Origin of the sequence: Kribbella sp. NPDC003557, assembly GCF_040610805.1 — a bacterium.
Classification (GTDB): Bacteria; Actinomycetota; Actinomycetes; order Propionibacteriales; family Kribbellaceae; genus Kribbella.
Genome location: NZ_JBEXMY010000016.1, coordinates 1 through 57,671, shown reverse-complemented (window position 1 = coordinate 57,671; position 57,671 = coordinate 1). Strand labels below are relative to the sequence as shown.

Annotated in this window: 47 protein-coding genes and 1 pseudogene (1 of these 48 running past the window's edge); 23 read left to right on the top strand and 25 right to left on the bottom strand. The window is 70.0% G+C overall.

Features of this window, described 5'->3' with window-relative positions:
• A pseudogene (locus tag ABZW60_RS40595) lies at window positions 1-19 on the bottom strand (LysR family transcriptional regulator) (its annotated part extends 98 nt beyond the left edge of the window); the annotation flags it as partial.
• 61 nt (window positions 20-80) lie between these two features.
• Between ABZW60_RS40595 and ABZW60_RS40590 the strand changes: the two are divergent.
• Entirely contained in the window at window positions 81-1,064 is a 984-nt protein-coding gene (locus ABZW60_RS40590; protein ID WP_355486004.1) for an aldo/keto reductase, read from the top strand.
• 2 nt (window positions 1,065-1,066) lie between these two features.
• Here the strand turns inward: ABZW60_RS40590 and ABZW60_RS40585 are convergent, their stop codons facing one another.
• Window positions 1,067-1,954 carry a LysR family transcriptional regulator gene (locus ABZW60_RS40585; protein WP_355486003.1) on the bottom strand — a complete coding sequence of 296 codons (888 nt, stop codon included), beginning with the start codon at window positions 1,952-1,954 and terminating at the stop codon, window positions 1,067-1,069.
• 152 nt (window positions 1,955-2,106) lie between these two features.
• On the opposite strand from ABZW60_RS40585, the gene ABZW60_RS40580 reads away from it, so the two are divergent.
• From ABZW60_RS40580 to ABZW60_RS40565, 4 genes are all read left to right on the top strand, one after another.
• The gene (locus ABZW60_RS40580) at window positions 2,107-3,204 is read left to right on the top strand and encodes a DUF3578 domain-containing protein (RefSeq protein ID WP_355486002.1); all 1,098 of its coding nucleotides are present in this window, start codon (window positions 2,107-2,109) and stop codon (window positions 3,202-3,204) included.
• A gap of 45 nt (window positions 3,205-3,249) precedes the next feature.
• Window positions 3,250-3,666, top strand: a complete 417-nt coding sequence (locus ABZW60_RS40575) for a hypothetical protein (protein WP_355486001.1) — start codon at window positions 3,250-3,252, stop codon at window positions 3,664-3,666.
• A 19-nt stretch (window positions 3,667-3,685) separates the two neighbouring features.
• Window positions 3,686-4,246: a GNAT family protein gene (locus ABZW60_RS40570; RefSeq protein WP_355486000.1), complete on the top strand. Its 561-nt coding sequence runs from the start codon at window positions 3,686-3,688 to the stop codon at window positions 4,244-4,246.
• A 72-nt stretch (window positions 4,247-4,318) separates the two neighbouring features.
• Window positions 4,319-5,095, top strand: a complete 777-nt coding sequence (locus tag ABZW60_RS40565) for a L,D-transpeptidase (protein WP_355485999.1) — start codon at window positions 4,319-4,321, stop codon at window positions 5,093-5,095.
• A 36-nt stretch (window positions 5,096-5,131) separates the two neighbouring features.
• Here ABZW60_RS40565 and ABZW60_RS40560 read toward each other — a convergent pair whose 3' ends face one another.
• Window positions 5,132-5,869, bottom strand: a complete 738-nt coding sequence (locus ABZW60_RS40560; RefSeq protein ID WP_355485998.1) for a class II glutamine amidotransferase — start codon at window positions 5,867-5,869, stop codon at window positions 5,132-5,134.
• A gap of 194 nt (window positions 5,870-6,063) precedes the next feature.
• Between ABZW60_RS40560 and ABZW60_RS40555 the strand changes: the two genes are divergently transcribed.
• Window positions 6,064-6,930, top strand: coding sequence for a hypothetical protein (locus ABZW60_RS40555; RefSeq protein ID WP_355485997.1), 867 nt, complete (start codon window positions 6,064-6,066; stop codon window positions 6,928-6,930).
• Here the strand turns inward: ABZW60_RS40555 and ABZW60_RS40550 are convergent.
• Complete coding sequence (locus tag ABZW60_RS40550; protein ID WP_355485996.1) at window positions 6,893-7,444, bottom strand: hypothetical protein; 552 nt, start codon at window positions 7,442-7,444, stop codon at window positions 6,893-6,895. The genes ABZW60_RS40555 and ABZW60_RS40550 overlap by 38 nt on opposite strands.
• Window positions 7,445-7,735: 291 nt before the next feature.
• Here ABZW60_RS40550 and ABZW60_RS40545 point away from each other — a divergent pair, with 291 nt between their 5' ends.
• The 3 genes from ABZW60_RS40545 to ABZW60_RS40535 all read left to right on the top strand — a co-directional run bounded on the left by ABZW60_RS40545 (window position 7,736) and on the right by ABZW60_RS40535 (window position 12,486).
• Entirely contained in the window at window positions 7,736-8,029 is a 294-nt protein-coding gene (locus ABZW60_RS40545) for a hypothetical protein (RefSeq protein WP_355485995.1), read from the top strand.
• Window positions 8,030-8,085: 56 nt separating this feature from the next.
• Complete coding sequence (locus ABZW60_RS40540; RefSeq protein WP_355485994.1) at window positions 8,086-10,092, top strand: ATP-binding protein; 2,007 nt, start codon at window positions 8,086-8,088, stop codon at window positions 10,090-10,092.
• 99 nt (window positions 10,093-10,191) lie between these two features.
• Window positions 10,192-12,486 (top strand): alpha/beta fold hydrolase, encoded by a 2,295-nt coding sequence (locus ABZW60_RS40535; protein WP_355485993.1) that lies wholly within the window; start codon window positions 10,192-10,194, stop codon window positions 12,484-12,486.
• On the opposite strand, the gene ABZW60_RS40530 is transcribed toward ABZW60_RS40535, so the two are convergent.
• On the bottom strand, window positions 12,469-13,458 hold the full coding sequence (locus ABZW60_RS40530; RefSeq protein ID WP_355485992.1) for a phosphoribosylaminoimidazolesuccinocarboxamide synthase: 990 nt from the start codon (window positions 13,456-13,458) through the stop codon (window positions 12,469-12,471). The genes ABZW60_RS40535 and ABZW60_RS40530 overlap by 18 nt on opposite strands.
• Before the next feature lie 137 nt (window positions 13,459-13,595).
• A complete protein-coding gene (locus ABZW60_RS40525; RefSeq protein WP_355485991.1) occupies window positions 13,596-14,756 on the bottom strand; it encodes a hypothetical protein in 1,161 nt (386 codons plus the stop codon).
• A 530-nt stretch (window positions 14,757-15,286) separates the two neighbouring features.
• Here ABZW60_RS40525 and ABZW60_RS40520 point away from each other — a divergent pair.
• Window positions 15,287-15,700, top strand: coding sequence for a hypothetical protein (locus tag ABZW60_RS40520; RefSeq protein ID WP_355485990.1), 414 nt, complete (start codon window positions 15,287-15,289; stop codon window positions 15,698-15,700).
• Window positions 15,701-15,734: 34 nt separating this feature from the next.
• Here ABZW60_RS40520 and ppgK read toward each other — a convergent pair whose 3' ends face one another.
• The 10 genes from ppgK to ABZW60_RS40470 form a co-directional block, all read right to left on the bottom strand.
• On the bottom strand, window positions 15,735-16,487 hold the full coding sequence (gene ppgK, locus ABZW60_RS40515; protein ID WP_355485989.1) for a polyphosphate--glucose phosphotransferase: 753 nt from the start codon (window positions 16,485-16,487) through the stop codon (window positions 15,735-15,737).
• Window positions 16,488-16,554: 67 nt separating this feature from the next.
• The gene (locus ABZW60_RS40510) at window positions 16,555-17,409 is read right to left on the bottom strand and encodes a hypothetical protein (protein WP_355485988.1); all 855 of its coding nucleotides are present in this window, start codon (window positions 17,407-17,409) and stop codon (window positions 16,555-16,557) included.
• A 3-nt stretch (window positions 17,410-17,412) separates the two neighbouring features.
• Entirely contained in the window at window positions 17,413-18,783 is a 1,371-nt protein-coding gene (locus ABZW60_RS40505) for an amidase (protein WP_355485987.1), read from the bottom strand.
• Window positions 18,784-18,805: 22 nt separating this feature from the next.
• Window positions 18,806-19,573, bottom strand: a complete 768-nt coding sequence (locus tag ABZW60_RS40500; RefSeq protein ID WP_355485986.1) for an SDR family oxidoreductase — start codon at window positions 19,571-19,573, stop codon at window positions 18,806-18,808.
• An 11-nt stretch (window positions 19,574-19,584) separates the two neighbouring features.
• Entirely contained in the window at window positions 19,585-21,018 is a 1,434-nt protein-coding gene (locus ABZW60_RS40495; RefSeq protein ID WP_355485985.1) for an aldehyde dehydrogenase family protein, read from the bottom strand.
• Entirely contained in the window at window positions 21,015-21,851 is an 837-nt protein-coding gene (locus ABZW60_RS40490) for an ATP-binding cassette domain-containing protein (RefSeq protein ID WP_355485984.1), read from the bottom strand. The genes ABZW60_RS40495 and ABZW60_RS40490 overlap by 4 nt, the downstream gene beginning before the upstream one ends.
• Entirely contained in the window at window positions 21,844-22,797 is a 954-nt protein-coding gene (locus tag ABZW60_RS40485; protein ID WP_355485983.1) for an ABC transporter ATP-binding protein, read from the bottom strand. Before ABZW60_RS40485 ends, ABZW60_RS40490 begins: the two co-directional genes overlap by 8 nt.
• Complete coding sequence (locus ABZW60_RS40480; protein WP_355485982.1) at window positions 22,794-23,612, bottom strand: ABC transporter permease; 819 nt, start codon at window positions 23,610-23,612, stop codon at window positions 22,794-22,796. The genes ABZW60_RS40485 and ABZW60_RS40480 overlap by 4 nt, the downstream gene beginning before the upstream one ends.
• Window positions 23,613-24,557, bottom strand: a complete 945-nt coding sequence (locus ABZW60_RS40475; RefSeq protein ID WP_355485981.1) for an ABC transporter permease — start codon at window positions 24,555-24,557, stop codon at window positions 23,613-23,615. It lies immediately after the preceding gene.
• Window positions 24,554-26,065, bottom strand: a complete 1,512-nt coding sequence (locus ABZW60_RS40470; protein WP_355485980.1) for an ABC transporter substrate-binding protein — start codon at window positions 26,063-26,065, stop codon at window positions 24,554-24,556. The genes ABZW60_RS40475 and ABZW60_RS40470 overlap by 4 nt, the downstream gene beginning before the upstream one ends.
• A gap of 108 nt (window positions 26,066-26,173) precedes the next feature.
• Here ABZW60_RS40470 and ABZW60_RS40465 point away from each other — a divergent pair, with 108 nt between their 5' ends.
• The 3 genes from ABZW60_RS40465 to ABZW60_RS40455 are packed head-to-tail and all read left to right on the top strand — an operon-like array spanning window position 26,174 to window position 30,038.
• Entirely contained in the window at window positions 26,174-26,932 is a 759-nt protein-coding gene (locus ABZW60_RS40465) for a FadR/GntR family transcriptional regulator (RefSeq protein WP_355485979.1), read from the top strand.
• A 54-nt stretch (window positions 26,933-26,986) separates the two neighbouring features.
• Window positions 26,987-28,636, top strand: coding sequence for an FAD-dependent oxidoreductase (locus ABZW60_RS40460; RefSeq protein WP_355485978.1), 1,650 nt, complete (start codon window positions 26,987-26,989; stop codon window positions 28,634-28,636).
• Window positions 28,637-28,652: 16 nt separating this feature from the next.
• On the top strand, window positions 28,653-30,038 hold the full coding sequence (locus ABZW60_RS40455; RefSeq protein ID WP_355485977.1) for an ATP-binding protein: 1,386 nt from the start codon (window positions 28,653-28,655) through the stop codon (window positions 30,036-30,038).
• A gap of 11 nt (window positions 30,039-30,049) precedes the next feature.
• On the opposite strand, the gene ABZW60_RS40450 is transcribed toward ABZW60_RS40455, so the two are convergent.
• The 3 genes from ABZW60_RS40450 to ABZW60_RS40440 all read right to left on the bottom strand — a co-directional run bounded on the left by ABZW60_RS40450 (window position 30,050) and on the right by ABZW60_RS40440 (window position 33,957).
• Entirely contained in the window at window positions 30,050-30,598 is a 549-nt protein-coding gene (locus ABZW60_RS40450) for a hypothetical protein (protein WP_355485976.1), read from the bottom strand.
• Window positions 30,599-30,736: 138 nt separating this feature from the next.
• On the bottom strand, window positions 30,737-33,310 hold the full coding sequence (locus tag ABZW60_RS40445) for an MXAN_6230/SCO0854 family RING domain-containing protein (protein WP_355485975.1): 2,574 nt from the start codon (window positions 33,308-33,310) through the stop codon (window positions 30,737-30,739).
• A gap of 491 nt (window positions 33,311-33,801) precedes the next feature.
• Complete coding sequence (locus tag ABZW60_RS40440) at window positions 33,802-33,957, bottom strand: DEAD/DEAH box helicase (RefSeq protein WP_355485974.1); 156 nt, start codon at window positions 33,955-33,957, stop codon at window positions 33,802-33,804.
• A 229-nt stretch (window positions 33,958-34,186) separates the two neighbouring features.
• On the opposite strand from ABZW60_RS40440, the gene ABZW60_RS40435 reads away from it, so the two are divergent.
• The gene (locus ABZW60_RS40435; protein WP_355485973.1) at window positions 34,187-35,455 is read left to right on the top strand and encodes a GGDEF domain-containing protein; all 1,269 of its coding nucleotides are present in this window, start codon (window positions 34,187-34,189) and stop codon (window positions 35,453-35,455) included.
• On the opposite strand, the gene ABZW60_RS40430 is transcribed toward ABZW60_RS40435, so the two are convergent.
• Entirely contained in the window at window positions 35,420-36,394 is a 975-nt protein-coding gene (locus ABZW60_RS40430) for a zinc-binding dehydrogenase (RefSeq protein WP_355485972.1), read from the bottom strand. The genes ABZW60_RS40435 and ABZW60_RS40430 overlap by 36 nt on opposite strands.
• Window positions 36,395-36,498: 104 nt before the next feature.
• Between ABZW60_RS40430 and ABZW60_RS40425 the strand changes: the two genes are divergently transcribed.
• Entirely contained in the window at window positions 36,499-39,504 is a 3,006-nt protein-coding gene (locus ABZW60_RS40425; RefSeq protein WP_355485971.1) for a DEAD/DEAH box helicase, read from the top strand.
• Window positions 39,497-40,744 carry an SWIM zinc finger family protein gene (locus ABZW60_RS40420; RefSeq protein ID WP_355485970.1) on the top strand — a complete coding sequence of 416 codons (1,248 nt, stop codon included), beginning with the start codon at window positions 39,497-39,499 and terminating at the stop codon, window positions 40,742-40,744. The genes ABZW60_RS40425 and ABZW60_RS40420 overlap by 8 nt, the downstream gene beginning before the upstream one ends.
• Window position 40,745: 1 nt before the next feature.
• Here the strand turns inward: ABZW60_RS40420 and ABZW60_RS40415 are convergent, their stop codons facing one another.
• The 3 genes from ABZW60_RS40415 to ABZW60_RS40405 form a co-directional block, all read right to left on the bottom strand.
• Complete coding sequence (locus tag ABZW60_RS40415) at window positions 40,746-41,087, bottom strand: DUF1801 domain-containing protein (RefSeq protein WP_355485969.1); 342 nt, start codon at window positions 41,085-41,087, stop codon at window positions 40,746-40,748.
• A 1-nt stretch (window position 41,088) separates the two neighbouring features.
• The gene (locus ABZW60_RS40410) at window positions 41,089-42,069 is read right to left on the bottom strand and encodes a GDSL-type esterase/lipase family protein (RefSeq protein ID WP_355485968.1); all 981 of its coding nucleotides are present in this window, start codon (window positions 42,067-42,069) and stop codon (window positions 41,089-41,091) included.
• Between the two features lie 88 nt (window positions 42,070-42,157).
• Window positions 42,158-42,787 (bottom strand): TrmH family RNA methyltransferase, encoded by a 630-nt coding sequence (locus tag ABZW60_RS40405; protein WP_355485967.1) that lies wholly within the window; start codon window positions 42,785-42,787, stop codon window positions 42,158-42,160.
• A gap of 420 nt (window positions 42,788-43,207) precedes the next feature.
• Between ABZW60_RS40405 and ABZW60_RS40400 the strand changes: the two genes are divergently transcribed.
• The 7 genes from ABZW60_RS40400 (at window position 43,208) to ABZW60_RS40370 (ending at window position 54,403) form a co-directional block, all read left to right on the top strand.
• The gene (locus tag ABZW60_RS40400; RefSeq protein ID WP_355485966.1) at window positions 43,208-44,398 is read left to right on the top strand and encodes a hypothetical protein; all 1,191 of its coding nucleotides are present in this window, start codon (window positions 43,208-43,210) and stop codon (window positions 44,396-44,398) included.
• Window positions 44,395-45,084, top strand: a complete 690-nt coding sequence (locus tag ABZW60_RS40395; protein ID WP_355485965.1) for a hypothetical protein — start codon at window positions 44,395-44,397, stop codon at window positions 45,082-45,084. The genes ABZW60_RS40400 and ABZW60_RS40395 overlap by 4 nt, the downstream gene beginning before the upstream one ends.
• Window positions 45,077-45,745 carry a hypothetical protein gene (locus tag ABZW60_RS40390; protein WP_355485964.1) on the top strand — a complete coding sequence of 223 codons (669 nt, stop codon included), beginning with the start codon at window positions 45,077-45,079 and terminating at the stop codon, window positions 45,743-45,745. The genes ABZW60_RS40395 and ABZW60_RS40390 overlap by 8 nt, the downstream gene beginning before the upstream one ends.
• On the top strand, window positions 45,742-48,864 hold the full coding sequence (locus tag ABZW60_RS40385; RefSeq protein WP_355485963.1) for a chromosome segregation ATPase: 3,123 nt from the start codon (window positions 45,742-45,744) through the stop codon (window positions 48,862-48,864). The genes ABZW60_RS40390 and ABZW60_RS40385 overlap by 4 nt, the downstream gene beginning before the upstream one ends.
• Window positions 48,865-48,972: 108 nt before the next feature.
• Window positions 48,973-51,681, top strand: a complete 2,709-nt coding sequence (locus tag ABZW60_RS40380) for an AbfB domain-containing protein (protein ID WP_355485962.1) — start codon at window positions 48,973-48,975, stop codon at window positions 51,679-51,681.
• Window positions 51,682-51,683: 2 nt separating this feature from the next.
• Complete coding sequence (locus ABZW60_RS40375) at window positions 51,684-53,483, top strand: glycoside hydrolase family 76 protein (protein WP_355485961.1); 1,800 nt, start codon at window positions 51,684-51,686, stop codon at window positions 53,481-53,483.
• A gap of 269 nt (window positions 53,484-53,752) precedes the next feature.
• Window positions 53,753-54,403, top strand: coding sequence for a hypothetical protein (locus tag ABZW60_RS40370; RefSeq protein WP_355485960.1), 651 nt, complete (start codon window positions 53,753-53,755; stop codon window positions 54,401-54,403).
• Here the strand turns inward: ABZW60_RS40370 and ABZW60_RS40365 are convergent, their stop codons facing one another.
• Window positions 54,404-54,874 (bottom strand): AAA family ATPase, encoded by a 471-nt coding sequence (locus tag ABZW60_RS40365; RefSeq protein WP_355486028.1) that lies wholly within the window; start codon window positions 54,872-54,874, stop codon window positions 54,404-54,406.
• 18 nt (window positions 54,875-54,892) lie between these two features.
• Window positions 54,893-55,948: a biotin synthase BioB gene (gene bioB, locus ABZW60_RS40360; RefSeq protein ID WP_355485959.1), complete on the bottom strand. Its 1,056-nt coding sequence runs from the start codon at window positions 55,946-55,948 to the stop codon at window positions 54,893-54,895.
• Window positions 55,949-57,671 lie beyond the last annotated feature (1,723 nt).

Below are 57,671 nucleotides of genomic sequence, written 5' to 3'. Positions count from 1 at the left end.
CGCGCAGGTGCGCATCCATAACCAACGGTTATACCAATAGGTCTTGGTGCAACCGCACCCGCAGCGCCAATGCTGGGCGCATGACGACAACACGCAACCTCGGTGGGCTCGACGTCCCGGCGATCGGCTTCGGCGCGATGGTGCTCTCCCCCGGCATGTACGGCGCGATCGACGACGACCGTGCGCTCACGGCACTGACCGCGGCGATCGACGCCGGCGGGACATTCATCGACACCAGCGACGCGTACGGCGACGGCGGGCACAACGAGAAGCTGGTCGGCCGGGCGATCCGTCAAAGGCGCGACGAGGTGACCGTCGCCACGAAGTTCGGACTGCGCCTCAGCGACGGCGCGGAGCCGCATCCGAAAGAGGTCGGGTTCGCGTTCGAGCAGCTGCTGGTCAACGCGGAGCCGAAGTACGTGCAGCAGTACGCCGAGAACAGCCTGCGCAACCTCGGCACCGACACGATCGACCTGTACTACCTGCACTTCCCGGACCCGCAGGTGCCGATCGAGGACACCGTCGGCGCCATGGCCGAGCTGGTTGCCGACGGCAAGGTACGGCATCTCGGCGTGTGCAACGTGACACCACAGGAGCTGCGGCGCGCGTACGACGTCCACCCGATCGCCGCCGTCCAGACCGAGTGGTCGATGTGGCGGCCGATCGACCCCGACCTGCTCGACGTGGCGCGGGAGCTCGGCGTCGGCGTCGTACCGTGGAGCCCGCTCGGCGCCGGCTTCCTGACCGGTACGGTGCAGGCGCTCGACAAGGACGATTTCCGGAACAACGCGCCGCGCTTCGACGCGGCGAGTCTGCAGGCGAACAACGCGTCGTACGAAGCCCTGCAGGCGCTCGCCACCGACCTCGGCATCAGCAGGAGTCAGCTCGCGCTGGCCTGGCTGCTGCACCAGGATCCGGCCGTCGTACCGATCCCCGGCAGCCGTACGCCGGCGCACATCGTCGAGAACCTGGCGGCCGCGGACATCACGCTGCACCCGGACACGCTCGAGCGCATCGACGCGGTCCTTGCCCGCCTGACGCCCGTCGGCGGCACGCTCCTTTGAACCTAGGCGTGCACCGCCGTCGTCGGAAGCATGCCGAGGAGGGCATCGGCGGCGAGCGAGGCGGCGGTGCCGGTGGGGACGGCGACCGAGACCTGCCAGTGCGACGCGGCGCCGGGCGCGAGGGTGACGGTGACGTGGTCGCCGCGCTTGGCGGCGATGCGTTCGGGGACGAGGGCCACGCCGAGGTTGTGGGCGACGAGCGCGAGGAGGGTGTGGACGTCGTTCACCTCGATCGTGACCGGGTGGGCGACCCCGGCGTCGGCGAAGGCGCGGTCGGAGATCGCGCGGGCGCCCCAGGTCCGGTCGAAGTCGACGAAGGACTCCCCCGCGAGGTCGTCGAGCGTCACGCCGGACGCCTTCGCGAGCCGGTGGTCGGGAGCGCAGACGAGGACCATCGATTCGCGCGACAGCGGCCGCAGGTCGAGCCCGTCGACCGGGTCGCCGGCGGTCGCGACGAAGGCGACGTCGAGCCGGCCGGAGGCGAGTTCGTCCAGCATCGGGGTGGAGCCGGCCTGGCGGACCTCGATCTCCACGCCCGGGTACGCGGAGCGGAACTTCGCGAGCAACGCCGGTACGTCGACCACGCCGAGACACTGCTCCAGCCCGACGGTGAGGTGACCGCGCAGCAGCCCCTGCACCGCGGCGACCGCGTCCTTCGCGGCCTCGGCGGCGGCGAGCGTACGACGTCCCTCGCACAGCAACGCCCGCCCCGCCTCGGTGAGCTCGACGCTGCGAGTGTTGCGCACGAACAGCGAGGCACGCAGCTCACGCTCGAGCGCGCGGATCGAGGCGGACAGACCCGACTGGGAGATCGACATCGCCTCGGCGGCCCGCGTGAAGTGCTTCTCCTCGGCCACCGCCACGAAGTGTTCCAAGTGCCTCAGCTCCATGACTAAGAACTGTAGTCGATCGAAAGAAATCGATTCACCTGTCCCACATCTCAGGCGGCCGCTGGCTGAGGTCGTGCTCGGGCCAAGCCGGAAAGGTTGCAGCGTGTAACGGAAGGACCCGTACAGCGATGTAGGCCGGGAGGAGGAACCGCATGCACAGCGAGTTCGACGAGGTGCTGTCCCTACAGCCACGCTGGTCGTCCCGGAACACCCCGGAGATGCGGCGTCGTGGGCAGCTGGTCCGGTCCACGGTCGCCGCCCATTTGAGGGCCGAGCTGCCACGCCTGAACGAGAGCGCAGGCAGAGACGATCTCGCGATCGAAGGGCGGGACGGAACAGGTCTCAAGAGCGTGATTCCCTGGGTCCGCGTCTACTCCCCGACGCGATCGCCCAAGGCAACGCGCGGGTGGTACCTGGTCTATTTGTTCAGCGGTGACGGTGAGCGCATGTACTTGTCTCTCAATCAAGGCACCACCGTCTGGGGCAACGGCGAGTTCCGCCAGCGCCCTCCCCAGGAGCTGATCGATCGGGTCACATGGGCACGAAGCTTCCTCGACGACCTGGCAGTCCACGATGACCGGCTGGTCCGCGATATCGATCTCGGTGCCGGCAACAGCGAACTCGCACGGGGCTACCAACTAGGCAACGTCCTCGCTTTCGAATACCGCCGCGATCGACTCCCCGACGACCAGGCCCTCCTCACGGACCTACGGACGGCGGCGCACTGGCTTGGGGAGACATATCGCCGCGAGACGGTGGAACTCGAGATGCCGGGCGAACCACCTCCAGATATCGTCGACGCCGATCTCGCGACCCGTCAGATCGCCGGACGAGCACGGACGGCGGTCGGCCAGGGGTTCAAGCTCGATGTCCGTGAACGAGTCGCGATCGAGCAGCACGCGGTGCGTGTCGTCACAGAGCATCTGAACCGGCTCGGTTTCGACTACGTCCGGGACGTCGGTGCGATCGATTCCTACGATCTGTATGCGCGGAACGGTCCGAACCAGCTGAGAGTCGAGGTCAAAGGAACGACCTCGGCGGGATCCGAGATCATCCTGACCCGGGCCGAGCTCGAAGTGCACCGCGAGGAGTACCCGCGCAACGCGCTCGGAATCGTGCACTCGATCGACCTCTGCCGCGAAACCGATCCGCCGACCGCGAGCGGCGGCATCCTCGTCTGGCGGTGTCCATGGCTCGTCGACGACAGGGCTCTGCGCCCGATCGCGTACAAATACACGACCGGACTGTAGAGGCACCTGCTCCGCGGCCGGATGCCGCCTGGATAAGGTGTGGGCATGGCGGATGAGGAGTTTCGGGTTGAGGTCGTGCTCGGGAACGACGAGCACGGGTTGACGTTCTGGGAGCGGTTGCGGGCGATCGATCTCGACGACGATGCGCAGAAGCGGCTCGGCAGTCAGGTGACGGTCACCCGGGACGGGAACCGGATGCTGATGTACACGCACACGCTCGAGGACGCGCAGGAGGCTGAGCGCACCGCCAAGGAGCTCGTGGCCGACGACCGCCTCGAGGCGCACTACACGATCACTCGGTGGAACGCCGAGGAGCAGGACTGGGCCGACCCGAGTGTCCCGGTCGGCCCCCACGACGCCGCCGAGGACGCCGAGAAGAACGCGAACATGGAGGTCCCGGACCCCCGCTACGTGGTGATGCAGGCCTACAAGCCCGAGTTCCTCCGCGACCTGGGTCTGTAGAAACCTCACCGGGGCAGTCATGGATGTCCAGTTGGCGCCGGTGCGGCAAGAGGATGTGCCGCTGCTCCAGCGGTTCGCGGTGGAGCCCGGGCTGATCGGGCTCGACTGGCGTGGGTTCCGGGACGCGCAGGCGCCGGTCCGGCGGTTCGCCGAGGACGGGTTCCTCGGTGCGGAGGACTCGCGGCTGATGATCCGGACCGGCGACGAGACGGCCGGGATCGTGTCGTGGCGCTCGGGGTCGTTCGACAGCGTCACGCAGTACTGGGAGATCGGGATCGCGCTGCTGCCGGAGTACCGCGGGCGCGGGATCGGGTGGCGGGCGCAGGCGATGCTGACGGCGTACCTGTTCGAGCACACGCCGGTGTACCGGGTGCAGGCGTCGACGCATCCGGAGAATCTCGCCGAGCAGAAGTCGCTGGAGAAGGCGGGTTTCCGGCGCGAAGGCGTGATCCGCGGGTGCGAGTTCCGCGCCGGGCGGTACCGGGACGGCTATCTGTACAGCAGGATGCGGGACGACCCGGCGCCCGAGCTCGGCAACGGTTCGGTGACGGACGGTGGTTTGAACCCTCTCGCACATTAGTCTCGGCGGGTCGCTGCACGCCTACTCGGCGTGGTTCTGCGACGCTGAAAATGCTGAGGGAGAGGGGAATCCGTGTCTCGTCGACGTGGTCTCGTGGCCGGTGCCGTCGTGTGTTCGTTCGTGCTCGCCGGCTGTTCGGACGTGGCCGCGAGCGAGTCGACGCCTTCTCCGACGCAGTCGTCCGTCAGCAGCCCGAGCACGACCCCGACTGAGAAGCCCACGGCGACGCCGACGGTCAAGCCGACCGTGAAGCCGAAGCCCAGGGTGAAGCAGAAGCCGGCGTACTACGCGCTGCGCGTGGAACGGCAACTGGACAAGCTCGGGTACCCGGTCGGCGACATCGACGGTGACATCACGGCCCGCGCCAAGCAGGCCCTGTGCGCGTGGCGCGAGACCCACGGCCTGCCGGTCAGCCGCGGCGGCCTGACGCTGAACGACGCCTACTCGGTGCTCAACGCAACGAGTCGCCCGGCGCCGACCCGGGAGCCCGGGATCTACGTCAACAAGACCTGCCAGATCCTGTACCAGATCGTTGGGAAGACCTACAAGCGGATCGTCTGGATCTCCACCGGCGCCCCCGGCTACGACACCCCGAACCGCACCGGCAAGGTCTGGCGCAAGTGGGCCGGCGCACACGAGAGCAGCCTGTACGAGGACGCGTACATGTACGACTCCCTGTACTTCCTCAAGGACCGCCCGGGCATCGCCCTGCACGGCTCCCGCGTCAACTCCCTCGTCAAGCCCTATCCCGCCAGCCACCGCTGCGTCCGCGTCCTGCGCCCAGAGATCCACCACATCTTCACCGAGACCCCGATCGGCACGAAGGTCCAGGTGTACGGCGAGTTCTAACGGCTGTACTTGGTTTTCCGGTTCCGCGTCGAGCCGTCACTGGGCGAGGAAGGGCTCGTGGTGGTAGCCCGACTGGTCGAGGATCGCGACTGTCGACTCGGGGACCTCGACGAACGCGCCGGGCAGGTCGTTGAGGGGCTCCGACACCACGACGTGTGCGTGCCGGCCGAACGAGCGCAGCCGCTCCTCGTCGGGGTACATCTGCTGCAGCGTCTCGATGTCGACGGAGTGGAAGAGGGTGCGGCTCCGTTGTTGCGAGGAGTAGCGGAACGCCCAGATGCTCTTACCGTCCGACACGGCGACAGTGCCCTGAACAGGGAAGGTGACTCCGTGCTCGTGCCCGACTGACTCGACCATCTGCACCGCCTTCGACAGGGCGCTCACCGGATCCTGCTGCAGCCCGAGGGTCAAGGCCAGATGGAAGAGGACCTCGGAGTCGGTCGTCCCTTTGATGTGGGGATACAGGGACGGATCCACTGCGAAGGTGAGGTCGCGCTTGACCGCGTCGAAGTCGGCCAGCGCACCGTTGTGCATGAACAGCCAGTTCGCGTACCGGAACGGATGGCAGTTCGTCTGCTGGATCGGCGGGTGGGCGGCGGCGCGCACGTGACTGAAGAACAGCGGCGACTCGACCGCCCGGGTCAACTCCCTCAGGTTCTGGTCGTTCCACGCCGGCTCGATGCTGTGGAAGATCCCTGGCTCTCCACCCGGCTGCGGATCGCTCGGGTACCAGCCGAACCCGAACCCGTCGCCGTTCACCGTCTCCGCGCCCAACGGTGAGTCGAGCGACTGTGCGACCAGGGAGTGTTGCGAGTCCAGGACCAGCCTGGACGGTCTGAGGGGTTCTCCCAAGTAGGCAAGCCATCGACACATGTTCCCAACCCCCATCAGTCGTCCACCGAGACCCTCCACGCTACGTAGCCGGATCTCTGTCGCCCCAGAGTCCAAGGTCCCACCCGGCGAGGCGAATGGCCATCGCGACCTGTTGGTCGCGCGCCGATCTGCTGGCCGCGATCGAGTCCGAGCCCCGGCGCCGGCGCGTCCTGGTCCCCGTGCTCGCGGCCGCGTCCGTGCTCGCAGTGGTCACCGGCCTCGCGATCGGCGTACGGGCGTTCCACGGCGGCACCGCTCCGCCCGCCGCCGGGCCGAACACCATCAGGGAATTGACGGCCGACGAGACCGGCGCGCTGCGCACCCAGTGTCTGGCGGAGGCGAACCGGATCACCAGCAAGTCCCTGCCGCACCCGTTCACCGACTACAAGGTGATCAAGGCGTTCGAGTTCACCGACGTGAAGGATCCGGATGTCGTCAGTACCTGGCTGATCGGGTCCGGCATCCAGACCGATCCGACGATCGGGCGGCATCCGGTGCCCGAGCGGAGCCAGCCGGCGTACTGGCTGTGCAGCCGTACGGCCGGCGGCCGGATCAGCGAGCCCAGCATCCGGTTCTCCCCCGGTGCCATCCTGACCGGCGCGCCCGGCATGCGCATCGCTCGCAACGCGGGCGTGTACACGAAGACGGTCGCCCGGGTCACCGTCCAGCCGAAGGGGCAGCGACCGGTCGAGGCGTTCCTGCAGGACGGGTTCTGGTTCGCGCCGACCGTCGGCCGCGTCAACTGGGGCCCCTACGACGCCGACGACCCTGGTCGCGGCGATTTCGTGGTTCGCGGGTACGACGCGGCCGGCGCCTTGCTCTTCACCGACAACGGCCCGGACCCGAACGCCGCACCGGTCACCTGCCCCTACATGAACGTCACCCTGCCGAACGGCCGGCGCACGTTCACGCCGAGACCACCGGTCAAGCCGGAGTGCATCGAATACCGCTGGCCGTCCTGAGGACTTCGATCAGTTCGCCGCGGTAGACCGGACGCGAGACGTCGCTGGTGTGGGTCAGCGTGCCGTCGCGCAGCATCTGGTGGACGTCCATCACGTCGATCCGGAGCTCCATCGCGGCGGACGCCAGCGACAGCCATCCGTCACGACGGCGAGCCAGCGCCTCCACGTCGTCGCGACGTAACGGGAACCCCTCGCCGCGCGCCGCGAGAAGGCCCACCGTGATCATTCGCCGTACGCCGGTGTTGCCGAGGCCGAGCACCACACCCGCCTCCGTGATCGACATCCACCGATCGACGCCCGCTTGGGCGACGTCGGACAGCAACAGCCGACGCCGCGCGCGTGACCGTGCCGGCAGGTGCCCGGCGCGGACCAGACCAGCGACTCGCCGCAGCGGCACTCCGAGCAACACCGCGGCCTGTGCGGTCGTGATCAGCGGATCACCGACCATCGTGGGCTCACCCAGCAACCCGGCCAGCCGGTCCCCGTACTCCCGGATCAATACCTTCTCAACCAACGCAGCCCTCCCCCAGTCCCGCATGCCATTGGCGAGCTACGACACGGGTCCGGGGCCATACGCTCTGCGATCAACAACTACAGGTTCGAGCCCGGCCGCGCCAGTGCGACAGTCGGATTCGGGCGCGACGATTCGGATTCCGGTCAGGGCCGCTGACCGGAACGGGGAAGGCGAACACCCTTCGCTGCCGAGCGATAGCGATCGGCGGCCGCAACGACCCGGAAGTTTGTCCGGTGCGCCCGCTGGGCAGTCCATCCGCCGTAATGACTTGCATCAGGGACCGGGGGCACTATGAACAACAGCTGGCACGAGGCGGGCAAGGGAGCCCACGGGGAGGGCGAGACAACGCCGACCGCACGCCTCGTCAACTTTCTGCTGGCACGCATCGCGGAGGACGAGGTCCGCGCCGTCGCCGGGCCGAACTCGGCGCACGCCGAGGCGAAAGCTCTCCGCACGTTGGTCGAGATCCACAGCCACCACGACAGCGAGGCAAGCGCGGATCCGTGCTACACCCTGCGCATCCTCGCCGGTCGCTATCAGAACCATCCGGAGCTGCCGCCCGAATCCATCCGGGCGCAGAGGTAGTCGGTACGCCGGCCGGCGCGTTCCGCATCGCATCGCTCGCTCGTATGCTGAGGGGCATGGCCGACGACTTGGCCACCATGGTCGATGCGGCACGAGCGAGAGCTTTCGTTGGACGCGCGACCGAGTTGGAGTGTTTCGACAGCGCGCTCACGGGGCGGACCTCCTGTCGGGTGCTTTTCGTGCACGGGCCGGGCGGTCTGGGTAAGACGGCGCTACTGCACCAGCTCCGGATTCGCGCCCGAGCCGCCGGGCGGACCGTCGTGTCGATCGACGGGGAGGACGTCGACGGCACGCCCACGGGACTGCGGACGGCGACCGCGCCGGTCCACGACCTCGGCCCGGCGGTTCTGCTGGTCGACGGCTACGAGCGCCTCGCCGGAATGGACGACTGGGTTCGGGACGTACTCCTCGCGTCGATGCCCGCGGACGTGGTCGTAGTGCTCGCCGGGCGCAATCCGCCGGAGGCACCCTGGCGGACGGACCCCGGCTGGCGTGCCGTCGTCGAGTGCTTGCCGTTGGACCGCCTCGATCCCGCGGAGAGCGAGCAACTGCTGGCACTGGCGGGCGTGCCGGCCGTCCACCGTACCCAGCTCGGCGACATCGGTCGCGGCCATCCGCTCACCCTCGCCATGCTGGCCGGCGCCACGATCGCGGGTGACCTGCCGAGCGATCTCGCCGGCGCACCCGATCTCGTGGCCGCGCTGGCGGTCCGGCTGGTCGACGAAGCACCGGACGACAACCACGCGCTGGCCATGGCTTTGTGCGCCCATGCCTGGCTGACCACGCAGGATCTCGTCGACGAGTTGCTCGGACAGCGCGCGCCCGAGGTCTGGGCCTGGCTCGAGACCCGGCCGTGGGTGACCCGCGGCACGTACGGGGTCTACCCGCACGACTTGGTCCGTGACGTCCTCGACGCCGACCTGCGCCGACGCTCCCCCGCGACGTACCGCCGCGTGCACCGCACCCTCCACCACCATTCGTGGGCGGCGCTGCGGTCGACCGACGAGGGCGAACGGCGGCTGTGGGCCCACCAGAAGCTCTTCCTGCACCGGCGCAGCCCACTCGCGATGTCGTTCTGGACACTCCGCGAACGCGGCGCCGGCATGGTGGCTCCTGGCGAGGCCGGCGACCACGACGCCGTTCTGGAGCTCATCAGGAGATTCGACGGTGCCCGCAGCGCCGAGCTCGCCGCACGCTGGCTGGCCGCCCAGCCCGAGAACCTGTCCGTGATCCGCTCCCGAACCGGGCTCGACGCCTTCGCCCTGCAGACCATGCACCCGGCCGAGCCAGAACTGGTGGCCGCTGACCCGGTCATCAAGGTCGCCTTGGACATGATCGATCGGACCGCTCCGGCGCGGCAGGGCGAGCAGGTGAACATCGCTCGGTTCTTCGGCGGCGCGGACCGGTACCAACGCGATCCGTATGCCGTGGTAGCCGGCGCCGTCAGCTCGACGCTGCTGTGGACGACGCGTCCGCTGGCGTGGGGCTTCGTGGCCACCACCGACCCGGAGTTCTGGGGCCCGGCGTTCAACTACCTGGCGCTCACCACGACGCTCGAGGCGGAGTTCGACGGCCGGCGGCACACGCTGTACGGCGTCGACTGGCGACGGCTCACGCCCGAGAGGTGGTTCGATCTGCTCGGCGAGCGCGAGCTGACCGGCGAGTCCGGACCGGCTCCGGCACCGCTGCTGCGCCCGCCGCCGCTGTCCCGGGAGGGCTTCGCCGATGCGCTGCGCGCCGCTCTGCGCGATCTCAATCAACCCGATCTGCTGCGCACCAACGCGCTGATGGGGTCCCGGCTGGCCATGGACCTCGATGGCGCCACGCCGGCACGACTCCGGCAGACGGTGCTCGCGGGCGTCGACCAGCTTGCCGCCGAGCCTCGTGGCGCGTCGAGCAGCCGGGTCCTGGACCGTACCTACGTGCACGCGGCGCCCACCCAGGAGGCCGCGGCACAGGTGCTGGACCTGCCGTTCTCGACCTACCGTCGACACCTCGCACGAGCACACGAGCGGCTCGCCGACCTGTTGTGGGCCGTTGAGATCGGCGAGATCCGGCTCTGAGCGGCAGATGAGCAGAAAGTGGACTGGTAAGTGAGCAGCTGACCGCATGACCGTGGGCTGATCTGGACAACGATCCAGCGACGAACCCGGGGTGGGATCATGGCGGACATTCTGGTGCTGGGGGCAGGGCTCAACGGTCTGGCGACAGCGACACTGCTCGCACGGGACGGTCATCGGATCACTGTGCTCGAACGCGATCCGGCCGAGCCGCGAGGCGACAACGACGAGCTCTGGACATCGTGGGAGCGCCGCGGTGTGAACCAGTTCAACCAGCTGCATTTCATGCTGCCACGCTGGAGCGCGACCATGACCACCGAACTGCCCGAGGTCGTGGCCGAGCTCGAAAGTCGCGGCGGCAACCGCTGGAACTCCGTTCGGGCGCTACCCGAGTCCGTGACCGGCGGAACGCTGCCCGGCGACGAGCGGTTCGACACGGTCACCGCACGAAGGCCTGTTGTCGAGGCCGCACTGGCAGCCGTGGCCGCTCGAACCCCTGGGGTGACCGTACGACGCGGCACGCGCGTGACAGAGCTTCTGGCAGAGCACCGACCCGACGCTCCTCCGCACGTGACCGGTGTCCGAACGGCGAGTGGCGACGCCTGGCACGCCGACCTGGTCGTCGACGCGTCCGGCCGCCGTACATCGGTCCCCGGCATGCTCGAGGCCGTCGGAGCCCGGCGACCGCACGAGGAGCGCGAGGCGGCCGGCTTCGTCTACTACTGCCGCCACTTCCGGGCACGCGACGGCGAGCGACCCGTCGTCACCGGACTTCCGCTGCAGCATCTCCATGGCGTGTCGGTCCTGACCCTGCCGGGCGACGGGGACACGTGGGGCGTGGGCTTCGTGACCTCGTCCCGCGACCGGGCATTGCGCGGGCTGCGGGACGAGGCTGCCTGGTCGCGGGCGATCGCACTGGTCCCTGGCATGGACTCCTGGACCGCGGGCGTGCCGCTCACCGACGTCCAGGTGATCGCGGGCATCGAAGACTGCTACCGCAGGTACGTCGTCGACGGCCGGGCCGTCGCCACCGGAATCGTCGCGGTCGGGGACGCCTGGGCGTGCACCAACCCATCGCTCGGCCGAGGCGCCTCGATCGGCCTGCTGCACGCCGTACTGCTGCGTGATGTCCTGCGTTCGGCTCCAGCCTCGAAACCGCTCGACCTGGTCTGTGCGTTCGACGCCGCGACCGAGGAGACGATCACACCGTGGTACCAGGCGACCCGCACGTTCGACCGGCATCGGCTGGCCGAGATCGACGCCGACCTCGCCGGCACGCCGTACCGCACTCCTGATCCCGGCTGGGCGATGGCCACCGCGCTGTACGCCGCCGCGCTGCTCGACCCCGGCGCGCTGCGAGCACAGTCCGAGATCGGCTCGATGCTCGCCATGCCACCCGCGGCCCTCGCGACCCCGGGCGTGCTCGAGCGCGTCGTGGCACTCGGCGCGAACGCGCCTCGCTACCCCGGCAACGCGCCCCACCACGACGAACTGGTAGCGGCGATCGCCGGCACCGACGTACCTCGTTCGGCCCGCACCCCCTGCGCTCAGCCGAAACTGTTCGTCCAGGACGTCGGCCACGGTGAGCCGGTCCTGCTGCTGCACGGCTGGCCCGACGACCACAGCCTGTGGCGCGAGCAAGTCGCCGCCCTCACCGCCGAGGGGTACCGGACCATCGCCCCCGACCTGCGCGGATTCGGCGCCTCCGACAAGCCGGCCGACGTCAGCGCGTACACGCTGCTCAAGCTGGTCGGCGACCTCGTCGCGCTGCTCGACGGGCTCGGCGTACGCCGGGCGCACGTCGTGGGTCACGACTGGGGCAGTGCGATCGGCAGCAGCCTCGCCGCGATAGCGCCCGGCCGCGTCGCGAGCCTCACCTGCCTGGCCGTCGGCCACCCGAGGGCCTTCCGCGAGGCGGGATGGGATCAGCGCCAGCGATCGTGGTACATGCTGCTGTTCCAGTTCCCTGGAGTCGCCGAGCAGTGGCTGTCCCAGGACGACTTCACCAACCTGCGTGCCTGGTTACGGCATCCGCGGATCGAGTCCGTGGTCAACCGCCTCCGCACGCCGGGCGCTCTGACCGCCAGCCTCGGTCTCTACCGAGCGATTCTGCCGCCGCAGTCGTTGCTCGGTCCCCCACCGCCCTTGCCGCCGATCCAAGCGCCGACGCTGGGCATCTGGGGCAGCGAGGACTTCGCCGTCACCGAGCAGGCGATGTCGGGCACCGAACGCTACGTCGCAGGACCCTGGCGCTACGAGCGAATGGAAGGCGCGGGTCACTGGATGCAACTCGACGAGCCGAACCGGGTCAACGCCCTCCTGCTCGACTTCCTGACCGAACACAAGGCGGCTCCAGCGCAAGCCGGCATCCGGGTGGGTTCAGAAGTACTCGGGTAGGGCCTTGGCCAACGCGTCGTGGATGCGGGTGCGGACGGGGATCGAGGGATCCGGTTCTTCGAAGGTCAGGCCGGTGACGCGTTCGAACAAGGCGATGTACTTGTTGCTGAACTCCATCAGCGTCTCGAGCGGGATCTCCGGGATCGGGTCTCGGTACGGGTCGCACCGCTCCATGACCCAGAGTCGCAGGAACTCCTTGTCCAGGCTGTCCGGTTCGTCGCCGACGGCGAACCGGTCCTGGTACGTGTCGGCCAGCCAGTACCGGCTGGAGTCCGGGGTGTGGATCTCGTCGGCGACCACGATGGCGCCGTACTCGTCGACGCCGAACTCGTACTTGGTGTCCACCAGGATGAGGCCCTTCTCGGCCGCCAACTGCTGCCCGCGGGCGAACAGCTTCAGGCTCTTCTCGCGGAGTTCCTCCCACTGCGCGGTCGTCACGAGCTGGCTGTCGAGGATCTCGGCCTCGGTGAGGGGCTCGTCGTGCCCGCCGTCCATCGGCTTCGTCGTCGGCGTGATGATCGGGCTGACCATTTGCTGGTTCTTCCGCATTCCGTCGGGGAACTCGTGGCCGTAGAGCACGCGTTCGCCCCTGTCGTAGCTCGGCCACAGGCTGGTGTTCGTGGAGCCCGTCAGGTACGAACGGACGACGATCTCGACGGGCAGCATGGCGAGGTCCTTGACCATCACCACGTTCGGATCCGGGTACGAGATCACGTGGTTGGGACAGATGTCCGCGGTCTCGTCGAACCAGTAGCGGGCGGTCTGGGTCAGCACCTGACCCTTGTGCGGGACGACACCCAGGACATGGTCGAACGCGGACTGCCGATCGGTCGAGATCAGCAGCCGCCGCCCACCCGGTAACTCGTAGGAGTCGCGCACCTTGTTCTGCCGGTAACCGGGAAGTTCGCTGTACTGCGCCTCCCGGAGGCAATTCTCGATGAGCTGCAGGTCGCTGGTCCGTCGCGTCGTCATGTGAACCCTCATGGTCGTCCCGTGGCTGCGTACGCACGCTATCCCGAAGCCCGCCGGCCGACAGAATGCGCCCTCCATGCAGCGGGAGGGTCCGACGCACCGCGCAGCACTGAGCCGCGCGGCGCGGCCGCGGCTACTCAGCGCCAGTCGAGGACAAAGAGTTTGTCGATCATCTGCGCGAACTCCGCAGGTGGCTCCACCTTGGTGGGCGTGGAGCCCGGCTTGACGTCGGACACGTAGTAGTCCCGCTTCTCCTCCTTCACGGACAGGAACGCGAACTTCTGCCCGTCCGGGGAGATCGCGAGGAGGTAGTTGTTGCGGTCGTTGCTCGGCAGGATCGGCGCGCCGGCCGTCGCGTTCGGCGCGATGTCGAGCGTCGAGAAGCGCTTGTCGGGTCCGCTGCACAGCACCGTGTCGGCATCGATCCAACCGACCGGAACGCCGGAGCTCGACTCCCCGCATGACAATGTCTTCGCCTGCTCGATCGCGTTCGGGTCGATCACGCCGCCGGGCTTGACGTCGAGCAGCTTCTCCTCGGCCAGAAGGCGTTTGCCGTCCGGTGACAGCCGAGCGCTGCTGCTCGCGACCGCGGTACCAGGCGTTCCGACGACGAAAAGGTGGGCCTCGCTGAGATGCTCGATCGGCTGGTCGCCGACCGGCTTGTGGTCTCCGCCGATCGGCCGGTTCGCGATGTGGTCATCGCCGTCGACGTCACTGGTGAACCAGACCGCGTCCCCGTCCGGTGCCATGGCGGCGTTGTCCTCATGTGGCGTGTTGCCGAAGTCTTCTTCGCCGGTCAGGTCGGTCAGCTTGCCCGAGCGGTCGACGTAGCCCACGTGCGTCGCCATGCTCTTCGGGTCTTGAATCACCACGGCCAGCTTGGTGAAGTCCCGGTCGAAGAGCGACCTGATCGCGAGGATGTCATTGCTGCTGGTCAGATTCGTCGGCGCGCAGAGATCCTCGAGCGCGGTGCCGGGCCGGACCTTCTCGGACGTGATCAGCACGGTGTCCGGCAGCTGGAATTCCGCGTGTGCCTTCTTCTCCAGGCCTTGCGGGGCCCAACCGTCGAGGGTGACGGTTCCGCCACCGCTGTCACCAGCCGGTGTGCACTGCGCGGTGACGACCATGCCCTCTTGCGAGAAGTCGTCGTCGGCCCTCGGCGTCGACGAGCTCTCGCTGTTGCTGCCACCGGCTTGTGCGGCGGGCTCAGGCTGATCGTTGCCGGACGAACAGGCGACGAGACCGATCACCAGCCCCAGCGAGAGAAGAACCGCGCTCACCTTCGGTGAATTGACCATGCGACCACCCCAGGAATCTCATGACGGACAGCGTTCCGAGAACCCCGAACCCTAGCGGACCGACCGGTCACAACCAGTGACCCTTCTGAGGTCGGCACGAACTGGGAATCATCGAGTGGCTGACCGGCTTCGACGCCGCCACGGGGACGCGGATCGGCGCTGCAGGAAGCCGGCTGCCGGACAGGGCCGAGTATCTTGTCCGCCATGATCCAGGCTTCACGCCCGCGCAGCACACGCCGTCGCGCGAGTACCAGGTGATCCGCCGGCTCGCGCTGGCCGCCGTACTCACCCTGACTGCCTGCACCAACCAGCCCTCCACCACACCAAGCCCAGCACCCAGCCCGACCCCGACAGTTGTCCCACTAACGGTGGCACAGGCAACGAAAGCCGCACTGAGGGTCGCCGACCTACCGAAGGGCTGGGACGGCGGTGTCGCAGAAGATCCGACTCCGCGACGTCCAGCTGTGACCCCCGCCCCCGCCGGGACCAAGTACGAGCCGGCCGAGTGCCGGGCGGTCGTCGGAGATCCGATGACCGGGCTGGGTGTCCCCGCCACCGCGGTCCGGGGGCAATACTTCGTCCGAGAACCCCTCCAGTCGATCACCGAGCTGATCTACTCCTGGCCGACCACGCAGGTGCCGCTTGTTGAACGGGTCGCCGACGCCTTGCCTCGCTGCACCCGAGTCACCGGTATGTCGAGCGTCCGGACCAAGTTCAGCATCACGGCGAAGCAGGTGCGAGTACCTGGCCTCAAGGACGGCATCGTCCTGCGTACGCAGTTCACCGACGATGACACGCCCAACTTCACGTCCACCGACTACGACGCGGTAGTGGTGCGTGGTGGCACCGTGCTCCGGCTCTGGGCCTCAACCGGCACGATGACCGACACCAGATTCACCCAGCTCCTCACCAAGGCAGTTGCCCGGCTGGATGCCGTCAGTTAGTGCTTCGGTAGGCGTTCCTGCGGTGGTCGGCGGTCTACCCGGTGAACTTCTCGTGCGCGGCCATCGCGGCGCCGACGATGCCGGCGTTGTTGAGCAGCTGGGCCGGCTTCACCGGGGTGGAGATGTCGAGCAGCGGCACCCACTTGTCGGCGTGCTTGCTGACCCCGCCGCCGACCACGAACAGGTCAGGGCTGAACAGGCCCTCCACGTGCCGTAGGTAGCGCTGCACCCGCTTGGCCCACTGCTTGTACGACAGGCCCTCGTTGTCCTTCGCCGCCGAGGACGCCCTCTTCTCGGCGTCGTAGCCGTCCAGCTCGAGGTGACCGAGTTCGGTGTTGGGCACCAGCCGGCCGTCGACCAGGAGCGCGCTGCCGATGCCGGTGCCGAAGGTGAGCAGGATGACCACGCCGCCGACGCCTCTGGCCGCGCCGAAGCGGGCCTCGGCGATACCGGCCGCGTCGGCGTCGTTGAGTACGGTCACGTCGCAGTGGGTGATGTCGGTGAAGACCTTGTCGACGTCGGTCCCGATCCAGCTCTTGTCGACGTTCGCCGCGGTCTGGGCCACCCCGTGCCTGATCACGGCCGGGAACGTCGCACCCAGCTCACCGGTCCACCCGGCCTCCTTGACCAGCCGGGCCACGACCTCGGCGACGGCCATCGGAGTGGACGGGACCGGCGTCAGGTATTTCACCCGCTCCGCGGCCAGGTCGCCCTTCTCCAGGTCGACGACGGCGCCTTTGATCCCGCTGCCGCCGATGTCGACCCCGAAAGCGGTGGGCGTCTTCATCCTGGGCACCTGCTCTCTCCTCGCCTGCAAGTTACTGTCCAGACCTTTGTACCCCGCCGTCAGCGCATCAGCCTCGGGAGTGCGGGAGACGTTCGACGTGGGGTCTGAGGGTGCCGTCGTAGGGGTTCGGCGGCAGGCCTGTCAGGAGGTCCGGTAGGTGGAAGGTCTGGAACAGGGACAGGTCGAAGAAGGCGACCGCGTGGACTATCGCGGTGGCGGTGAGGGTCAGGACCTGGATCTGGAAGGCTCGGTGGATGTTGTCTTTCGGGTCTCGCATGTAGACGGCGAAGGCGGGGTGGCCGTTGGCTTGGAGGGGGACCAGGTACTGGTCGCCGGGGCGTTCGGCGGGGCAGTGGGTGCTGATCAGGCGGCCGATGTCGCGGGCGCCGCGGAACCACGACGTGAAGGGCGGCATCTCCCAGATCGCGTCGTCGGTGAAGAGGGTGACGATCGTGGGGACGTCGTACTGCTCGAACGCGGCGCGGTAGCGCGCCAGCAGTGCTACGTCGGGGGCGAGCGGCGGAGTGGGAGTGATCGGCGCGGGCGGAACGGCGCCGGCTCGGCCTTCCAGATGGAGGACCGTCGCCGCCCGCTCGGCCGGACTCAGGCGCTGGAGCGCCGCGATCAGCCCGAGGTCGATCGGGTGGTCGTCCATCAGGTGCGTGGGAATCGGCTCCAGCCACAGAATCTCCGAGCTCTCCGACAGCACTCCCCCGGGATCCGCGCTCGGCCCGGTCAGGTCCGACGGCAGCGGGCGCCGGCCGGCCCGCTGCAGACACACGCGCGTGGCTTCCTCGTAGCTGTTCACCCCGGTCGCGACGTCGACGGCTTCGGTGATCGAGCCGAGCATCCGGTAGCAGTGCGAGGTCAGGCCGCGCTGCGTCGCGTCAGCGTGCGGTGTCGTACCTCCGGAGCCGGCCATTCGTCACCTCATCGGCCAGTTTCGCTGCTCCGTGCGCCGGCTGTCGAGGTACTGGGCCAACGCCAGCGCCCGCAGGTCCTGGTGATGCGGTACGGCGAGTTGCGCCCCGATCGGCAGCCCGGCCGTGGACCAGCCGGCGTTGACCGTGGTCGCCGGGTGCTGCGACATGTTGTACGGGACCGTGAACGCGATGTGCTCGAACGGCTTCCCCGGATCGTCCGTCGGGTACGCGAGCTCCGCCCGGAAGGCCGTGATCGGGGCGACCGGCGACAGGATCACGTCGTACGTCGTGAACACCCGGCCGACCGCGGCCGCCATCGCGCCCATCTGGCTGTATCCGTGGAAGACGTCGGCGGCGGTGAGGTCAGCCGCGGACGCGACCCAGGAACGGATCTGCGGCAGCACCTTCGCGCGCCGCTCCTCGGGCAGCGCGGCGATGTCGGTGGCGGAGCGGATCCGCCAGAACCGGTCGAGGCCGTCGAGCATCTCGCGGGTGATGACCGGCCGGATCGGTTCGACGATCGCGCCGCCCTGCTCGAGGACGGCCGCCACGGCCGACACCGCCGCCGTGACCTCGGGATCGACCGGCAACCCGACACCCGCGTCGAGCAGCAGGGCGACCCGCAGCCCCTCCACCGCGACACCGAACTCGTCGGACGCCGCCGGGAACGACGTGTGGTCGCGCGGGTCGTACCCGGACATCACCCGGAGCGCGAGCGCCGCGTCCGGCGCCGTGCGGGTCAGCGGCCCGATCGCGCGCCCGGCGTACGGCGTACCGACCGCGATCCGCCCGTGCGTCGGCTTCAGTCCGACCAGTCCGCACCAGCCGGCCGGCAACCGGATCGATCCGCCGATGTCGGTGCCGACGTGGATCGGCCCGTATCCAGCAGCCGCCGCGGCCGCAGCGCCCGCGCTGGAACCGCCGGCCGTCTTCGACAGGTCCCACGGGTTGCGCGTCAACCGGTGGAAGGTCGAGACGCCGGACGACAACATCCCGTACTCCGGCATCGTCGTCTTGCTGAAGATCACCGCACCGGCCGCCCGCAGGCGTGCCGCGGCCGGGTCGTCCTGCGCGGCCGGGACCAGCGTGGTCGCCGCGGTCCCCTGCGGTACGGGCGTTCCGCGCGTCGCGATGTTCTCCTTGACCGTCACGGGTACGCCGTCCAGCGCCCCCGCCGTACCGGCACGCCACCGGCGCTCGGACTCCTGCGCCGCGGCCCGGGCGCCGTCCGGGTCCGGCGCGTAGAGCGCGCACAGCCGCGGTTCCCAGGACGAGACGCGGGTCAGCACGTCCTCGATGACCTCGACCGGGGAGACCGAGCCGTCGCGGTACTTCGCCAGGAGTTCGGTGGCGGTCAGGTCAGCGAGACTCATGCCGGAATCCATGCAGCACTCCTCAGTTCGGTGGGTCGAAGCGGCCGTCGACCGCGGTCCAGCCGCCGTCGACCGCGAGCACGCTCCCGGTCACGAAGCTCGCCGCGTCGGAGGCGAGGTAGACGACCGCGCCGGCGAGTTCGCGCGGCTGTGCCCACCGGCCGAGCGCGCCCTTCTGCGCGTACGCGTCGTACCAGCCCGGGTCGGCCTTGATCTGAGCGGTCAGCGGGGTTTCGACGACGCCCGGGGCGATCGCGTTCGCGCGGACACCGGACGGGCCGAGCTCGGCGGCCGCGGTCCGCAGCAACTGGACGAGGCCCGCCTTCGTGGCCGCGTACACCGACTGCCCCGGCTCGACCGTGGTCCCGCGGATCGAGCTGAAGCCGATGATGCTGCCGCTCCCCCGCTCCGCCATGCCCTTGCCGAACGCGCGCACGAGCTGGAACGACGCCCGCAGGTTGAGCGACACGACCCGGTCGAACTCCTCGCCGGTGTAGTCCAGGATCCGCTTCCGGACGTTCGTGGCGGCGGTGAACACGAGCACGTCCACCGGAGCCAGCTCCGCAGCAGCCCGCTCGACCGCGGAGTCGTCCAGCACATCCAGCTCGTACGCCGCCATACCGCCGCCCTGGGCGGCTGTCTGCTGAGCGGCGGCGAGGTCGCGGTCGGCACAGGTGACCCGGGCGCCGTGGGCCGCCAGGGCGAGGGCGCTTTCGCGGCCGATCCCGCTGCCGGCGCCGATCACGACCGCGTGTTTGCCGTCCAGCCGGAAGAGGTTCGCGTAGTCCATCGAGCCGCCTGTCATGGGCGCGGGCGGATGATCGCCATCCGGGTCGTGGTCAGTTCCTCGATCGCGAAGCGCGGACCTTCACGGCCGGTGCCGGAGTCCTTCACGCCGCCGTACGGCATCACGTCGGACCGGAAACCGGGGACCTCGTTGACCACCACTCCCCCGACCTCCAGCCGATCGATCGCGGCGAACGCGGTCTCGAGCGAGGACGTGAACACGCTCGCGTGCAACCCGTACCGTGTCTCGTTGACCGCGCGCAGAGCACTCTCGATGTCCGGCACGGACCGCACCGCGATCACCGGCCCGAAGATCTCCTCGTCCCACGCCGGCAGCCCGTCCGGTACGTCGGTCAGCACGATCGGACCGAGTACGTCGCCAGGCGCCTCGTAGGCGATCGACGCACCGGCGTGGACCGCGTCGCCGACCCAGGCCCGGACGCGCTCGGTCGAGGCGGGGTTGATCAGCGCCGACACGCGGGTCTCCGGATCACGCGGGTCACCGACGACCACGCCGGGCATCCGGGCGCCGAGCTTGTCCAGCAACGCTTCCCGTACGGACTCGACGGCGATCACACGCTGGACCGAGATGCACGCCTGCCCGGACGCGTAGTACCCGCCGCGCACGATCGCGTCGGCGGCCGCGTCCAGGTCGGCGTCCGCGGCGACGACCAGTGCGGAGTTGGACCCGAGCTCGAGCAGGATCTTGGTCGGCGCGGCGTCGCGCGCGATCCGATGGCCGACTCCAGCCGATCCGGTGAAGGAGACGGCGCCGATCCGGTCGTCGGTCGTCAGCGTGGCACCGACGTCCGCTCCGCCCGTGATCACCTGGAGCGCGCTCTCCGGCGCGCCGGCGTCGGCGAGCGCGGAGCGCATCAGGTGCGCGAGCCAGAGCGTGGCGAGCGGTGTCTGCGGCGCGGGCTTCACGATGATCGGGCACCCGGCCGCGAACGCGGGCGCGATCTTGTGCGCCGCGAGCAGCAACGGATAGTTGAAGCCGGTGATCCCGATGACGACACCGATCGGCTTGCGGACCCAGAAGCCCTGCAGGCCTTCACCACTCGGCAGCAGGTCGAGCGGCACGGTCTCACCGTGCAGCCGGGCGACCTCCTCGGCCGACGTCTCCAGCGTGAGCAGCGTCCGGTCGATCTCGACCCGGCAGTCGACGAGCGGCTTGCCGGTCTCCAGCACCAGCAGGTCGACGAACTCGTCGCGGGCGGCGAGCATCGCGGAATGCACGCTCTGCAAGACGTTCCGGCGCAGGTACGACGGTAGGCGGCCGACCGTCTCACGGGCGGCGAGCGCGTTGTCGAGGGCTGCCCGCGCCAGCGCGACGTCCCCGAGCGGCGCTTCGGCCACGGTCGATCCGTCGTACGGGAAGATCACCGGCGCCGTGGCCGGTGCCTCGACCCAGGACTCACCGATCGGCAGGCCTGCTGGGAACTTCATGCTGGATCTCCCTTCGTGAGCAGGTCGGACGTGGTCGCGCCGGCGAGCGCGCGCTGCAGCGTGGGGATGGCCGAGACCAGGCGTTGCGTGTAGGGGTGCTGCGGGGCGGCGTACACGTCGCCGGTGGCGCCGGTCTCGACGATCTCGCCGGCGTTCATCACGGCCACGCGGTCGCAGACGTGTTTGACCACGGACAGGTCGTGCGAGACGAACACCAGCGTCAGGTCGAGCTCGTCGACCAGGTCGGAGATGAGGTTCAGGACCTGGGCGCGGACCGAGACGTCGAGGGCGCTCACCGGCTCGTCCGCGATCAGGATCCGCGGGCGTGGGGCGAGCGCGCGCGCGATCGAGATGCGCTGCCGCTGGCCGCCGGAGAACTGGTGCGGGTACCGGTCGCCGGCGTCCGCGGAGAGGCCGACGGCTTCGAGGAGCTCGCGGACGCGGGCTCCGGACGCCGGGTGTCCCTGGACGACCAGCGGTTCGGCGATGATGTCGCGGACCCGCATGCGGGGGTCGAGGGAGCTCATCGGGTCCTGGAAGACGAGCTGGAGGTTCTCGCGCAGGTTCCGCAGCCGGCGTTCGGGGAGTCTGGTGATGTCGGTGCCTTCGACGATCACCTGGCCGGAGGTCGCACGGTCGAGGGCGGCGATCAGGCGCAGGAGCGTCGACTTGCCGCACCCGGACTCACCCACGATGCCGAACCGCTCGCCCTGCTTGACCTCCAGACTCACACCCCGCAACGCGTGCACGACCGGAGCCGGCTTGACCAACGAGGTCCGAGGCCGCGGATAGTCACGCACCAGGTCAACCACCTGGATGGCGGTTTCAGTCATCAGCGCCTCCGGCCGGGTGGTGGCAGGCGAAGCCGTGTGTTTCGTCGCCGGTCCACGGTGGTGTCTCCTCGCACAGGGCGGTGGCGTGGGCGCAGCGGGTGCGGAAGACGCAGCCGGTCGGGAAGCGGCCGGCCGGTGGCACGTTGCCGGGGATCGTGGTGAGACGAGGGGACGTGGTTTCGAGGTCGGACGCCGCCAGCAAACCCTGTGTGTAGCGATGACGCGGGCGCGTGAACACCTCGCCGACCGGCCCCGCCTCGACGACGCGGCCGCCGTACATGACCAGCACCCGTTCGCAGACCGTGGCGACCACAGCGAGGTCGTGCGTGATGAACAGCAGCGCCGACGACCGATCCATGACGCCACGCACGATCAGGTCGAGGACGAGGGCCTGGACGGTGACGTCCAAGGCGGTGGTCGGCTCGTCGCAGATCAGCAGCGCCGGGTCGTTGGCCAGGGCGAGTGCCAAGACGACTCGTTGCCGTTGGCCACCGGACAGCTGGTGAGGGTACGCGCGGAGCGTCTCGGCGGGCAGCTGTACGCGTTCGAGCAGCTCGGCAGCCGCGGCCCGGGCTGCCGGTTTCGCGAGCGTCTTGTGGATCAGCATCGCCTCGGTGAGCTGGTCGCCGATCCGCATGGTCGGATTCAGCGCGGTCATCGGCTCCTGGAAGACCATCGCGATGTCGCGGCCGCGGACCCGCGACATCCGCCGTTCGTCCGCACCCACCAACTCGTGGTCCACCCCGCCGAGGCGCACCGATCCGTCGGCCCGCACGTCCTCGGGCAACAGACCGAGAATGCTGAGCGCGGTCAGCGACTTGCCCGACCCCGACTCCCCGATCAGCCCGACCCGCTCCCCCGCGCCGACGGTCAGGTCGACGTCGGACACCAGCGCCGTGTCCCGCACGGAAACGCTCAGCCCGCGCACCGTCAGTACGTCGCTCATCGGCGGTCCTCCAGCTTCGGGTCGAACCGGTCGCGCAGCCCGTCGCCCAGCAGGTTGAATCCGAGGACGGCGATCGCGATCGCGATCCCGGGGAAGATCGCCAGCCGCGGTGCGCTGAACAGGAACTCCTGGCTCTCCTGCAGCATCCGGCCCCACGACGGTGTCGGCGGCGGCGTGCCGTACCCGAGGAACGACAGCGCGGCCTCGGCCAGCACCGCGATCGCGAACGACACCGAGGCCTGCACCGTGATCAGGCTGGTCACATTCGGCAGTACGTGCCGCAGCGCGATCGGGAACGGCTGCCGGCCGGCGGCGCGGGCCGCGAGCACGTACTCGGTCCGCATCACCTGCAGGGCCCCGCTCCGGATCACCCGCGCGAAGCTCGGCACCGACGCGATGCCGATCGCGATCATCGCGGTCAGCGTGCTGGCCCCGAACACCGCCCCGAACATGATCGCCAGCAGCAACGCCGGGAACGCCAGCAGCAGGTCGTTGGCGCGCATGATGGCCTCGCCCGGCCACCGCCGGACCATCGCGGCCAGGATCCCCAGCGGTACGCCGATGACCGCGGCCACGCCGACCGCGACGACACCGACGAACAACGTGGTCCGCGAGCCGACCATGATCTGGCTGAGCACGTCCCGGCCGAACTTGTCGGTGCCGAACCAGTGCGACCACGACGGCTTCAGCAACCGCGCGGACGGTGTGACGAGCGTGGCGTCGTACGGCGTCCAGACGAACGACACCAGCGCCATCAGCACGATCACCGCGACGATCACGCCGCCGACGATCAGGCTCGGGTTCAGTCGCTTCATCTACGCCGTCCTCAGTCTCGGGTCGAGGGCGACGTACAGCAGGTCGACCAGGAAGTTGACCAGGAGGACGGCGAGGACCAGGACCATCACGACGTCCTGGACGAGAAGCAGGTCGCGGTTCGAGACGCCGTCGAGCAGGAGGCTTCCGAGTCCCGGGATCACGAAGACGCGCTCGACGACGACCGCTCCGATCAGGAGCGTCGCCAGCTGGAGACCCAGGACGGTGACGACGGGTACGGCGGCGTTGCGGAGGCCGTGTCTCCAGAGGGCCTGGAACGGGCGGAGGCCCTTGGCGCGGGCGGTGCGGAGGTAGTCCTCGCGGAGCACGTCGAGGACCGAACTGCGGACGTACCGGGTGAGCACCGCGCCTTGGACGAGACCGAGTGCGAGGGCAGGCAGGATCAGCTGCTTCAGGAACATCGCCGGGTCCTGCGCCGGCGGCGTCCAGCCGTTCGCCGGCAGCCAGCCGAGCTTCACCGCGAACACGACGATCAGCAGGATGCCCGCGAGGAACGCCGGCACCGCGACGCCGATCTGGGAGACCGCCGACAGCGCCAGCCCGGAGACCTTGCGATGCCGCGCCGCCATCACCGTGCCGGCCGGCACGGCGACGACGAGCGCGATGATCATGCCGGCGACGACCAGCCACAGCGTGACCTGGAACCGGTCGAAGACCTGCGGGCCGATCGCCGCCTTCGACACGTACGACGTGCCGAGGTCGCCGTGCAGCAGTCCGCCCAGCCAGTCGACGTACTGCGTGGGCAGCGGGCGGTCGAGGCCGAACTGCCGGCGCAGTTCGGCCACTGCCTCGTCGGAGGCGTTCACGCCGAGCGCGACCCGGGCGGGATCGCCCGGCAGCACCGCCATGAACGCGAAGACCAGCACCGAGCTCACCGCGAGACTGACCAAGAACACGCCGGTGCGCTCGATCAGGCGGAGGATCATCGGGTGAGCTTGGAGAGATCGAAGTTCTCGGTGATCGCGTTGGTCGGCAGGCCCTTGATGTCCTTGTCCGCGACCATCAGGTTCGGCAGCAGGAACAGCCAGTCGCCCGCCGCCTGCTCGGACAGCCGGCGCGCCGCCTTCTTCATATTGTCGACCTGGGCGGCCTCGTCACCGGAGTCCGCCGCGGCCAGGTAGCCCTGCAGCGTCGGGTCGTCGTAGCGCGTGTAGTACTTCGCGTTGAACACCGCACCCAGGTCCCGCGGCTCGACGTGCGCGATGATCGACATGTCGTAGTCGGCGTTCTTGAACACCGTCGTCAGCCAGGCCGCCGGGAACTCGAGCTGGTCGATCCGCACCTTCAGGCCGGCCTGCTCCAGCTGGCTCTTCACCACCTGGCCGCAGGACGTTGCGTACGGCAACGTCGGGAGCCGGAGCCGGAGCGTCTTGCCGGCCGCGCCGGAGGCCTGCAGCAACAACTTCGCCTTGGCCAGGTCGTACGGCGCGACGCCGGTGAGGTCCTCGTACCACGGGTCGGTCGGCGGCACCATGCTGCCGATCAGCTTGCCGCGGCCGGCCCAGCAGGTGTCCAGCAGCGCCTTGTGATCGATCGCCATCCGGATCGCCTGCCGGGTCCGGATGTCCTTGAACAGCGGCAGCGAGTTGTTGAACGACAGCAGCACCTCGCCGTTCGTCGTGCCCTCGATCACCTGGTACTTGTCGTTGCTGGTGAACTGGCTGAGCGCCTCCGGCGCCTGCACCGTGCCGATCACGTTGATCGTGCCGGTGAGCAGCGCGTTGTTCAGCGCGGTCGCGTCCTTGAAGTACTTCAGCGTGATCTGCTGGAAGAACGGCTTCGAGCCCCAGTACTTGTCGTTGCGGACCAGGACGATCGAGTCGCCGCGGTTCCACTTCGAGAACGTGTACGGGCCGGAGCCGACCGGGGCCGTCGCCAGCGCGCTGACACCGCTCTCGGAGAACATCGCGCCGATCCGGGTCGTCATCCGGAACAGCCAGTCGTTGCTCGGCTTCGTCAGCGTGACCTGCAGCTGGGTCGGCGACAGCGCCTTGGCCTGTGAGACCACGTCCATCGCGGCCTTCAGCGACGTCGTCCACGCGGTCTTCACCCGGTTGATGCTGAACACCGCGTCGTTCGCCGTGAACGGCTTGTCGTTGGTGAACTTCGCGTTGTCGACCAGGTCGAAGGTGTACGTCTTGCGGTCCGGCGAGACCGTCCACGACTTCGCCAGCGAGGGCACGATCTTGCCGGAGTCGTCCTGCTTGACCAGCGTCTCGTAGACGTTCCCGAGCAGCGCCTGCGGGATCGCGGCGCCGTCGGTCGTCGTGAAGTCCAGGCTGGCCGGCTCGGCCACGAGACCGATCGACAGGTTCTGGTCGCCGCCCGGGGAGCTGCCGGACGACGTACCCGATCCGGCCGAGCAGGCGCTCACGGCGAGCAGCGCGGCGGAGGCGAGGACCGCGACCGCTCGAGTGACAATCGACGACTTCACGTCTACTCCTCCGGTGCGCCAACTGGTCTGACCAGTGGACTAGGTCTCAATGGGCCACTAGGTTTGTCCTCTGCTCAGGTGCCTGTCAAGCGACTGGGGGTGTGCCGGATGACAAAGAGTCCGCAGTTCCAGCCGGTGCAACCGGTGCGCGCCTATCAGCGGATCGTCGAACAGATCGAGGAAGCGCTCGCCCGGGGCGACCTGACCCCCGGCCAGCGGCTGCCGAGCGAGCGGGAGCTGGTCGCACAGTTCGCGGTCAGCCGGTCGACGGTCCGCGAGGCGCTGCGGGTGCTGGAGAGCAACGGCGTGGTCCGCTCCCGGCCCGGCGATCCGAACGGGCCGGAGATCCTGCCGTTCTCCTCGTCCGCGCTGCGCAAGCAGGTGGCCCGGCTGGCCCGGGTCGACGAGCTGACCCTGAGCGAGCTGATCGGCTTCCGGATGATCATGGACGGCGCCGCGATCCAGGTCGCGTCCCGGCTGCGGACGCCGGAGCAGCTGGACGAGCTGGAGGCGACCCTGGTCGCGATGCGGGACGCGATCGACGTCGACTTCGCCGCGTTCAGCGAGGCCGACCTCGCGTTCCACGAGCTGATCGCGCGGATCAGCCGCAACTCGCTGATCCAGACCTGCAACGACGTGGTCCGCGGCGTCGTCCTCGGACTGATCTCCGACAAGATCGCGCACGCGCCGAACAGCCGCGCGCTGATGCTCGAGTCGCTGCACCACCACGCCGAGGTGGTGGACGCGATCCGGGCCGGCAACGGCCACGCCGCCGCCCGGCTGGCCCGGCAGAACATGTTCGACTACTACGCCGGGTACGTGCCCGACTCCGAACAGGAAACGTTGCGGGCGCTCATAGAAGATTGACGGATTCCCGTGTCATTCTGTCGGGATCGGTTCACTGCTGTGGGGGGCACGAGCGTGAGCAAACCCGCGATTCTCACCGTCGACGACGACCCGATGGTCTCGGCCGCCATCTCCCGGGACCTGCGCCGGCGGTACGGCGACGACTATCTCGTCGTCCGCGCGACGTCGGGCGACCAGGCACTCGCCGCGCTGACCAAACTGGCCCTGCGCAACCAGCCGATCGCCCTGGTCGCGACCGACCAGCGGATGCCCGGCATGACCGGGATCGAGCTGCTCGAACGCGCCCGCGAGTACGCCCCGGACGCGAAGTACCTGCTGCTCACCGCGTACGCCGACACCGATGTGGCGATCCGTGCGATCAACGAGATCGGCCTCGACTACTACCTGCTGAAGCCCTGGGACCCGCCCGAGGACCAGCTGTTCCCGGTCGTCGACGACCTGCTCGGCGACTGGCAGCACGCCAACCCCGAGCACACCTCCGACGTCCGCGTGGTCGGCAACCGCTGGTCGGACCGCGCGCACGAGATCAAGACCTTCCTCGCCCGCAACCACGTCCCGTACCGCTGGTACGACGTCGAGCGTGACACCGAAGGGCAGCGGCTGCGGGAGCTCGCCGACGCGGCCGACCACGAACTCCCGCTGGTCCTGATCCCCGAGGGCGACACGCTCCGCTGCCCCACCACCCTCGACCTCGCTTCGGCGCTCGGGCTGCGGACCCGCGCCGAGCAACCGCTGTACGACGTCTGCATCGTCGGCGGCGGACCGGCGGGACTCGCGGCCGGCGTGTACGCGGCGTCCGAAGGGCTCAGCACGGTGATCGTCGAACGCGAGGCACCCGGCGGGCAGGCCGGGCTGAGCGCCGCGATCGAGAACTATCTCGGGTTCCCGCGCGGCCTCACCGGCTCGGACCTCGCGCAGCGGGCGGTCGCGCAGGCGTCCCGCTTCGGCGCCGAGATGGTGCTCGCCCGGTCCGTCGTCGGCCTCGAGTCCCGCGGCCCGGTGCACGCCGTACTGCTCGAAGGGTCCGGTGAGATCGAGGCCCGCGCGCTGATCGTCGCGACCGGCGTCTCCTACCGCAGCCTCGACGTGGACGGCCTCGACGACCTCACCGGCCGCGGCGTGTACTACGGCGCGACCGCGAGCGAGGCCAGTCAGGTCCAGGACGACGAGGTGTACATCGTCGGCGCGGCCAACTCGGCCGGACAGGCAGCGCTCAACCTGGCCCGGTACGCCAAGCGCGTCGTGCTCCTGGTCCGCGGCGAGACGCTCGAGAGCTCGATGTCGCGATATCTCGTCGACAAGATCACCAGGGCCGCGAACATCGAGGTCCGATGCCGGACCGAGGTCGTCGGCTGCCGCGGCGACGGTCATCTCGAGGCGCTGACCCTCGCCCACCGCACGTCCGGCCGCGTCGAGGAGGTGCTCGCCAGCTGGCTGTTCATCTTCGTCGGCGCGATCCCGCGGACCGACTGGCTCGGCGACTCCGTCGTCCGTGACGCCAAGGGCTTCGTGGTGACCGGGCCGGACCTGATCGCGCTGGACCGGTGGGCGCTGCCGAGGCCGCCGTACGCGCTGGAGACCAGCGTGCCCGGTGTATTCGCGGCCGGCGACGTCCGGCTCGACTCGATGAAACGCGTGGCGTCCGCGGTCGGCGAAGGCGCCATGTCGATCTATCTCGTCCACCGCTACCTCGCGACCGTCTGATGGGCAGGACTTCCTGATGAGGCCGGCTGATCTGCGCGACATCCCGCTCTTCGCGGGGCTGACCGACGTGCAGCTCGAGGAGCTGATCGACGGCAGCACCGAGGTGCCGATCGAACGCGGCGCCGACCTGTTCCACGAGGGCGAGCCCGCCGACTACTGGTGGGTGCTCGTCGACGGCGCGATCACGCTGCACCGCAAGATCGGCCGCGAGGACACCGTGATGGGCAAGATGGACGTCCCGGGCCGCTGGGCCGGCGGGTTCCGGGCCTGGGACGAGCACGGGCTCTACCTCGCCAGCGGCCGCGGCCTCGCCGAAGGCCGGGTGCTGCGGGTGCCCGCAGACCTGTTGCGGGAGCGGATCGACGCCTGGTTCCCGCTCGCCGGGCACCTGATCAAAGGCGTGTACGGGACCGCGCGGGCGATCGAGTCGACGGCGCGGCAGCGGGAGTCGCTGATCACGCTCGGCACACTGGCCGCCGGGCTGGCGCACGAGATCAACAACCCCGCCGCGGCCGCGGCACGCTCGGTCAGTGCGCTCGACACCGCGTGCGTCGCGTTGCTGTCGGCCTTGCGCGGTCTCGCGGCAGGCGACGTGACCGCCGCGCAGTTCAGCACGCTCGACGAGCTGCGGCTCGAACTCGGCGCGGGGACGGCGGTACCGGATCCGGTGGACCTCGCCGACCACGAGAACACCATCGCGGACTGGCTCGACGACCGCGGCGTGGAGCGGTCCTGGTTCATCGCGCCGCCGCTCGCCGCGGCCGGTGCGAGCGTGGACTGGTGCGAGCGCGCGGCCGACGTCCTCGGCGACGCCCTGGAGCCCGGTCTGGAATGGGTCGCCAGCACGCTGGCGGCCACGACACTGCTCGGCGAGGTCAAGGAGTCGACGCGGCGGATCAGCGAGCTGGTCGCCGCGGTCCGCTCGTACTCGCAGATGGACCGCGGCTCGATCCAGACGATCGACGTCACCGAGGGCATCGAGAGCACGCTGGTGATGCTCGGTCACAAGCTCCGCGACGGTGTCGAGGTGGTCCGCGCGTACGGCGCCGACGTACCCCGGATCGACGCGTACGCCGGTGAGCTCAACCAGGTGTGGACCAACCTGATCGACAACGCCGTCGACGCGATGGAGGGCGCCGGGACGCTGCGGATCACGACCAGGACGGACGGCGACCGGGTCGTGGTCGAGTTCACCGACACCGGGCCCGGGATGCCGCCGGAGGTCGCGGCCCGCGCGTTCGAGCCGTTCTACACGACCAAGGACGTCGGCAAGGGCACCGGGCTGGGCCTCGACATCGCCCAGCGGATCGTCGCCGAGCACCACGGCGGCACGATCGGCATCACCTCACGACCCGGCGAGACCACGCTGCAGGTCAGACTGCCCAGACAACCGGCCGGCTGACCTGCCCGGACTCACGTGTCGTGCTCGAGGATGCGGACCAGCGGGACCTTGAGCAGCTTGCGGGCCTTGTGGATCCAGTCGGAGCACAGGAACGCTGCCGCGGTCTCCGGCCAGGCGACGACCACGACCTCCTGGCAGCCGGTGGCCTTCACCATCTGCATCAGGGCGAGCAGCACCTCGCCGTGCGTGATGGAGACGTGCACGGGGTAGCCGCTCGCGAGGCGGAGCTGGCGGGAGCTGTGCTCGATCACCGAGGCGAGGTCGACATCCGGGTCCGCGAGGGTCGCGGTCGGTGTTCGACTGGGTGCGGACGGCGGACTGATCCGCGCCGACGGTCCCGTCGCCGAGCCGACGACGGACGCCGAGCCGGTGAGACCGGCCACGTCCGCGAACGACGAACCCAGCAACGCCATCGGGCCGCCGAACCCACTCTCCGGATGGCTGGAGACCAGCAGGTGGTAGTCCACGGGCTCTTCACGCCTTGCGTGCAGGGCGGCAACGCGGCGCGCGTCGCCCTCGCTCATCTCCCGCTCGATGAGCACAACCACGTCGTACGTCATGCGTGGCTCCCTTCGCGTCAATTCCGTTGTACTCCTGCACGGCACCCGGCCAAAGCATCAGCCGCGCGTCCGTCACGGAATTGTCAAAGTCCTCTCAGCCTGCTCTTAGACACGCCCGGGCGCAGGTCAGGGCGGAGGTCAGGGCGTGGCCTCCAGGCCGGCGCGGGCGCGGGAGTCGGGCGCCAGGCCGGTCAGCAGGTACGGCGCGTCGACGAGCGACACGGTCGCGCCGTCCAGCAGGCGCGGGTGCAGGGCATACACTTCCGCGCCCGCGCGCGGCGTGACGTCACCGGTCAGCACGGCCACGAAGTCGGCCCGCTTCGCGGCGTCCTCGTCCCAGCTCCGGTCCGGCTCCAGGCGCAGCGTGACCCGCCGGGCGAACGTTGCCGGCTCCTCGGCCGGGCCGCGGACGTAGCCGACGACCGATCCGTCGGCGCACCGGACCGCGATCTCATCGGTCCTCGCCGCCGCGTGCCAGCAGCAGATCTCCCACAGGCTCACCCGGTCGCCCGCGCCGTGCACCTCCTCCATCGTCGCCGCCATCAGCCCCAGATGACCGCCGTACCGCGCGATGTTGTGGCCGTAGCCGGCCGCGCCGAGGTTCACGTCGTACCAGCGGAGCTCCTTGGCGTGCAGGTCGACGCCGAACGGCAGCAGGATCTTCGCTGGACCGGCCAGGTCGAACCGCTCCTCGACCGCCGCCGGGTCGAACAGCGCGTTCGGCTGCCGCAGCACGCCGACGAACCCGCGCTCCAGCTCGTCGAACGGGACGTCGTTGTAGCTGAAGACCACCGGCAGCAGGTAGCGGCCGCCGACCCGGCGCACCGCGCGCAGGTCGACGTCGACAAACTCGGTCGAGCCGCCCGGGCCGGGCGCCGACGTCAGGTCGCCGGAATGCACCAGGGCGTCCTCGTCGAACCGCAGCCGGGTGTAGTCGCACAGCCCGGCGAACCTCCACTCCTCGTCGAACACCGCCACCGACAGGTCGAGATCGATCCGCCGGCCGCGCGGCTCGACCCAGTGCAGGAACAACCGGAGCAGCTCGTCCTGCGGGATCGGCACGGCGCTGCCGCGCGTCATCCGCAGCAGGCTCGACGACGCGCTCCGCTCCGAACCGGGCGCGGCCAGCCGGGCCAGCTCCTCGTCCAGGAACACCCGCCGCCACCGTGGCAAACCTGTTGCCCGGCGCAACATTTCACCGATGAGCACGGCGGACAGCTCGGCGGCGAGCGCGGGCGGCAACGGCTCGCGCTCGTCGACCGCCGTCCAGATCCGGGCGGTCCCGCCGCGCGGGAAGAACAGTCGCAGCTCACCGGGGGGCGTCCGGACCTGGCCGAGCGCCGCACTGAGGACGGCCGGCGACACGTCCGACACCACGGTCGTCAGAGCATCCACGAGGAGCGGGTGGTGCTCCTGCGGAAGTGCGCGCGCCAGCTGCAACAGCCTGCGGACCAACTCGCCGGGACGCTGCATCAACAGGTCGAGCGCCTGCTCCGGTCGGCCTTGTGTGAAAGCGCCCTCGACACGTGCCGCGAACGTGCTCAGCACGAGTCGCCCGTCCTCCACGCGCACCAACGGATGCCGCGAGGCCTCACCCGCCACCGCTCGGCCGGCCGCGGTCCCCAGATCCAGAACGGTCCCGCGGAGGACCGCGAACGCCAGCGCGGCCGCCGGGAAGCGGGTCGCGAACTCGAACGGATGCAGGTTCTCCCCGATCCGTTTCCAGGCGCGCTCGTGGCGGAGCATGTCCTCCACCAGCGTCTCGACGGGCAGCTGGTCGAGACGCCGCAGCACCAGCCGTCGGGTTGCCCTCGGCAACGACTGGCGGCGGGCCGGCGGGGTCCACAACCCGGGGTCCGCGTCCATCAACGCATAGATCAGCCGCAGGACGTCGGTCGCGGTGCCGGTGCGGTCGATCAGCTCGGGCTCGTCCGCGAGGAAGTGCGCGACGACCAGCGCCCGGGTCTCGCGGACCGGGATGTCTTCGGGGATCCAGGCCGAGCTGGCGCCGTCGAGCAGCACCAGCAGGTCGGCGCGGTCCGCGGCCGACAGCGGCGCGCGTCGCGCCAGCAGGACCTCGACGGTCTGGCGCACCGAGTCGGCCGTGGCCAGGGAGAGCAGTCGCAGACGATCCGACCGGACGTGGGCCGGCGGCTCCTCGCCGGGCGACGGCTTGAGGAACGGGTCCCCGGGGTCGATGCGCCGCAGACACAGTGGGCAGGCACTGAGGTCGGTGCCGTCCCAGCAGGTGCGGCAGACCAGGTGCGCACAGGGGGCGACCGCGTGCACGGAGGCCGTGTCGCCGCACAACACGCACGGTTGCTCCGGCTCTTGCAGCAGGCGAGCGAAGACCCTGTTCACATAGAAGGTCTCGGTGTTGCCCGGAACGCTCTCCGGGAAGCCACGGAACAGTGGGGTGTGGTTGACATCGGCCCCGGACTCGGCGTCGAGCAGGTCGAGCAGTGCGCCACCGAAGCCGGCCAGCGCGGGAGCCGACAGTGACGCGCAGTGCCGGTACAGACCGACCGACAGCAGGAGGCCGCGCTGGATCAGGTCGGCCTGGAGCGCGGACAGGCCCGCCTGGATCGTGAGCGGCCGGCGCAGCCACTGCCACGCGGAACGCCTGACCGGCGGGGTCAGCGCGGTGGCGTCGACCAGCCGGCGACGGCACAGCAGGACGGCCGCCCGCGGGTCCGCTGTTGGATCCGGCATGCGCGACTCCCCCGGTGAGCACGATCTGTGCGTCTGTCAGGACGGCGCCAGGGGCGGAGAGCGGACGCGCTACTTGGCCTGGTGAAGGAGAAGGAAGCACGTCCAGGAGCCGCCCCTGGCACCGAGAACGCTACCGGGCGCCACCGACAGTTTCGGTGCGCTCGACGGGCTCGACGGGGCCTCGAACGGGCCTCGAACGGGCCCGGCAAAGAAGAGCTCCGGTAGCAGGGTCGGGGCCGCCCCGCCCAGACCCCGCTACCGGAGATCTCCAGAGTAGAACGTTCACCCAAATCCCGCGCCACCGGGTCCCCGATTCGGCGGTGAACTGGCACTGATGCGCCGCGCCGGTCACCCTGGGCAGGCGGCGCACCACGATCAGTGAACGCGGAAGGCCGGGAGAAATCACGGTAAGGTCAATTGACGGGCCCGTCGGGTTTAGCCCGTGAATGACCTCTCCGGAACGTAAGAAATGCGTAAAGAAGTACCGCCGGTCACCAATCGTTACCGCCACCGGAGAACCAGTCGTTACCCGCGCCGTCGAACCAGTCGTTACCGCCGGTGAACCAATCGTTGCCACCGTCGAACCAATCGTTGCCGCCGGTGAACCAGTCGTTGCCGGTGCGGACGGAGAGCGCTGGGATCTGCATGATTTTCGACCCTTCTTGATGCTGACCAACTGGTGGAATGCCCCGGGCACCGGGGTGACCTGACGTGAACAGGTCGTTACTATGAACGCATAACCGCTCAGATCTACCGCTTGTGAGGCTGATGATGATTCTGATCGGTCGGAGCAACGGGTTGCCACCCAGGCAATGGAAGCTCTGGTCGCTCCCCAGGACCGCATTGGCTTATGTGATCGCGATTGATGTGATTGCGGTGACGATTACCACACTCGCGGTCCGGAGCACGGTCGGCGGACCGAATTCCGGGGTGCGGCATTCGGAGTGGGTGGCGTTCGTCGTCCTGGCGGTGGCCTCGACGCTGCACCTGGAGTGTGCCCGCGGAATCGAGCGCCGACGCGAGCTGGCGGCGAACACCTCGCCGCACACCAACCTGAAGTGCCTGTGGATCTTCGCCGCGCTGCTGCTGCTCCCGCTGTCGCTGGTCATCCCGCTCGTGGTGCTCTCCTACACGTACTCCTGGTTCCGGGTGTACGGACGCACCGTCGCGCACCGCAAGGTCTTCTCCACGGCGACGTACATCCTGGCCAGTGCGGCAGCGGCCGCCGTGCTGCGTGCCGGTGGACAGTTGGAGGCGCCGCGGGTGCCGACCAGCTTCTGGTCGCTGCTGGTGGTGCTGGCCGCGGCCGCGACCTGGTGGCTGGTGAACTACGCCCTGGTGATCGGCGCGATCCTGCTGTCCAGCCCGGAGGCCACGGCGCGGGAGGCGCTCGGTGACCTCTCCAACCAGCTGGTCGTGTGCGCCGGTCTGGGTCTCGGGATCGCGATCGCCGCGGTCCAGACGTCGTACCCCTGGGTCGTTCCGGTGCTCATGGTGACGGTGCTGGCGCTGCACAGGGACCTGCTGCTCCCGCAGTACCAGCGGGCCGCCGGTATCGACAACAAGACCGGCCTGGCCACCTCGTCGTACTGGGCGAGCGCAGTGCCCGCAGAGCTCGCCCGTGCGGACACACTGCGCAGCACGGTCGGTCTGCTGATGCTGGACCTGGACAAGTTCAAGGAGATCAACGACACCTACGGCCACCCCGCCGGCGACGAGGCGCTGCGCGCTGCCGGTGAGGCGATCCGCGCGGAGGTGCGGAACGGCGATCTGGTCGCCCGCGTGGGCGGAGACGAGCTGGCGGTGCTGCTGCCGGGTGCATTCGAGTCCGAGGTGCTGGAGATCGCGGAGCGGATCAGGGAGCGCCTGGTCAGCCTCACGGTCGCGGTCAGCACGACCGACGGCGGCACGGCGACGCTCGACGGCGTACCGGCCTCGTTCGGCGCGGCTGTGTACCCGGAGGTCGCGAGCACGATGGACCAGCTGATCCTGGCCGCCGACGACGCGCTGCTGACGGCCAAGCGGTCCGGGCGGAACCAGATCGTCATCGCCCGCCCGAACCGGCCCGCAGATTCCGCGGAGCCTTCCGAGAAGCCTGCTGAGCAGGAGTCAGCGCCGGACGCTGATCAGCGCCTTACCCCGTAGCGTGCGGTTCTCGAGCGCCCGGTGCGCGTCGGCCACGTGGTCGAGGTCGTAGACCTGGTCGATGACCGGCCTGAGCTCGCCGGCCGCGGCCCGGGCGATGACGTCCGCGCCGGTGACCGACGTCGTCGTGGAGTCGGCGCGGAGGTCCATGATGCCTTTCACGGTGATGCCGCGCCGCTCGGCCTCGGCTGGGTCGTATGCCGCGAAGCCGCCGCTCGGCGCTCCGTGGGCGGAGAACCAGCCGCCGTCCGCGACGACACCGAACGCGGTCGCACCGAGCTCGCCGCCCGCGCCCTCGAACACGATGCCGGCGCCTCGCCCGTTCGTCGCTTCGAGTACTGACTTCTCCCAGCCCGGCTTGCTGTAGTCGACGAGCACGTCGGCGCCCTGCGCGCGGCTGAGTTCGAGCTTCTCCGCGCCGCGGGCGGCCGCGATGACCCGTGCTCCGGCCTGGTGGGCCAGCTGGATCAGGAGCAGGCCCATACCGCCGGCGGACGCGGTGACCAGGACGTCCTGGCCCGCCATCGCAGGCGCGAGTTCTTCGAGCATGAGAGCCGTGAAGCCGTCGCCGTACACCGCGACCGCGGTCGGCAGGTCGAGCTCGGGCGGTACCTCGACGAGATCGGTCGCGGTCAGGGCGAGCTCGGCGTGCGCGCCGAACGCCACGCCGCGACCGACGACGGTCTTGCCGATCCAGCCGGCCGGGACACCGGGGCCGACCGCGCGAACCTGTCCGCCGAGATTGCTGCCTGGTACGTACGGCGTCTGCACGTCGAAGAACTCGCCGTACGTCCCCCGGCGGATCGCGGTCTCGACGAAGATCACGTCGGCGAGCTCGACCCGGACCAGCACCTGGCCCGCCGCGGGCTCGGGATCCGGGAGGTCACGGGTCTCGATCACGTCCGGACCGCCGAACCTGGTCACCACTGCTGCACGCATATTTCACACTCTCCGGTTGTCGTCAGGAGCTTCCGAGCGTGCAACCTCAACCAACGTTCAGGTCAAGTCCGGAGTTGTCGGTGGTCCGGCGTACTGTGCAGGGCATGTTCGACGCCGTCTTCGTGCCCGCCGACCCGCCACGTGCGGGCCGGCTGGCGTTGTACGGCGACCTGGCCGGCTCGGGAGAAACCGCCGACGGCACCGTCGACGTCGTCCTCCCCCGCGGCACTACGGTCCGCCGCAGCACCGTCCCCGCCCGCTTGCTGTCGATGGACGAAGTGCTGGCCCGGCTGACCGAGCCTGAGCCAACCCTGGCCGGCACCGGCGAGCACGGCACCGGCTGGCAAGGCGCGGGTAGGCAGGGCTCCGGCTGGCAAGGCGCGGGTGGGCAGGGCGCGGGTGGGCAGGGCGCGGGTGGGCAGGGCGCGGGTGGGCAGGGCGCGGGTGGGCACGGTGCGGGGAGTTGGGCGGCTTGGCGGGCGGCTGGGCTTGCGGGCTTGGTGTTGATCGGCCGGGGGCGGCTGGTGCCGGACCGGAGCCCTGAGGGGTACGGCGCGTGGCGGGTGGCTCCGCTGGACCCGATCGACCGCGCCTGGCTGCGGAATCTGAGCGCCGCCATGCCGGCGTACGGTCATGCCCTGCCGATCGAAGGCACCCGCCCGGTCCGGCTGAGAGAGCTGGAGCAGCTGGTCCGCGCGTTCTGGGACGCGCTCGCCGACACCCTGGTCCGCACCCCGGCGGCGACCGTCGCCGTCCGACCCGGCGCCGAGCCGTTCGCGACCCTCGAGCCCACAGCCCTGCCCGGCCCGACGACCTGGCTGGACGAGACCGCCTTGGCCGAAGAAGCCGGCACCCGCCTGGTCCTCCGAGTCGAGCCCCCGGCCGCAGGTGACTCCGGCGACGCAGCCGATCCCGATGACGCCGGCGTCCCCTCTCACGCCAGGAACTCCCCCGCCGGAGACTTCCGGGCGGTGCTGCAGTTGCGCAGCGGTGTGGATCCGAGCCTGCTGGTGGACGTCGCCGACATGTGGAACGCACCGGCCGCGGTCCTCACCGCCCTCGGCGAACGCGCCGAGACCGACCTTCTGCTCGCACTCCGTCGCGGCGCGCGGGTCTGGCCGCCGCTCGGCTCCGCCCTGCGCGACGCCGCGCCCGAAGAGGTCCCGATCGACGACGTCGCGCTGGAGGAGCTCGCCGAGGGCAGCACGGCGCTGGAAGGCGCCGGCATCGAGGTGCTCTGGCCGACCGAGCTCTTCGCCGGCGAACTGGCCGTCCGCGCCAGCGTCGCCACACCGACACCCGGCGCCGTCACCGGGCCCGATTTCAGCCTCACCGACCTGGTCGCGTTCCGCTGGCGCCCCACCCTCGACGGGCAGGACCTGACCGAGGCCGAGATTGCTGCGCTCGCCGAGGCCAAGCGCCCGATGATCCGGATGCGCGGCCGCTGGATCCGGGTCGACCACGAGCTCGTCCGCCGGCTCCGCGACGGCACGGGCCGCAAGCTCACCGGGGCAGAAGCGCTCGGCGCCGCGCTCACCGGGACCATCGACGTCGACGGCGAGCTCGTCCCGTTCGACGCCGACGGGTCATTGGCCGCGATGATCGCCCGGCTACGCGCGGCCGAGGAGCCGGCGCCGTTCACCGAGCCGGCCGGGCTGCGGGCGACACTGCGCGACTACCAGCGCCGCGGCGTCGCCTGGATGGCGCAACTCGCCAATCTCGGCCTCGGCGGCTGTCTCGCCGACGACATGGGCCTGGGCAAGACCATCCAGGTGATCGCGCTGCACCTGCAGCTCGCCGGACGCGGGCCGACCCTGGTCGTCTGCCCGTCGACGCTGCTCGGCACGTGGGAGCGTGAGTTCGAGCGGTTCGCCCCGGACGTGCCGACCCGTCGCTACCACGGTGCCGGCCGGGCCCTGAGTGACCTGGCGGCGGACGAGGTCGTGCTCACGACGTACGGCGTGGTGCGTCAGGACCACCGCGTGCTCGGGGAGATCGCGTGGGGCCTGGCCGTCGCGGACGAGGCGCAGCACGCCAAGAACCCGTTGTCCCGCACCGCCCGCGCCCTGCGGACATTGCCGTCGGCAACCAGGATCGCGCTGACCGGGACGCCGGTGGAGAACCGGCTGTCCGAGCTGTGGTCGATCCTCGACTGGTCGGCGCCCGGCCTGCTCGGGACGCTCGACCGGTTCCGCCACGACGTCGCGGTCCCGGTCGAGCGGTTCCACGACGAGGAGGCGACCGCGCGGCTCGCCCGGGTGACCCGGCCGTTCCTGCTGCGCCGCCGCAAGAGCGACCCCGGCATCGCCCCCGAGCTGCCGCGCAAGACCGAGCACGACGTCGTCGTCCCGCTGACGACCGAGCAGGCCACGCTGTACCAGGCCGTCGCGAAGGAGACGCTGGCGAAGATCGAGGAGGCGGAAGGCATCGCGCGGCGCGGTCTGGTGCTGAGCCTGCTCACCCAGTTGAAGCAGGTGTGCAACCATCCGGCGCAGTTCCTGCACGAGCGCGGCCCGCTGGAGCGGCGCTCCGGCAAGCTCGCAGCGCTGGACGAGCTGCTCGACGTGATCCTGGCCGAGGGCGAATCGGTGCTGATCTTCAGTCAGTACGTCGAGATGTGCCGGCTGATCGAGTCGCATCTCGCGGCCCGGCAGGTCCGGACGTTGTTCCTGCACGGCGGCATCGGGGTGCGCAAGCGCGAGGAGATGGTCACGCAGTTCCAGTCCGGCGAGGCTCCGGTGTTCCTGCTGTCGCTGAAGGCCGGCGGGGTCGGGCTGACGCTGACGCGAGCCACACATGTCGTGCACTACGACCGCTGGTGGAATCCGGCGGTCGAGGACCAGGCGACCGACCGGGCGTACCGGATCGGTCAGGACCAGCCGGTCCAGGTGCACCGGCTCGTCACCGAGAACACGCTCGAGGACCGGATCGCCACGGTGATCAACGCGAAACGGGATCTCGCGGACGCCGTGGTCGGATCGGGCGAGGCGTGGCTGAGCGAGCTGTCCGACGCGGAGCTGACCGAGCTGGTGGAGCTGTCGACCGGGCCGGTCCGCTCCGGCTCGGCGAGTGCCTACAACCCTTCCGCTGTAGGGAAATCCGATGGCTGACGAGGATCGGACGCCGTGGCAGGGCTGGCGGCGCAAGGGTGAGGACGCCGGGTTACCGGCCGCCAAAGGCCCCGGGAGCCGGCGGTCGTTCGGGGCGACGTGGTGGGGGCGGGCCTGGCTGGAGGCGCTGGAGCAGCGGGCGCGGCTCGACCCGGGGCGGCTGTCCCGCGGCCGGTCGTACGCACGCCGTGGCAGCGTGCTCGAGCTGACCGTCAGCCCGGGCGAGGTCGATGCCGTGGTCCAGGGCAGCCGCGTCACGCCGTACCAGGTGACGGTCCGGATCCGCGCGTTCTCGGCGGACGAGTGGGACGCCGTGCTCGACATCGTGTCGGCGCAGATCGGGCGGGTCGCGGCGCTGCTCGACGGCGAGTTGCCGCCGGAGGTCGTGGACGACGTACGGGCTGCCGGGCTGGATCTGCTGCCGGGCGCGGGCGAAGTCCTGACGAACTGCAGCTGTCCCGACTTCGCCGTGCCGTGCAAGCATTCTGCGGCTGTCTGCTACTTAGTGGCCGATGCGCTGGATGACGATCCGTTCGCCTTGCTCCTGCTCCGCGGCCGGCGCAAGGACGAGTTGCTCGCGGCACTGCGGTCACGCCGCGGCGGGACCGCCGAACCTCCCGCTCCCCTTCGCACTCCTGCCCCGGCAGGCATCCCGGCAATCGCCGCCTTCGCCCGTCACCTCTCCACGACATCAAGCGCTCCGACCGTTCCGGTGCCCGTGCCGCCCCGGCCACTAGCCGCTCCCGGGCTGCCGGCGGCGGTCAAGGTGCTGGATCCACCACGCTCCTCGGGCGTCGACATACGCGACCTGCTCGCCCTCGCCACCGACGCCGCCCACCGAGCCTGGGAACTGGCATCCGGCGACGCCAACCTCGCTCTCACCTTCGAACAGGACCTGGCACGCCGAGCCGCCGCCCTCCTCGGTACGCCGGACCTCGCCGACCTGGCTCACCGCGCCGGCATGTCCGCCCGCCAACTCACCACCTGGGCCACCGCCTGGCAGCACGCCGGCCCTGGCGGCCTGGCCGCCACCGCTGACACCCCGCACGATGCCGATCCCGAAGCCCTCACCGAAGCCCTGGCCGTCCTCCCCAACGCCACCACCGAAACCAACCGAGTCACCGCCGGCAAAGTCCAACTCCGCCTCGGCAAGGACGACCTCTGGTACCGCTTCAACCAGAGCTTCAACGACTGGACCCTCGCCGGTCCCCCGGCCGCTTCTCCTCAGGACCTCGTGTAGCTCACGACCGCCGGCTCGCGAGGAACGCCTGCGCCAGGCGGGTGATGAGGTCGTACGGGATGGGTTTGTCGAGGGGGAACTTCAAGGTGCCTTTGCCGGACTGGTACTCGGAGAGGTCCTCGTCGATGGGTGGGATCGGGTAGATCGCGAGGTGTGACTTCCAGCCGCTGAAGTGGAGTAGTGGCGTGCCGTCCAGGGTGATGGTTGGCATCTGGTAGCTGATCTTCTCGCCGGCGCCGGGGACGGCCGCGTGGATGGTCCGCCGTACCTGTTCCAGGACCTCGCGGACCTCGGGCGGGAATGACGCGATGTACTCGTCGACGATCTCGAACTTCTCGGTCATGTCATTCGGGACGGCGAAGAGAGGTGTGTTGTTCGAGGGCGGTGACCAGGTGGCCGGCGATCTTGGCGTGGCCGGCGACCGTCGGGTGGACCAGGTCGGTGCAGTCGTCCTCGGTGATCCAGCCGGTGGAGTCGACGCAGACCAGGTCCGGGTCGTCGAGCGTCTTCACCGCGGCCTGGATCGTGTCCGCGTGCTTGCCGCTGAACGGGGTCAGCGCCACGATCGTCGCGGACGGGTACGCCGCGCGCACCCGTCGTACGTAGCCCGCGTACTCCTCGACCTCCAGCGTCGGGTCGTTCACGCCGAGGTTGATCACCACCACGTCGGACGGCTCGACCCGCTCGGCCGGTGAGCCGGCGAAGTTCCACCCGAACGAGTCGACCCCGGCCGGCACCTCCCCGTTGCCCGGCTTGCTGATCCCCTGGCTGCCGAACCCGACCTGGTACGACGTGGCGCCGAACGCCCGCGCGGTCAGGTACGCGTACGACGTCGTGCCGTCGGCGCCCTCGGACTCGGGGTGCTCGCTCAGCGACCGCACGCCCTGCGTGATCGAGTCGCCGTAGAACTCCAGCCGCGGACCGCCCGGCCGACCGCTGAGCCGCAGCCGCGACTTCACGTCCAGCACCAGACCGGCGAACACGACCGCGCACTCCAACGGCGGGTTCCACCGGTTGACGTGCTCGTTCACGTCCTTGACCACGACCTCGACCCGATGCCGGCCGTCGGGCGCCTCGAGCTCGACGACCGGTTCGTCGATCACGTACAGCCGCGGCTCGCCATCGTCGACGGTGATCCACAGGTGCGGCGCGACCGTCAGCCCGTCGATGTCGAAGAGCAGCTGCAGCCGCTCACCGGCGTACGAGAACGAGAACCGCGACCCGGAGTTGACCGTGATCGCCACGCCGGGCTGGTGTCCCCACTGTCCTTCCAGGACGATGCGCGGATCGGACGGGGCGACGACCTCGCCTGGCTCGAACGGCACGGGCACTCTCCTAGTCCTCGGCGGCGCTGTCTCGGCGGCGGTGTTTCGGCTGCCTGTCTTCGGCGGCGATGCCATTGTGCCCAATGTGTCACCAGCCTTCCTTTCGAGCCCGTGCCTCGAACAGCAGGATCCCGGCCGACAACGCGACGTTCAGCGAGTCGGCCCGACCGAGCATCGGGATCGACACCGCGTCGAACCCTTCGTCATGCCACGCCCGCGACAGCCCCGATCCTTCCGAGCCGACCACGAACGCGGTCGGTCCGTCGTACTGCGGAACCCGGTACGTCCCGGCCGCGGCCGGATCCGCGAGGTGGACGCGGAACCGATGGCTCCGCAGCCAGGCGGCCGCGGCCGGGATGTCGTCGAACTCGACGATCGGCGTCGAGAGGACGGTGCCGCGGCTCGCGGAGTACACGGCCGGATGGGTCGGGCGGGCCCGCCGGCTGGTCAGGACCAGGCAGTCGGCGTCGGCGGCGTCCGCCGTACGGATCAGGGTGCCGAGGTTGCCGGCGTACTCGACCCCGTCGGCGACCAGGACCAGCGACCGGCTGGTGAACCGGAACGTGTGCGGCCGCCATTCCGGCAGGCGCGCGACCGAGATCAGGCCGTCCGAGCGGGTCTTGCGGGACAGGCGGGTGAGCAGCTTCTCCGAGATGCGGTACACCTCGGCGGCGCGATCGGCGATCCGGTCACGTCGGTCGTCCCGGCTTCCGGGCACCAGAAGAAGGTCTCGATGGCGGCGGACGTGGTCAGCAGGCGGTCGTGTTCCCACGTTCCTTCGACCATGATCCGGCCGGGCGAACCGTCCTTGCGCAGGGCGAGCAGGTCACGGACACGGGGATGCTGCGCGCCGATAGAGCGGGCAGAAGGGTGCACAGTCATGTGCGGGCTCCGTACGGAGAGAATCAGCAAGCGCGCCGGGGGCCAGTGGCCCGCTCCGGCGGGGCGACACCCGCGGAGGGGTGCCGTGGTACTGACGCGGCCTTCCCGACCGCGTCAGCCAAGGATTCTCATCACATCTCGGATGGTAGGCAGCCGCGGATCCGCCGTCATCCGGTTTTCCACAGGCCGGTGCCGGGCGAGTTTTGGTCTGTCGGTGCGGGTGGTTAGAGTCCTTTTCTCACGGGAGGAGGTGCGGATGGACGCGACACTGCTCGACGCCGAGGCCGAGGCGGCTGTGCTGCGGGTCTACCGTCAGGTGTTCGCCGTGCTCGCCCGTGAGGCCGGTGCGATGATCGTCGACCCGGACCTGCTCGACGTCGACCAGGCGATCCTGGACGCGTTCGCCGAGGCCGGCAGCGACGGGCTGACCGTGGAGCAGGCCACGCTGGCCTGCCGGGCCTATCCGCACGACGTGATCGTCCGCCGCTTCGAGGTCCTCCGGCAGTACGGCGCGATCACCAAACTCGTCGACCGGCCGAACGAGTTGCGCCACCGCGCCGCCTTCGCGCCGTACGTGATGCTGATGTTCCTGCGCCGGATGTCCGTCCAGGGCGGCCAGGCCGAGCTGCACCAGCTGCTCACCCTCGAGGCGCACAGCGTCAGCGACCCGCAGGCGACCGCGACCGACGGGCAGGCCTCGATCGGCCGACTGACCAAGGTCTTCCGCCTGCTCGGGAACGAGCTCGCGATCCTGGTCTCGACCAGCACCACCGCCCAGCTCCGGGAGAACGCCCAGCTCGCCTGGGGCAACGAGCGGCTGATCGAGCAGGCCGAGAAGGTGCACCGGCTGGTCCTGGACCGCTGGCCCGAGCTGCACCGCGAGTGCACCTCGCTCCGGATGTCCCTGGCTGCGTATGCCGACGCCGTGCAGCTCGCCGCCGGCCGCCTGGTCGAGCGAGCCGGGACGACGCGCGCTCTCGGCCTCCTGCCCATCGAGACCTGGCTGACCTTTACCCGCGGCAGCGAGCCCGACGCACTGGCCGCGGTGCTGGACGGGCTGCTGTTCGACGCCGCCGCGCCGGACTTCTCCGCGCAGACGATGGTCGAGGCCGTGGAGACGGGCCGCCGCAGCGGCACCGCGCGGATGGCGCCGCCGCGGCCGACCGGAGACGTGGACGCACCGGAGTCCGCCGCCGCGACCGACCGTGAGGACCTCCGGGCCGAGGCCGAGCGAGTGCTGGCCGGCCGCCCCGCGGTCGACATCGTCGAGGTGATCGACGAGGCCGGCGACTGGATCACCGCCCGCCGGATCCTCGCCGAGCTGACCGCGGCGCATCTGCACGACGAGCTCGACTACGAGCTGGTCTGGTCCGACGGCATGCGCATCGACCCCACCGCCGGCACGCCCTGGGCGACCGAGGGCATCTTCCGCCGGGTGTCCCGTTGAGCACGGAGGCCGTCGAGCGGCGGTTGTACAACGCTCTGTGGTGGGCGAAGGTGCAGTCGGCGGGTCCGCTCGAGGTCGATCCGGACACGCCTGCCGTCGCGGGCCTGACCCGCGCGGCGTCTCCGGACGGATCGATGGTCTGGCTGGTGCCGACGCTGCCGTCCGGTGCGGGGCACGGCGTGCTCGAAGAGCTCGGCGCTCCCCCGGTCGCCGTCGAGCAGCCGAACGAGACGGCCCGCATCCTCGCGATCTGCGTCGCCTGCTGCTGGACCGACCGCAGCGCGCCGGCCTGGCCCGGTTCGACCGGCACATTGGCGCAGATCCGGGCCGTGTACGCCGGGATGCGCGGCCGACCCGAGCAGTCGAGCGACCTGACCCTGATCATCGGCAGCCTGCGCCGCCTGCACGCGACCCATTGGCTCCTCTGGAACGACAAAGCGGGCGAGGTCCGTCTCGGCCCACGCGTCATCACCTGGACCCCGGCCGACCTCTCCACGCTCCGCGACCTGTGCCGCCATCTCCCGGAGCCGCCCCCGGCCGTCCTGACCTCCACGCCTGACGCCGAGCCCACGCCGGACGAGGCACTCCCCGAGTCCAGCCCGGACTCGGACACCGGCTCCGGCTCCGGCCTTGGCCCCAGCTCCGGCACCGACTCGCCTGCAGGTCCGGAGGTGGCGGATGAGTGAGCAGCACGCCTTGTTCGACCCCTTGCTGCAGGACCTGAGCGACCGTTCGCGCGACGAGGTGCTCGCGGCGTTCAGCGCGGTGCAGTATGCCGCTCATCCGGTCGCCGAGGTGCAGCTCGCCGGGCTGCGGGACGTGACGTTGCGCCGCCAGGTGCAGCGCATGCTGAAGCTCATCGGCCGGACCCTCGTCCACGTCGACGGCACCCATTGGACCGCTGGGTACGACGACGACATCGCGGCCAGCCTGGTCGCCCAGGGCTGGCAGCCGTTGTCCGTCGTGGACCGCGCGGTTCTCGTGCTCGTACTCGTCCATTCCGTCGCGATCCCCCGCAGCGAAGGCATCCTGACCGGCGACAGCTGGAAGTCCGCGCGCCCCACCACGGTCGACGAGCTGCGCACCAGCAGGATCAGCGGCGAGGAGCGCCGCCTCGCCCTGCAACGGTTGCGCGCCGCGGGTCTGATCCAGCTGTCCGGCGACCATTCCGGCGGCCCGTCGTACATCCCGGGCCCGCAGCTGCAGCGACTGACACCGGCCGCACGCCGCCGCCTCCAGGACCAGCTGATCCTGGCCGCCGCGCCGGCCAGTCCGATCGCCGAAGCCATCCGCGCCCGCAACGGCGTCCCAGCAGAAGTCAGCACTACCACGGGAGATGATGCATGAGCGCCGCTGCTGCTGAGGACGGGCCGTTCGACATCCTGGGGTCGAAGGTGCTGCTGGGGGTGCAGGTCGTCGACCTGTCGCGCCTGTCGACGCACCCGATCCCGATGATCGGCCGCGGCCTGATCACGGTCGCCGGGCAGGGCCCGACCGACTCCAACGGCGCCGGCAAGTCGTCGTGGATCGCCGCGCTCAGCCTGCTGCACGCCGACGACCAGTGGCGCCTGACCAGCGGCGCTCCCGGCGCGGCCGAGCTGCTGTTCACCGCCGAGGCGGCCGGCCAGGAAGGCAACTGGTCGAACGTCGATCGCGGCTACATCGTCGGCGTCTTCTCCGACCCGGACCTCACCGACCTCGACGAGATCGAGGCGGCCGCGGTCACCATCTGGATCCGCATCAACCGCAAGGCGTCGTACATCGACCTGCGCTGGAAGCAGGGCCTGCACATCCCGTACGGCGCGACCGAGGCGGAGCGTGCCGCCGGCGCCGACGCGTTGTGGGCCGCCCTCCCGCACTCGAACGGCCGCACCGACTTCCACGCCAACAAGCTCTCCCAGGTGCTGTACGGCGGACAGGTCCGCTGCGTCTCGTTCCTGTCGACGTCGGTCCGCTCCAGCCCGACCGCGAACCTGCTGGCCGAGCCGCTCAACGAGCTCGGCCCGGCCCGCATCTTCAACGCGATCGCGACGCTCACCGGCCTCGATCACGAGCTCGAGCAGGAGCAGGCGCACCGCTCCGCCGAGCACACCCAGCGCGAGGCGACCAAGCAGGCGACCGCCGACCTGCAGCGCTGGGAGCAGGAGATGGCCACCGTCGAGGCGGGCATCCTGCAGCGCGCCGCGGCCCGCGAAGCACTCGCCGCCGCGAAGGAGTCCTGGCAGGCACGCTCCGCGCGGCACCTGATCGACGGCTCTGCGAGGAACGACGAGATCCTGCAGGAGCTGGCGGTTCTCGACGAGCGCGTCGCCGAGCAGGAGGCCCGCAAGGAGGCGATCGACGCCGAAATCGATGCCTTCGGCAACGAGGAAGGGCTGCTCCGCGACGTCCAGCTGACCCGCCAGGAGCGGGACAAGCTGGACGCCCGCGACCGGGAGCTCGACCTGGCGCAGCGCTCGGTGCGGGAGCAGTTGGAGCGTCTCGGTCAGGAGCATCGCCGCCTGCTGGAGGCCGGTCGTTCGGCGGACGGCCGCGATCTCACCGTCGCCGCCGAAGAGCAGGCCGAGGCGCGCGAGATTCTCGAGGAACACATCGGCCGCGACCACGCCGCACGGGTCGCCGTCGAGCACGCGACGGCGGACCTGAAGGAAGCGGAGAGCGGTCAGACCGTCTCCGCAGCGCAGCAACAGGTCCTGGAGAACGCCGGCATCGAGTGCGGCGCTCTGACGGACATCACCGAGCTTCCGGAGTCCGACCGGGCCGAGTGGGAGCCGCGGTTCGCGCCGTACCGGGAGGCCGTCGTCATCGACGCGGGCGACGCCCAGGTCGCGTCGACCGCGCTGGCCGACGCCGGGTACGCGGGATTCGTGCTGGTGCTGGCGAACCGGCCCGGCGCGAAGCCGTCCCGCAAGCGGGGGCCGAAGTCCGCGGACAAGCGGTTCGTGCTGGACGCGTTCTTCGCCGCGATCGGCGAGCGCGCGACCAAGGACCACATCGACGACGTCGCCGGTGTCGTCGCCGTCGGGCAGTTCGACGAGCCGATCACCGGCCGGACCGCGAGGATCGAGGCGGCCCGTCGGCGCGTCGAGTCCGCGGTCGAGGCCCGCGGTCAGGCGTCCGCGGCGCTCGAGCAGGCCCGGGCCCGGGTCGAGCAGGCGGAGCGCCGTACGGCGGCCGCCCGCGCGCTCGCCGACGCGGAATCCGTGCAGGAGCAGATCCTCGCGCTGCGCGAGACCGTCGACCGGCACGAGACCGATCGCGACTCGCTCGCGCCGCAGCTGCAGGCGGCGAAGGAGTCCGCCGAGGCGGCCGCCGGCCAGCAGCTGGTCCGCGACGAGCGGCTGAAGAACCTCGAGGCGACCCGCCGCGACCAGGACCGGATCCTCGACGAGTTCACCGCCCGCCGGCTCGCGCTCCGCGAGGAGCAGACCGCGCTCGACCTCACCACCCGGACCACGGCCTGGGGCGGGACACCCGCGGAGGCGGAGGAGTTCATCCTCGGCCTGCCCGACGACGCGCAACGCCGGACGACGGCCGATTGGAACCACCAGGCCTGCACGCAGCTCGACGACGTCATCCGCCGCTGCTTCCCGAACGCGCGCTCCCGCGAAGAGATCCCCACCGAGCTGTGGGAGATCCTCAACGGCCCGGACGGCTGGACGAACGGCACGCTCGGCGACCGCGTCGGCCTGGTCCCGGCGCTGCACCGCACGCTGAGCAGCCACCTCGCCCAGCACGAGACGTTCGACAGCCTGCAGCAACAGCAGATCGCCAGCCAGCGCGCCGAGCGGAATGCCGCGCTCGAGCGCGCCCGCGAAGGCCTCGGCGAGGCCGAGAGCACGGCCCGCGCGCACCGGGCGTCCCTGGCCGACGGCATCAAGGCGCGGCTCCGCCTGGTGTCGCAGGAGTTCGACCGCCTCGACCAGCAGTACGGCGGGTACGGCGCGAAGCTCGAGTTCCCCGAGCCCGATCCGCCGGCCGAGCCGGACAAGCCGTGGCGCTGGACGGTGACGCCGAAGTGGCGCCGGTCCGAGGGCGGCCCGTTCTCCGCGTTCAACGTCAAGGGCAACACCGCGCAGATGGACGAGAAGGCCGTGAAGCTGGTGTGCGCGGCCGCGCTCGCCGGCGGTTCGGACCGTCCGCTGCTGCTGATCCTCGACGAGCTCGGCCGCAACCTCGGCTCGCAGCACCGGCGCGAAGCCGTCGCGCTGTTCGAGCAGATCGGCCGCGACCGGAACATCACTGTGATCGGCGCCCTCCAGGACGACATGGAGCGGTACGCGCTCGCCTCCTCCCGGCTGTACGTGAAGCTCCGGCGCAGCTCGGACACCATGCCGTACAACCAGGCGCCGGTGGTGAAGGGCAACGAGGACAACGCGGCCCGGGTCGAGCTGCTCCGCGAGTGGATGACGTCGTACCGCGGCTCGACGCCGACACTCGAGCTGGCCTCGCCGACGCTCACGTAGTCCGACAATTTCCCACAGAAACAATCACGCGGGGTCTTGACCCCGCGCCACGCGTCGGCATACTCACGAGTGAGAGCGCTCTCTTCCTACCGCCCCAGGGAGATCCACATGCTGTCGCGACTTCGCCTGCTGACGTTCGTCCTCGCTGTCCTCGCAGTCCTCCTGACACCCGTCACCGCAAGCGCGTTCACCCCGAAGCCGCCACCGCTGACCACGCCGTGGACCAACCAGGTGTCGATGACCAACCCGCTGCCCGAGTACCCGCGGCCGCAGCTGACGCGGACCGAATGGCAGAGCCTCAACGGCGTCTGGCAGTTCGCACCGACCAGCGATCTGAACAGCCCGCCGACCGGGACGCTGCCCGAGGAGGTGCTGGTCCCCTACCCGATCGAGTCCGCGCTGTCCGGCATCCAGCGCCACGAGAACCGGATGTACTACAAGCGCACCTTCACCGTCCCGGCGAGCTGGTCGGGCCGCCACGTGCAACTCAACTTCGGCGCGGTGATGTGGCAGTCGAAGGTCTGGGTGAACGGCACGCTGCTCGGCACGCACGAGGGCGGGTACGACGCGTTCTCGTTCGACATCACCTCGGCGTTGCGGGCCGGCAGCAACGACATCGTCGTCGGCGTCTGGGCGCCGGTCGACACCGAGGACATCCCGCTCGGGAAGCAGCGCGTGAACCGCGGCGGCATCTGGTACACACCGTCGTCCGGCATCTGGCAGACCGTCTGGCTGGAGCCGACGCAATCGAGCTGGATCACCCGGCTCGACACGACCCCGAATGTCGCGGCCGGCGGACTGGATCTCACCGTGCAGGGCTCCTCGCCGGGCCAGTCGGTGCACGCGCAGGTGTTGTCCGGCGGGCAGGTCGTCGGTGAGGCCGGCGGCGTCAGCGGGACACAGTTCCGGGTCGCCGTACCGAACGCGCATCTGTGGTCGCCGGACGACCCGTTCCTCTACGACCTGCGCGTGACGATGGGCAACGACTCCGTCGGCGGGTACTTCGGGATGCGCTCCGTCGGCAAGGCGATGCTCGGCGGCTTCCTGCGGCCGACGCTGAACGGCAAGTTCGTGTACGCGCTCGGCACACTCGACCAGGGCTTCTGGCCGGACGGCCTGTACACCGCGCCGACCGACGAGGCGCTGCGGTTCGACCTCGAGCAGCAGAAGGCGCTCGGCTTCAACATGGTCCGCAAACACATCAAGGTCGAGTCGGCCCGCTGGTTCTACTGGGCCGACAAGCTCGGGCTAATGGTGTGGCAGGACATGCCGTCGCTGGTCGCCGGCCGCAACGCTTCCGCGGCCGGCGAGGCACGGTACGAGTCCGAGCTGCGGCGGATGGTCGACAACCACAAACAGATCACCTCGATCGTGCAGTGGATCCCGTTCAACGAGGGCTGGGGCGAATTCCAGGCCGGGCGGATCGCCGACCTGGTGAAAAGCCTCGACCCGAGCCGCCTGGTCAACCACAATTCCGGGTCGAACTGCTGCGACTCCGATCCCGATCCGGGCAACGGAGACGTCATCGACGACCACATGTACGTCGGTCCGGGCGTCGCGCGGGCGCCGTCGACGACACGCGTGCTGCAGCTCGGCGAGTACGGCGGGCTCGGCCTGCACGTCGCCGGGCACGAGTGGCCGAGCGGCAACAGCTTCGCGTACGAGATGCTGCCGACGAGCGACGCGCTGACCACCAGGTACGTGCAGATCACGAGCCAGCTGCCGGACCTGATCACCGGATCCGGCCTGTCCGGTTCGGTCTACACCGAGCCGACCGACGTCGAGGACGAGATCAACGGCTTCTACACCTACGACCGCCAGGTGCGGAAGATGGACTTCGCGCGAGTGCGGGCGGTCAACCAGCAGGTGCTTGCCGCCGCCAACGGTACGACGCTTCCGCTCGGCAAGCTGGTCTCGTTCCGGGTCACCACCCCGACGTACACGAACCGGTACCTCAGGCACATCGACGGCGTGGCGAACACCGAGGTCGTCGATGCCGGCAGCAACCAGACGCTCAAGCAGGACGCGACGTTCTGGGTCCGCCCCGGTCTGTCCAACAGCAGCTGCTACTCCTTCGAGTCGCGCAACTACCCCGGCCAGTACCTGCGCCAGCGCGACCTCCGGATCTACAAGGAAGCCAATCCCGTCGCAGCCGATGCCACGTTCTGCACGCGCCCAGGGCTGAGCGGCGGCGGCACGTCGCTGGAGTCGGCCGCCCGGCCCGGGTACTACCTGCGCCACCGCAACTCCGAGGTCTGGCTGGACACCGACACCGGCGGCTCGCACCGCGACGACGCGACCTGGAACCTCGTCCCCGCCTGGTGGCGCAGCGGCGCGGACCTCGCGGTCGGCCAGGTCCGCACGTTCCGCGTGACCACGGCCGGCTACACCGATCGCGTGCTCCGGCATCGCGACGGGCTGGCGCGGACCGATGTCATCAGCGCCGGCTCGTCGCTCACCGACCGGCAGGACGCGAGCTTCGTGATCCGCGCCGGCCTGGCCGAGAGCAGCTGCTACTCGCTCGAGTCGGTCAACTTCCCCGGCCAGTACCTTCGGCACAGCAATTACCGACTGCAGAAGGCGTCCAACGACGGCACGGACACCTTCCGCAAGGACGCCACGTTCTGCGCGCAGCCTCCGCGCGCGGGCGGCGCCGGCAACGTGTCACTGCAGTCGATCAACTATCCGACGTACTACGTCCGGCACGCGAACGAGCTGGTCTACATCGCCACCGCCGGCGGCGCGAACCCGTGGGACGGCGGCGGCTCGTACGACGCGGACACGACGTGGGCCGACCAGCCCGGACTCGGAGGCTGATCATGCGGATTCTGCTGATACTCGCCCTCGCGCTGACGCCGGCTCGTCCTGCTGACGCGCAGCCGATGGCCGCGCAAGTGTGCTCGGTCTCGTGCGACATGCTCGATCCGTCGAAGGCGCAGGAGGAGACGTTCCCCGTCCCGGAGAAGGTGATCAACGGGCGTCACGTCGTACTGCACGTGTCCGACAACGACGCCATGGCGTGGGGCAGCATCGACGGCGGGACGACCAACGACGCCGTCTGGCTGGACCGCAGCTGGGACGGCGGCGCGACCTGGGACGGGCTGCTCGGCAAGGCGTCGATCCCGTCGGGGTGGACCGGCACGCGCACGCTCATGTACAACCTCGCCGACCCGGCCGGTCACCGGCGCGGCCTGATCCGTGCGTGCGGCGACGCGGCGGGCGTCGACTGCACCGCCTGGGTACACACCGGGGTCTGCGCGGCGGCATGTGACGGCAGCACCGGTCCGTCCGGCGACAACCAGCCGGTGCCGTCGACCACGCTGTCCAACCGGCGGATCTCGCTCCATATCGACAATCGCGGCATGGCGTGGGGTGTGATCGAGAACGGCGCCGCCGGCGACGAGATCTGGCTGGACCGTTCCTGGAACGAGGGTGCGTCGTGGCCCGGCGGCTCGTCGCTCGGCCGGACGAGTGTCACCTCCGGCGCCGCCACGGGCGCGACGCGCCTCTACGCGACGGCTGACCCATTGTCGAAGCTCTACGGCGGAGCGGTCCGTGCGTGCGGCCGAGCCGGCGAAGGCCAGAACGGCAGCTGTACGGCGTGGGCGCGGCCGGCGACCGATCGGACCGGCGCGGCCGCCGACGCGTTGATGTACTCGTACCAGCCGCACACCGCGTGGTGGCTCTCGAGCTGGTGGAACTCCGCGGTGGCGGTCACCACTTTGATGGATTACCAGCAGCGCACCCGCCGTACCGATCTGCGCTGGATCGTGAACGAGGTGTTCGAGAAGAACAAGGGCGTGTTCCCGGCCGGCGAGAAGAGCGGTGACGCGCTGGAGGGGAACTTCATCAGTCGCGCGATCGACGACACCGCGTGGTGGGGTATCGCGTGGATCGAAGCGTACGACCTGACCGGCGACCGCCGGTACCTGGACATGGCCGTCACGATCGCCAACTACGTGCACGGCTATTGGGACATGAGTACCTGCGGCGGCGGAGTGTGGTGGGACCGCGAGCGCACCTACAAGAACGCGGTGACGAACGGGCTCTATATCCGGCTGACCGCGGCGCTGCACAACCGGCTGGCCGGCGACACGGTCTGGCTGCAGCGCGCGACCACCGCGTGGAACTGGTTCGCCGGCAGCGGGATGATCAACTCGTCGAACCTCGTCAACGACGGAATCACCGGCGCCTGCACGAACAACGGCCAGACGGTGTGGACGTACAACCAAGGCCTGGCGATCGGCGGCGCGCTCGAGCTGTGGCGGGCGACCGGCGACAGTTCCCTCCTCGCGGCCGCCCGGCGGCTCGGCGACGCGGCCCTGTCCTCGCTCAGCCCGGGCGGCATCCTGACGGAGAGCTGCGATCCCGCCGGCACCTGCGACGACAACCAGAAGCAGTTCAAGGGCATCTTCATGCGGTACCTGATGGACCTGGCGGACTCCACCGGCGACGCGTCGTACCGGACCTATGCCCAGCGGCAGGCCGACTCGATCTGGCAGAACGACCGGGACTCGCTGAACCGTCTCGGGCAGCGCTGGGCGGGCGGCGGCGCGCGCGACTGGCGGACACAGGCGAGCGCCCTCGGCGCCCTGGTGGCAGCGACTCCAGCCGGCTGAGCTTGACACTTGTCCAGATTTCGCTGTGATATTTCCAAAATCGGACCCCGGTGCTGCCCCTGCACCAGCCGGTGCAGCAGACTGGTCCGGTGACTGTTCCGGAGAGGCGCCGCGTCTGCTCACACCGAGTAGGCGGAGCTCTGGTCAAGCGGTCGTATGGCGGCGTACCGTCACCTGCATCCGGCACTGTGTCACCGTTCGGCACCGCGTCAGCATTCGGTACGGCGTCGCCTCCGCCGTGCCTGCTGCCTCACGATCGGAGGGCGTGAATGGCATCGTGGCTGCTTCGCGCCCAATGGCCGCATCGTGACGAGTCCGTCGAGCACCGCGCGCTCCGCGTCGGCCGCACACTGACCGCGGTGGCGGTCGCGTTCCCCGACGTCCACAACTGGACGCAGGACGAGCGCTGGGGCTACCACGTCCTCGAGGCCGACGGGTCGACGCCGCTGCAGGAGATGGTCGAGGCCACGACGAAGGTCCTCGCGAACGGTACGAGCACGACCCGGCTGCACCTGCAGAGCACCGGTGAGCTGCCGTGGCTGTTCGACCTGTCCATGGGCGGCACGATGACGACCGTCTCGGATCAGCTCACGCTACACTGGAGCGACGAGGACGCGCTGCAGCAGTCGGAGCGCTTCGCCCAGGTGCTGCGCGCGGTCGTCACGATCTGGGAGCCGCAGTGGGCGAGCATCGCCGACACCGAGCTCGCCGCGGCGGCCGGCGTGTTCCGGCGCGGCATCCCGATGATGGGCTGGCTCACGTACGTGCGCGGCATGGTGGCCGGTGCTCCGGGCATCGACATCACGCTCACGCCGTACGAGCGCGGCACCCTGCTGCAGGCGCCGGTCTCCCCCGTCGACCTGACACCGGTACACATCTGCGCCGCGGCCGCACTCGTCGGCATCGCGCCCGAGGAATAGCTAGTCCGTCAGCACCACGTGGCGGTCCCAGCGTTCGAGCTCGTCCGTCGTCGGCACCTCGTACATGGCGCTCCACTCCGTCAGCTCGTCCCGGCTGACGGCGAACGTCGCCGGCGGCAGATCCGCGTTGCGCCGCCCCAGACGCTCCCACAGCACCTGGAGCGGCAGGTCGAGGACGACGATCTCCGCGCTCGCGCCGAGATCCTGCGCCCGGGTCCGGAACAGGTCCCGCTCGTCGCGCGACCAGCAGCCGTAGTCGAGGATCACGTTCACCTCGAGCTCCAGCGCTCTCGCCGCGACGCCCCAGAGCATCTCCGACTCCAGCACCCAGCGCCGTCCGTCGACCTCGCTCGTGTTGAACAGGGCGTCCATCCACTCGTCCGGCGTCAACCGAAGAGCCTTCCGCTCCTCTTCGAGCCGTCGCGCCAGCGACGTCTTGCCGGCACCCGGCAACCCGACGATCAACACCATTCCAGCCACCTGCAGAGCCTATTCGGCCGGAGCGGCACTGCCCGCACCGCGATGTCGCAGCGTCACGAGATCGTGGCGAGCCGCGGGCAACGTCGTCTGCTCCAGGCCTTCGACGGTGAAGCCGGCGTCCGCGATCAGCTGCAGGTCGTCGGCGCCGGGCTGGCCCTCGCTCGTGAGGTAGTCGCCCAGGAAGATCGAGTTCGCCACGTGCAACGCCAGGACCTGCATCCCGCGCAGGTGAATCTCCCGCCCACCGGCCAGCCGGACCTCGACGTCGGGGAAGCAGAACCGGAACAGCGCCAGGATCCGCAGACACCGCTCCGGCGTCAGCTCCCAGCGCCCCTCCAGTGGAGTCCCCTCGAACGGGATCAGGAAGTTCACCGGCACCGAGTCCGGATCCAGCTGCCGGAGCGCGAACACCAGATCCACGATCTCCTCGTCCGACTCCCCCATCCCGAAGATCGCGCCCGAACACGGCGACAAGCCGCCTCGCGTCGCCCGCCGTACCGTGTCCACCCGATCCGCGAACGTGTGCGTCGTACAGATCTCTTGGTACCGCTCCTCGCTCGTGTTGAGGTTGTGGCTGTACGCGTTGGCGCCGGCATCCCGCAGCCGCTCAGCCTGCCCGTCCTTCAGCAGCCCCAGGCACACGCAGACCTCCACCTGCGGGTGCTCGGCCTTGATGGCGCCGATCGTGCTCTCCACCCGCCGGATGTCCCGATCACCCGGCCCACGACCACTCGCCACCAGGCAGACCCGCTTCGCCCCGGCGCCAACCGCCTTACCGGCGAGCTCCGCGGCCTCGGCGGAATCGATCCACGAGTACTTCATGATCTCCGCGGTCGACCCGAGCCGCTGCGAACAGTACGTACAGTCCTCCGGGCAGAGGCCACTCTTCAGATTGATGATCGTGTTGAGCTTCACCCGACGCCCGAAGAACTCCCGCCGCACCCGAAACGCCGCCGCCACCACATGCAACAGGTCATCGTCCCCCGAAAGCACCCCCACCGCCTCACCCCGCGAAGGCATCTCCCGCGCCAACGACTTCTCCACCAACTCCTCAAGCACAGTCACCGCTAAATCCTCACCCGCTCCCCGCCCCCCAACAATTGTCAAAACCCACCAACCCCACCACCCCAACCTTGGCCCCCATCCACACCACCCAAGCCCCCCGCACGACCACCACCGCAACACCACACACCCCGAACGGCACCCGCTGAACCCGCACCCCGCACACCCGCCTCCACAACGCCCACACCCCCAAACCACGAACCTGTACCGCGCCCACGACCCCACATCACGAACACGGCTGCACCGCGGCCACCCCGTGCACAGCGGCCACCCTGAGCCCCGGCATCCACCCGTCCCGCGAGCCCAGCTGCACCGCAGCCGCCCGTATACAGCAGCCACCACCCAGAGCCGCCAGCATCCACCCGTGCACAGCAGCCACCACCCTGAGCCGCCAGCATCCACCCGTGTACAGCAGCCAGTGCCCTGAGCCGCCAGCATCCACCCGTATACAGCAGCCAGAGCCGCCGACATCCACCCGTCCCGCGAACACGACTGCACCCCGGCCGCCCAGGCTGCAGGCGCCCCGTACGGCGGGCAGGGACCCTGCGGCCCCGGGCACCGCAGGGGCAGCACGCCAGCCCCAGCAACCCCACCAACACGAGCACGCACGTCCACCGACACCCACCACCGGCGACCGGCGACCGGCGACCGGGTACAACACCGCACTCCACGCACACGAACGCCGCGCTACAGCCACCGCAGCGCTACAGGCCCCGCCGCGCGCCCCGCGGGAGCTCGGATCTGCGCCCGCCGCACAGGCTCCCCGCCACCGACACAAGCCGGTTCTGCGCGCACGGCTGCGCCACGGCCGCCCTACAGCCCGGGTACTGCGGCCACAGAGCTCGCGCCCTCGGCGAGCACGAACCCGAACGCCAGTGGCCATATCGCGGGCAAGGCTGCGCTGCAGCCGCACCTAGCCGCACGCCCCCATACCGCGGGCACGGACCTACGCGCTGCGGCCACCGCCGGCGTCAGCGGCCCTGCGAGCACGAGCAAGCACGATCACCGGCCATCAGCCATCAGCCACCGCACTCCATGCACACGGAACTCCGCTACGGACACGGACAAGCCCCGCGAGCAAATGCTCGTGCTACCGGCCGCCACCGAGTCCACCAGGCCCGGCGTCGCGAGCACGCGCGACCACCGCCCGCAGCGCCGCACTGCCCGCGCTGGGCCGCACACCACCCAGCGCACCTGCAGCTGGCACCGATTCAGAACGCGAAGACCCAGTTCGGCGCGCAGACCCCGACACTCCGGCGGCAGCCCGGCCCTGCTGAACAAGGACAAGACCGAGCGCCGCATAGCTCCCACCGCATAGGTCCCGCCGCAACGATCCCGACGCACCGCAGCCTCGCTCTGGGACCGCCCGTACCGTGGCCGCCCGTATCGTGGCCGCCCGTATCGCAGGCGCCTGTACCGCGCAGCCGCACAGGAACGGCTCGTGGAGGACGGTCGCGCGCGTGCCAGCGGAACCTAGGACCCCGCGTGCCAACCTGCGCGCAGGCTCATGCGCTCGAAGGTGCTGCAAGCTCGGCTCGACGCTGCAGGCTCGCCTTGGCGCTGCAGGCTCGGCTTGATGCGGCGGCCTCGCGCCGCGCGGGAAGGGAGCCAGCGCGGCGATGTGTCTGTAGAAATGTTAAGGGCCACCCCGATTGGGGTGGCCCTTAACAGTGTGAATGTCCGGCGGCGTCCTACTCTCCCACGACCTCCCGGTCGCAGTACCATC

Coding starts and splice junctions, on each gene's coding strand:
- ABZW60_RS40590 (WP_355486004.1), top strand. CDS start 81: ATGACGACAACACGCAACCTCGGTGGGCTCGACGTCCCGGCGATCGGC.
- ABZW60_RS40585 (WP_355486003.1), bottom strand. CDS start 1,954: ATGGAGCTGAGGCACTTGGAACACTTCGTGGCGGTGGCCGAGGAGAAG.
- ABZW60_RS40580 (WP_355486002.1), top strand. CDS start 2,107: ATGCACAGCGAGTTCGACGAGGTGCTGTCCCTACAGCCACGCTGGTCG.
- ABZW60_RS40575 (WP_355486001.1), top strand. CDS start 3,250: ATGGCGGATGAGGAGTTTCGGGTTGAGGTCGTGCTCGGGAACGACGAG.
- ABZW60_RS40570 (WP_355486000.1), top strand. CDS start 3,686: ATGGATGTCCAGTTGGCGCCGGTGCGGCAAGAGGATGTGCCGCTGCTC.
- ABZW60_RS40555 (WP_355485997.1), top strand. CDS start 6,064: ATGGCCATCGCGACCTGTTGGTCGCGCGCCGATCTGCTGGCCGCGATC.
- ABZW60_RS40545 (WP_355485995.1), top strand. CDS start 7,736: ATGAACAACAGCTGGCACGAGGCGGGCAAGGGAGCCCACGGGGAGGGC.
- ABZW60_RS40540 (WP_355485994.1), top strand. CDS start 8,086: ATGGCCGACGACTTGGCCACCATGGTCGATGCGGCACGAGCGAGAGCT.
- ABZW60_RS40535 (WP_355485993.1), top strand. CDS start 10,192: ATGGCGGACATTCTGGTGCTGGGGGCAGGGCTCAACGGTCTGGCGACA.
- ABZW60_RS40530 (WP_355485992.1), bottom strand. CDS start 13,458: ATGACGACGCGACGGACCAGCGACCTGCAGCTCATCGAGAATTGCCTC.
- ABZW60_RS40525 (WP_355485991.1), bottom strand. CDS start 14,756: ATGGTCAATTCACCGAAGGTGAGCGCGGTTCTTCTCTCGCTGGGGCTG.
- ABZW60_RS40520 (WP_355485990.1), top strand. CDS start 15,287: ATGACCGGGCTGGGTGTCCCCGCCACCGCGGTCCGGGGGCAATACTTC.
- ppgK (WP_355485989.1), bottom strand. CDS start 16,487: ATGAAGACGCCCACCGCTTTCGGGGTCGACATCGGCGGCAGCGGGATC.
- ABZW60_RS40510 (WP_355485988.1), bottom strand. CDS start 17,409: ATGGCCGGCTCCGGAGGTACGACACCGCACGCTGACGCGACGCAGCGC.
- ABZW60_RS40505 (WP_355485987.1), bottom strand. CDS start 18,783: ATGAGTCTCGCTGACCTGACCGCCACCGAACTCCTGGCGAAGTACCGC.
- ABZW60_RS40500 (WP_355485986.1), bottom strand. CDS start 19,573: ATGGACTACGCGAACCTCTTCCGGCTGGACGGCAAACACGCGGTCGTG.
- ABZW60_RS40495 (WP_355485985.1), bottom strand. CDS start 21,018: ATGAAGTTCCCAGCAGGCCTGCCGATCGGTGAGTCCTGGGTCGAGGCA.
- ABZW60_RS40490 (WP_355485984.1), bottom strand. CDS start 21,851: ATGACTGAAACCGCCATCCAGGTGGTTGACCTGGTGCGTGACTATCCG.
- ABZW60_RS40485 (WP_355485983.1), bottom strand. CDS start 22,797: ATGAGCGACGTACTGACGGTGCGCGGGCTGAGCGTTTCCGTGCGGGAC.
- ABZW60_RS40480 (WP_355485982.1), bottom strand. CDS start 23,612: ATGAAGCGACTGAACCCGAGCCTGATCGTCGGCGGCGTGATCGTCGCG.
- ABZW60_RS40475 (WP_355485981.1), bottom strand. CDS start 24,557: ATGATCCTCCGCCTGATCGAGCGCACCGGCGTGTTCTTGGTCAGTCTC.
- ABZW60_RS40465 (WP_355485979.1), top strand. CDS start 26,174: ATGACAAAGAGTCCGCAGTTCCAGCCGGTGCAACCGGTGCGCGCCTAT.
- ABZW60_RS40455 (WP_355485977.1), top strand. CDS start 28,653: ATGAGGCCGGCTGATCTGCGCGACATCCCGCTCTTCGCGGGGCTGACC.
- ABZW60_RS40450 (WP_355485976.1), bottom strand. CDS start 30,598: ATGACGTACGACGTGGTTGTGCTCATCGAGCGGGAGATGAGCGAGGGC.
- ABZW60_RS40445 (WP_355485975.1), bottom strand. CDS start 33,310: ATGCCGGATCCAACAGCGGACCCGCGGGCGGCCGTCCTGCTGTGCCGT.
- ABZW60_RS40440 (WP_355485974.1), bottom strand. CDS start 33,957: ATGCAGATCCCAGCGCTCTCCGTCCGCACCGGCAACGACTGGTTCACC.
- ABZW60_RS40430 (WP_355485972.1), bottom strand. CDS start 36,394: ATGCGTGCAGCAGTGGTGACCAGGTTCGGCGGTCCGGACGTGATCGAG.
- ABZW60_RS40425 (WP_355485971.1), top strand. CDS start 36,499: ATGTTCGACGCCGTCTTCGTGCCCGCCGACCCGCCACGTGCGGGCCGG.
- ABZW60_RS40420 (WP_355485970.1), top strand. CDS start 39,497: ATGGCTGACGAGGATCGGACGCCGTGGCAGGGCTGGCGGCGCAAGGGT.
- ABZW60_RS40415 (WP_355485969.1), bottom strand. CDS start 41,087: ATGACCGAGAAGTTCGAGATCGTCGACGAGTACATCGCGTCATTCCCG.
- ABZW60_RS40400 (WP_355485966.1), top strand. CDS start 43,208: ATGGACGCGACACTGCTCGACGCCGAGGCCGAGGCGGCTGTGCTGCGG.
- ABZW60_RS40390 (WP_355485964.1), top strand. CDS start 45,077: ATGAGTGAGCAGCACGCCTTGTTCGACCCCTTGCTGCAGGACCTGAGC.
- ABZW60_RS40385 (WP_355485963.1), top strand. CDS start 45,742: ATGAGCGCCGCTGCTGCTGAGGACGGGCCGTTCGACATCCTGGGGTCG.
- ABZW60_RS40380 (WP_355485962.1), top strand. CDS start 48,973: ATGCTGTCGCGACTTCGCCTGCTGACGTTCGTCCTCGCTGTCCTCGCA.
- ABZW60_RS40375 (WP_355485961.1), top strand. CDS start 51,684: ATGCGGATTCTGCTGATACTCGCCCTCGCGCTGACGCCGGCTCGTCCT.
- ABZW60_RS40370 (WP_355485960.1), top strand. CDS start 53,753: ATGGCATCGTGGCTGCTTCGCGCCCAATGGCCGCATCGTGACGAGTCC.
- ABZW60_RS40365 (WP_355486028.1), bottom strand. CDS start 54,874: ATGGTGTTGATCGTCGGGTTGCCGGGTGCCGGCAAGACGTCGCTGGCG.